This is a genomic window from Thermoflexibacter ruber, from assembly GCF_900113045.1.
Taxonomy (GTDB): Bacteria; Bacteroidota; Bacteroidia; order Cytophagales; family Thermoflexibacteraceae; genus Thermoflexibacter; species Thermoflexibacter ruber.
On the sequence record NZ_FONY01000018.1, the window covers coordinates 57,672 to 109,599 of the forward strand.

Consider the following 51,928-nt stretch of genomic DNA (forward strand, 5'->3'; position numbering starts at 1 on the left):
GTAAAATTGCCATTTTCCGAAGGATTAGGATAGACGTTTACTCTACTGGCGTATGGGTTATCGTTGGCACTTGCTACGGTGATATTGACATTTTTCTCTACTTTGGGTACGGTGCCGCAGTACTTACTTTTGACAGTGAGCGACACTTTGAAAATACCCACCTCTTGGAAAATATGCGTAGGGTTCTTTTGTGTACTTGTTTTTCCATCGCCAAAATCCCACAAATATTCATCACTTGCCTCACCTATGGTGTTGTTGGTAAAGACTACAGAGCCTCCTTGCGAAGAGCTGATTTGATACGTCCAATCTACTTTGGGAGCTTTATAGAAAAAGACTTGTACCGTATCACTCAATACTTCTCCACAAGCAGTTCGCACACTGAGCCAATATTTTCCTGCTTTTGTTACTTTGAGTTTTGGCAAAGTAGAACCATCAGACCAAGTGAAAGTAGCAGTTCCTTGCTTGATTTTGCTATCCAAAATCACAGAATCTTGGCAGGAGTGAATCGTATCAGGGAAAGCAAGCGTAGGTTTTGCAAAAGTTACATATACTCTATTGACTAACTGATTTTTGCAAAAATCTTCCATAGTTACGGTATAAAGCCCGTCTTTGTCTATGCTCAACGTTTGGGTTTTGCTGCCATCATTCCACAAGTAAGAAGCGGCGATGCCTCTGTTGCCAGCATCTAAGATGTAAGGAGTTTGGCAAGCTAAAATCGTATCTTGGGTAATGTTTGCTTTGAGGCGGTTAAAAGTAACCCGAATAGTATCTCGCCCCACTGCGCCGCAAGTATCTGTTACGGTTACGCTGTAAATACCTGATTGAGTAACTTTTAATGTGCGAGTGGTGCTTTTTAAATCATCATTCCACAGGTATTTTGCGCCAGGGTTTCCTGCATTTAGTACGATTTCTTTTTCACAAGTAACGATGTCTTTGCCCAAATCTACTCTGAAGAAGCTCACGTAAATACTATCCCTAAGCGTCAATTTACAATCTTTGCGGTTCATAGTGATTTTGTACCAACCCTCTTTATTTACTTTCAAGATTTGGTTTTTGCTACCGTCAGACCACAAAAATTCTACTTCGGGCACACCTGCCGCTGGTAAGCCATTCAAGGCATCTAAGACCACTTCGGGCTTGCAAGAACGCATAGAATCGCGACCATTGCCTATGTTAAGCTCGGGCAAATAAACTATTGTGCTATCTGTCAGGGTTTTATTGCAGTCTTGTAAAGTAACGCTCACCTTGTATTTTCCTGATTTAGTAACTTTTAAAGTTTGTCCTGTGCTTCCGTCAGACCATAGGTATTTTGCATTTGGAATTTTGGTGTCTAAGACCACTTCTTTGTTGCAACTCACAGTGTATTTTCCCAGATTTAAACTTACAAAATTTACTTTTACAGAATCTATCAGTACGTCTTTGCAAGTTTCAGTTGTAACTTGAACTTTATAAGTCCCTGATTTTCTGACTCTTAAATTCTTATCTATGCTTCCGTCAGACCACAAATATTTGGCATTGGCTATTTTGGTATCCAAGACTACTACTGTATCACAAGTAGTTATCTCCTCGCCTAAGTTTAGTGCAGGTTTGGGAAGAACAGTAATCGTTACCTCTGCGATAGCTGGCGGGCAAGCATCAAAACCTCCGCTTGATACGGAAACGGTGTAAGTGGTAGTGCTTTTAGGGCTGGCAATGGGGTTGCGAATATTAGGATTAGAAAGACCCTCAGCGGGTTTCCAAACATACACTTGCCCACCACTCGCTTTTAGTTCTATGCTTTCTCCTTCGCAAATGGTTGCTTTACTTGGGGTAATGGTTGCAGTAATTTCTTTTACAAATTTTACCACAGTAGTATCTCTTACTACGCAACCTCCTCTACCTGTGGCTGTTATCCAATATTTTCCTTCTCTATTAATGAATATGTTTGGCGTAGTTTCGCCTGTATTCCATTGGTAAGTTACGCCCTCCTGCTGTCCACCATTCCAAGAAATGCTATCTGCGACTAAGGGGAAACCTCTGCCAACACCACAAAAAATAGTCGTATCTGCCAAAAAGAGTTTAGGACGTGGAGTTACCGTTACCAGCAAAGAATCTTTGATTATGCCACAAGCCCCTCCTGTATGAATTTCTACGTAATAAACTCTTGTTTTTGTAGCAGTTACAACAGGGTTAGGAATATTGACATTGGAAAGTCCTTCCGCAGGCGACCACTTATAGGCTATACCTCCTGTGGCGTTGAGCTTAGCAGTTTCCCCTTCGCATACAAAAATATTTGCTCCTGCATCAGCTGGCGTATTGGCAAAAGTTACTCTGGCACTGCCTTTTACCGAACAACCATTTTTAGTAACTACTACCGTATAAGTATTCGCATTGCGAACTTCTATGGTTTGGGTCGTTGCTCCATTTGACCAAAGATAGCTTACACCTGCCCCCGCATTGCCCGCATCTAATTTGACTACTGTCCCTTGGCAAACTACGGTATCTTTCAAGTTGAGTTGTAATTCACCTGATTTTCCAACTATGATATAGCCTCTTTTGGTTTCTGTATGTGTCCCCATAGGATTGGTTGCTACCATAGTTACATCGTAAGTTCCTGCATTTGAATAAGTTACTATTGGATTTTTCTCAGTAGAAGTTGCAGGTGTACCACCTGTAAATGTCCACTGAACAGTAACCGCATTGCGGCTTTCATCTTTGAAGGTAATTTCTCCCTTATCGCAAAGGGCAGTTTGGTCAGCAGAAAAGCGAGCAATTGGGGCTTGTATGGTGTTTCTACATGCGTCTGCCCCTACTGCTTGCATAGGCTGGGGTCCGCAATCTTTTGGGGTACTACTTTGATTAAGTACAAAAGCAGTAACTTGCTTATTTCTATCGCTAATGGTTTTCTTTTCTCCCGGATTGAGTTTGTAGTACATCAAATCGGAGGGAACATTGACATAACCTAACTGACTTACCCTGCCTAAGAGGTGCAAAAATTGGGTTTCTATGTCAATATTTTGTTTTTTCAAAGCGTTTAAGTTCATCACGATTTGAAACTCGTCCAATCTCCAATTTTCCCCACTGCCTATATCACAATTGTCATAATAAAAATACACCTCAGAGAGCAGTGTCCCTAAATAATCTCCTGTGATAATCAGGGAGCTTACCCCTCTGAAGCCAAAATCTATATCGCTTTGATATTCTGCTAATTCTATGTTTACTCCTGTATTGCATCGCCAAGTACTGAGAGCATTGCTAAAAACGGTCAAATCATTTCTGTCCTCAAAAAGCGTAGGAGAGGTAAAAATGGTATAGCCTCCTTTGTTATTTTTGTTTACCAAATTGGCGTTAGCGGCAGGGGTGCGATTGGGGCGTGGAGGGAAAAGCCAGCCCGTAGGGGTAGTCAGTACAGAATAATTTACTGTCAGAGGAGCAATCGTTCTTGCTTCTGCTTTTTCATCATTGATGACAGCAATCGTTCCTGTTCCTGCAAAGGCGGGTACATAAACCTCGATTTTAGTATCTGACCAGCTAATCAACTCTGACTCGTTCACATTCCACCCAAAATCCTCAATCAGAGGTTTTAACGTGCTTCCACCTGTTTCTGCATTGGAAAAGTACACATTCCCATTTCTACCTCTCTGCTCACCAAAACCACTCCCGTTGATAGTAAGTTTGGTACGAGTTCCCCCTGTAACAGTAGCAGGGACAAACGACTCTATCTCAATAGACTCCGTCCTCGCATTACTCTTGCGCGGCTTAGGCTCAAGAAAAAAGGAAGTACTTTTTTTGGTTTGGAAACTATGCCCTGTTTGTTGTTTTAAAACACCATACAAGTCATTTTCTACGCTTTCAAATAAAAAGCCTGTAGCGGAGAAGGCTTTTTTCTGCAACACATCGTACAAAACAAAACCTTGCGTAAGCATTTCATTTTGTTTTTGCTTTTGTTTTACTAAAAACAAGCCTATTTCTCCCTGCTGTGGCATAAGGCTGGCGGTAGTCATCATTTTATCTCCGACTTTCCCGCCTATGCTAACGATGTCGATGTTCTCTGAGGAAACATTGCCTTTGAATACTTTGTAAACTTCTACGGTATTTTTGGTGTAAATAAGTGTGCGGTCAGGATTCCAAAAAGAAGACTGAGCGATGATTTTGCCTTCTACTATCAAATCTGATTGCTGGACTTGCTCGGTAAGCAAACTCGACTGTGCATACACAGCCAAGTGAAAGGCAAGAAAGGCTAAGAAGCCAAGTAGTACCTTTTTCATGGTAGTAAATAAATTAAGTTTAAGTTTGCGAAAAAGTAAAGACATTTCGTTTTGCAGTTTTCCCACGTGGTTAGAAAGCTGCTAAACAAATTTTCTCTTTACCCTGTTGCGCGCGGGAGGGCAAAGCAAAAATTGGAATAAAAAATTCTTAGTACTAAAAAACTTTAAACCCTTGACGGTGATAAAAGGAGGGTGGTTGCAATTAAGAGAAATTTAACTTAACTTTTTTGAATAGTAATGTTAATTTTTAAAGCCTTACTACTTCCCCTGTCCTTACTGACTCATCGCAGGCAAAGGCAATTTTTAGGCTATTCACTGCATCTTCTAAGTGTTCGCTGAGGTCTAAGTTTTCTTTAATTGCTTTTAAAAAATACGCTTGTTCACGATTACAGAGTTCTTGGTGGTCAGGTTCATCTTTCAAATCTATCCACTGGTCAGGTCTTATAAACTTATTTTGAGTATCTATGTCTGCGTAGTGTACTTTCAGAGATTCTGTTTTAGTGTGGGCATCTACGTTGTCAGACTTACCACTACCTCCAGCTTCTTTGGCTACAATCGACACACAGCCCCTTGGACCGATGACATCTTTGACGAAAAAGGCGGTTTCGCTCATCATCGGTCCCCAACCTGCCTCATACCAGCCTACCGAGCTATCCTCAAAGCGAATTTGCAACTGCCCGTAATTATAATTGCCTTCGGGAATATCCTCTGTTAGCCTTGCTCCTATGGCACTTACCTGCACAGGTTTAGAGCGGGTCATTTGGCACATCACATCTATATAATGCACCCCGCAATCTACAATAGGGCTAAGGCTTTTCATCAAGTTTCTATGTACGTCCCACATCGTTCCTTGACTTTGTTGGTTTAGGTTCATTCTCATTACCAAAGGTTTACCTAAGGTTTGAGCAATTTCTATGAATTTTGCCCAAGAAGGGTGATGCCGCAGAATGTACCCTACGACCACCTTTTTATTCGCCTTTTTTGCTGCTTCCACGACCCTTTCTGCTCCAGCTACTGTGTCTGCTAAGGGTTTTTCTATAAAAACATGACAGCCTGCTTCCAATGCCTTGATAGCAAAGTCTTCGTGGGTATCTGGGTAGGTAGAAATGCAGACAGCATCAGGTTTAGTAACGGCTAAAGCTTGGTAATAGTCTGAAAATAAATCATAACCACCCCCCAGCTTTTCATTAAGCACTTCTTTACTTTTTCCTGTCGAAACAATACCACAAATGTCAAAACCTTCTATATTTTTATAGGCAGTAGCATGAGATGCTCCCATGTTTCCACAACCGACTACTAACACACGAATAGAAGAAGTAAGATTTTTCATGTTTTCTAAGAAATTAATTTATAAATTTAGCCAATTTAACTTTGCTTGAGAAGCCAATTTTACATGCAGGCTTTCAATTTGAGCAAAAATAGAAAAATAAACTATGTTGAAATATCAAAATGCAGATTATTAATTTCATTTGGCAGGAAATCTCTAATAAATATGCCCTTTCACAAAGCGAAAGTAAGCAGATATTAAGTCAAATTCAAACGGCTTATAGCCAAAAACAGCGGCATTACCACAATTTGCATCACATTGCTGACTTGCTTTCTCAGGCAAAAACACATCAAGAACATTTGCAAGATGCGGAGAGTGTTTACTTGGCTATTTTTTTTCATGACATCGTCTATCATGCTTCTAAAAGTAACAATGAGGAAAAAAGTGCTTTGCTTGCTGAGAAAATATTGAAAGAAATGAAAGTAGAGCAAAGTAAAATAGAGAAAGTAAGTAGCTATATTTTAGCTACAAAAAAACACTTACCAGCACCAGAAGCTGGTGATTTACAGTTCTTTTTAGACGCTGACCTCTCTATCTTAGCCAGTGAATCAGCCCGCTATGAGCAGTACACTGCCCAAATTCGCCAAGAATACAGTATCTATCCTGATTTTCTATACAAAGCAGGACGGAAAAAAGCCTTACAATCTTTCTTGGAAAGAGAGAAAATTTTTTACTTTTATGGTCAAGATTATGAGCAGAAAGCAAGGAAAAATATTGAAAATGAGATATATACGCTTAGCAGATAATAATGACTTTGTTTGTATCTTTGAATAAAAAGGTTTTACGGGAATCTATTGTGGCTATTGTAGGTTAGTAAAAAAGGATTATCTATAAAAAGGTAAAAGTTAGTCTTGGAAATGAAAATAAATTGTTTATATTTGTAGATAGAATTTAGTAACGATTAGACTAATTGAGTTTGCTGTAAATCAATTATTTAAGTACTAATAAAATCAAATTAGCATCATGAAATTCGTACCTCCTAAATGTGAAAACTGTAGCATAAAAAATGACTCTCTATTCTGTTTATGCCAGCAAGAAGAAGTGCAACATGTTAGTCAGGTGAAAACCTGCAATATATACAGGAAAGGGCAAATAGTTTTTCATGAAAATGCAATGCCTATTGGCTTGTATTGTATTTATGAAGGTAGTGTAAAAATCAGCAAACTCAATAGCAATGGGAGGGAACAGATTATGAGAATAGCTGCGCCAGGTGATTTCTTAGGTTATCGCTCCTTGGTAGCACACCGTCCTTACAGCGATACAGCCATTGCCATAGAAGATACTACTATTTGCTTAGTACCTAAGTCTGAGTTTTTTAACCTGATGCAAAACAACAAAAAGTTTTATGAGGCTTTGTTGCAAAAGATTTGTAGAGATGCAGATGAAATGGAAAATAAACTAAGCAATATTGCTTATAAACCTGTAAGAGGACGCATTGCAGAAGCTCTACTGATTTTGGCAGGTAAAAACGCTCACGAGGGCAAGGAAGCAAAACTACAGCCCTATATCAATCTCACCCGAGAAGATTTGGCGAGTCTGGTTGGCACGGTGAAAGAAACAGCTATACGCACTATTTCTGAGTTTAAGGACGAGAACCTTATCGCTATAGATAAAAGAAGAATTAGGATTCTTAATTTTGATAAGTTAATGCATATCAGCAACTTGTATGACTAATGATAGCTAAGCCAAACCTTCTTGGTCGCTTTTCCTGAGAGGTGCTTGGGGTTTCTTTTTCCAGAAATAGTAAAGCCCAAATAAGCCAACTATGACGCTTGCTATCAAAAGTATATAATCGTCCTCTTCCTCTTTATCAAAAGCCAAATTGTCATTGCCATCTATTTTGTCTGCTTCTGTCGTTTCTGTAAACTCATCAAGTGCTGGGTTGGCTGCATAGTTCTCAGCAACATCAGTATTTTCTTCTGTAACAGTTTGTTCCACAAAAGAAGGAGTAACTACATCATTTTTAACAACAGTTTCTTCTTTCGCTTTTTTGGGATTTTCTTGTTTTTTGGAAGAGATATTTTTAGGTGTTTCTACAATCGCAATCGCCTGCTGTCCTAAAATATTAGCACTAATTTTAGCTTCCCTCAACAAGGCTTGGCTTTGGGCTAAAGTGGCAAAATCTTCGCCTAAATCATTTTTGGTGGCATTATCGGTAACAGCCCATACGGCATACTGCCCTATTTTATTTTGAGCATCTTTTTTCTCAATCAAGCGAGCCAAACGAAGTAGAGGCTCGTCAGCTAACTCACCCACATCATATCTTATATAAATATCTGGAGAATTTTTATGAAGTTGCCCACACATGGCATACACTCTATCTGTAATCTTTTCTTTGGGACGCAAGGTGTAAAAGAGAGTTTTCGTAACCACCATATTTTGCGAGCTACTATCTCTGGAAAGCAACATGGTTCCACATCTTAAAACTACATTGATAATAGAGTCAGACATATTTTTCATCTTGATGTCTATACATTGACCAAAGTGAGCACTTGTTAGGTCTGGCTGTAGTTTGTTAGGATTATAAGCTCCTCTAATGCTTACAGATAGCTTTCTACTCAACTTTGCGTCTAAAATAGAGAGTGTATCTTTGGGAATACGTTGTTGGTAAGGTTCTGCCCAAGACAAAGTAAGGACGGAAACCATACAAAAACTCAAAGCTACATTTAAGAAATACTTCATAAGTTTAACCAATAGATTATCAGTAAAATACAACTTAGCATATTGTATATTAGAGGTAGCATGAAATTTTAACTTGTAAATTTAGTAAATTATACCTACAAAACAATTAGAATGTGTTTGATTTTTTTATTAACATAATGTGAAAGCACATTTGCATTTCTTTGCTACCCTTCCTATTATTCGTTAAAAATCAAATTTGGTTACATTACTCAAGCAAAATTTCTCGATTTAATTATAGCTATCCATCATCTTTAGCGTACGGACTCATGTTTTTACAGTCTGAATAGTTCTCATTCACAAAAAATTCAACTCTTTGAAACTTAGAGTTTACATCAAAAATATCTTAATCCTTCCCTTTTGAAATAATTTTGCAGGTATTTAATAAACCTAAAATTTTTTACGCAATGAACAAGATAATACCTTTTCTTTTGTTTTTGATAATCACCGCACAGGCTTGCACACCTGAGAAGGTTGCGACTACGCTTGCTTCTATTCTTACACAAGGCAGTGGCAAGTGGAAAGTAACTTTTGCTAAGTTCGGCGATGAGGAACCTCCAAGAGGCATGTATGACCGATTTTTGATTGAGTTTAGGGGGGGAGATGTCTATGTAACTACTAATCCAGACGGGGCGATTTCACCTGCTACCTTGCCACGAGGTACTTGGAAAGAAAGCAATGGCAAAATTACTTTTGATGGGACAGTAGTCGTCAGGGAGATTACTCAACAACGCACTTCCAATAAAATTGTATTGGAGTGGGAAGTAAGTATCCCCGGAAAAGTTACCACTACTTACAGAATAGAATTGATGAAAGCTAACTAACCTCATTATTTTTTTTAATCTAAATTTCAAAACAATATGAATTTCAAAAATATACTCATTGTCATCACTTTTTCGCTTTTAAGCTTTGCGAAAAATGCTTTAGCGCAAACAATTCCGCCTGCACCGCAAGCTACGGAAGCACTGAAACTGAACTTTGTAAGCAGTTTTGCCATAGGCGGAGGTACAGCTGAGATTACTGACTATGACCCTGTTACCAAGCGTCTTTTTGTTATCAACTCTACGGCAGACAGATTAGAGATTTTGGACTTCTCCAATCCTGCCAATATCCAATCTTTTAGAACGATTAATATGACTGCTTACGGCAATGGTTGCCAAAGTGTAGCTGTAAGAGATGGCATGGTAACAGTAGCCGTAGATGTAAACGTACCGCATGGAAGCAATGGGAAAGCCGTTTTCTTTAATACCAATGGAGATTTCTTAGCTCAGGTAGAGGTAGGTAATCTTCCTGACATGATCATGTTTACCCCTGATGGAAAAACGGTACTTACTGCTAACGAAGGTGAACCTAATGACGCTTATACTATTGACCCAGAGGGTTCTGTATCTATCATAGATATTTCAAGAGGTGCAAGAAACTTAACCCAAAGCGATGTTACTACTTTGCGTTTTAATGCCTTTAATAGCCAAATTAATCAGTTGAGAGCCAAAGGAATACGTATCTTTGGACCTGGTGCCACAGTTGCCCAAGACTTAGAGCCAGAGTATATCGCAGTATCTAATGACTCTCGCAAGGCGTGGGTTACATTGCAAGAGAACAATGCACTCGCCGTAATAGATTTGGCTACTAAAACTATCACAGACCTTTTGCCACTTGGCTTGAAAGACCATAGCTTACCAGCCAATTCCTTAGATGCTTCTGACAATGGTGCTATCAATATTAGGACTTGGAAAGTCAAAGGAATGTATCAACCTGATGCCATTGCCTACTATGAGGTAGGAGGCGTACCTTATTTAGTTACTGCTAATGAGGGTGATGCAAGGGAATATGCTGGCTTAACAGAAATATTACGCGTAAGTGCAGGGGCTTATGTGCTTGACCCTACAGTTTTTCCTGATGCCGTCGCCTTAAAGCAACCTTTAAACTTAGGAAGACTCAATGTTACTAATAGGTCTGGAGATTTGGACAGCGATGGGGATTTTGATGAAATCCACGTATTTGGAGCGCGTTCCTTCAGTATTTGGAATGGTAATACAGGCGAATTGGTATATGATAGCGGCAATGATTTTGAAACTATTACAGCCAACCACCCCATTTGGAGAAATTTGTTTAATGCAAGTAATGCCAACAACACACTTAAAAATAGAAGCGACGACAAAGGACCTGAGCCAGAGGGAGTAGCTATTTTTAAGTCTTTGGACAAAGTCTATGCTTTCATTGCTTTGGAAAGAATAGGCGGTTTTATGGTCTACGATATAACCAATCCACGAAACCCTGTTTACGTAAACTATATCAACAGCCGTACTGTAGGGGCGCTTGGTGGGGACAGAGGAGCAGAGGGCATCATTTTTATCCCTGCGGAGAAAAGCCCTAACCAACAAGACTTGGTTGTGGTTTCTAATGAAACGAGCGGCACGGTGAGCGTTTACAGCATCAGTGGCATAAATAGATTCCTTGTTTCTCCTATTTTGACGGCAAAGGCAGGAAGCGGTAAAGTTATGCTTGCTTGGCAGTCAGTTCCATTTGCAGATAGATATGAAATTTTTGTGTATAGTGAAGGTAGCCCCCAACGCTCTTTGGGTATCACTAATGATATTAAATTTGAAGTAACAGGGCTAAGCAATGGCATCACTTACTTTTTTAGAATCAAATCTATCAGCAGCGGTACAGGCATAGAAAGTGATTTTTCTAATACAGTTTCTGCTAAACCTTCTGTTATCTTAGGAGTAGAGGAGGAAACTACTAACAATATTTTCCAAGTATATCCTAATCCAAGCAGTGGCGTATTTTCTTTGAAAATAGAGGATATTAAAGGCAAAGAGGCAGGAATCAAGATATTAGACATGGGAGGCAGAGTAGTTTTCCAAAAAAATATCCAAATCAATGGAAAATTGGAAGAAAATTTGTCTTTGGACTTAGCTAAAGGAATGTATTTGTTGCAAGTGAATACAGAAACAGACAGTTTCAAAAGGAAATTGGTGATAGAATAGGGAAAAAATTAGGCATAAAAAACAGGCTACTTAAAAAATTAAATAGCCTGTTTTTTTTGTTATTCAGTGAATCATCTATCAAACATTCAAATTTTTTAAACTTTCTTGTGTTAAGGGTTTATTGATATACTTCTTCACATAGGTATAATCTTTAGACTTATTTACATCTTGGGGATTAATAGAAGAAGTAAGCATTACTATTCGGCAAAGATTTTTTGTTTCTGCACTCAGCTTGTCAAATTGGTCTAAAAACTGAAAACCATCCATCAAAGGCATATCAATATCCAAAAAGATGATTTCAGGAATAACCACTGGTGCAATTCCAGCGATACGTTCCATATTTTTCAAAAACTTAATTGCACTCTTTGCTCCTGAATAGGTAAAAATGTGTTCGCTAATATTCGCCGCTTCTATCATCTTTTGATTAATGAGGTTATCTATCTCATTATCATCTATTAGCATTACTGACTTGTATTTTTTGGTAGTGGTAGCCATATTTGGTCTTGATTGTTAAGATATTTTTTGCAAATTAAAAACAATTTTTTGTATTCTGTCAATATCTATACGGTAAAAGTATAAAAGATATTTTAAAACTTTTGGTAAGATTGTAAATTAATTTGTTTTTTGCAAGTGAAACAGCCTTAAATGTTTAAGTAGTTTGATATTTTTTATGGTTGAGGGCTATTTAGAGATGCTAAGTAGCCATTATAAGGCTTGTAAACCTTATAATGGCTGGGTAAAAAGCAAGAAAATACTTGTTTGCTTACATCTGCAAAAGTTCCATAATTTTCTCTTCCAATGCCTTTCCTCTCAAATTTTTGGCAATGATAATTCCATTTTTGTCCAAAAGATAAGTCATAGGAATAGCTGTAACGTTGTAATCCATAGAGATAGTATGATTGGCTGATAAGTCAGGAATGTGATTCCATGTCATTTTATCAGAAGTAATAGCACTTTTCCATGCTTGCTCATCTCGGTCTGAGGAAATACTCAAAATCTCAAAACCCTTGTCTTTGTACTTGTTATATACTCTCACTACATTGGGATTTTCCATGCGGCAAGGTCTGCACCAAGAAGCCCAGAAGTCCAAAAGTAGGTATTTCCCTCTAAAACTTGCCAGAGAAACCTCTTTACCTTCTTGATTTTGAAAACGAATCTCTGGGGCGGGCTGTCCTATAGCAGTCTTTTTAATGCCTTCCAACTCTTTCCCAAGCTGTTTAATTTGTTCTGAGGCAGGGTATTTTTTGGCTAAATTGGTGTGAATCTTCTCTATCAAATCCAAGTCATTCTCTATGTCTAACAAAGAAAACATTTGTATTGCAGCAAAAGAGTTTTGTGCTTTCTCTAATATTACTTTAGTTTTATTCGTTGCTTCTTTGGTAATTTCCTCGTATTTTGCTTGGAGTTGGGCTTCTTCTTCATCGCTTACTTCCCTGCCGTAGAAAGATTTTTGCAGTTCCCCTACCTGTTGGGAATAACCTTCTCGCAAAGTCATAAACTCTTGCAGGTATTGGTTGTCCTCTGAACCACTGACCTCAAACTTGCCATTTTGCGTGCCGTCAGCCATAATTTTTATGGGAGAGTTGTGGAGCAGAAGGAGTTTATTTTGCATTCTGTAAATATCAATTACGTAGAAATCAGGCTCTTGTAAGCTAAGATTGAAGGCAAAATTTCCTTCTGAATTAGCAAATGCAGAATCTATGACTTTGGCACTCTGTCCTTCTATCTTTACAAGGTAAATAGGTTTTCCCTCTTGTGGAAAATTAATTTTACCTGAAACAAGTGCTTGGTTTTGATTTTCCTGAGAACAGGCGGCAATACCTATAAGGAGGAGAAGATAAATTAATTTTTTCATGTATTTAAAATGTTTATGATAATGATATTGAATAGCAAACTTAGTTTTTAAAGTAGGGCATCAGCGTATCTAATAAATACTTAGGAGGGCGACAGATTTTGCGGGTTTCTTTGTTCATGAAAACCAAGACGGATTCGCCCTTATGAAGTTCCTGCCCCGCTTCGTTGTAAATTTCATAATAGAAAACAATCTTAGCGGCTGGAAGTTCCTTAATCATTACTCTGATAGTAAGCAAGTCATCAAATTGTGCAGGCTGTAGAAAATAGGAATGATTCTCCCACACGGGCATCATAATTCCCTGTGCCTCCATGTCTTTGTAGCTTACTCCCACGCCTCGTAAGGCTTCTACTCTGGCGATTTCGTAGAAATAGGCATATCTTCCATAATAAACATAACCCATTTGGTCGGTATCTCCGTAGCGTACTCTGTATTGTATTTCGCTGATAAACATTTCTTTAAGTATATTTTTCAGTAAATCAAATACAAAGGTACACTCTTTTGACTTATTCTGACTTATTTCAAACTTTTTAAAAACTTTACGCTTTGAGGAATCTGTTGCATAGAGCGCGAAGATTCATCTTCTATGTACAACATTCTACCGTTTACTTGGCTTATTTCCCGCATAATTTCCTCCATAGGTAGCTGCCCTGTGCCGATCGTTACATCTGACTCTACAGGGGCTGAGCCTGTAAGCAAACCTATCGGCTCGCCGATTTTCATGTCTTTAAGGTGAAAACACAGAAAACGATTAGGGTATTTTCTCAACAGTAAAGCAGGATTTTGCCCACCATGAAAAGTCCAATAAATATCCATTTCAAAATTGCAAAAATCGGGATTGGTTTTTTGCACCATAAGGTCAAAGAGCGTTCCCTCTGGCGAAGGCACAAACTCGTAGCCATGAATATGGTAAAAGAATTTGATACCTTCTTTTTTGAGCATTTCCCCTGCTGTATTGAACACTTGAATCGCTTTCTCAGCATCTTCTCTTGTAAAATCAGTGCCTTTGTGTGGAATCCATGCACAACCGACTTCTGTAACTCCCATGAGTTTGGCATCTCTGATGATTGATTTTACATCATCTCTAAACTTTTCATAACCAAACAGAAAGCCCTTGCACTGCAAACCTGCTTTTTTTACTTCTTTGGCAAAATCTTCAGGGCTAAGTCCGTAGAGATTATGCCCTTCTATATGATTGATACCCCAAGACTTTACCAATTGGAGCATCTCAGGTAGGTTATCCTTAGTAATTTGGTTTCGGAGGCTATAAAGTTGTAAGCCAAGATGTTGCTCCACATATTGACTAATGGTGGGCTTGGGTTTGCCTGTATCGTTTTGTAGCCAAATATCTAAACGAGGAGTTTTCCAATTGTAAGGTTTATTGAGTATATCCATGTCGCCGTCCCCGTCCAAGTCTGCTACTTTGGCTTCGTGAAAACCCATGCCTTTTTGAAAGTTGGTTGCTTTAAAATTTCCCACGCCGTCCCCATACAAAATCAAGGCTTCTGCTTTGGGGTGGTCGGGTTTGCTTTCCTTCTCTGACCACTTTGCCATCTCTGCCACAAAAATATCTAAATTCCCATCGCCGTTCACATCTGCCAAATCCAAAGAATGTGCATGAATTAACTGCCTGTCTATCAGTTTCCTTCCTTTCCAATTTGCACTTTCCATAGGATTTTCTGCACACTCATATAGCATCACATCTCCATTGGTGTCCCCCGAAGCGATTACGACTTGCGGGTATCTCCCTGCTTTGAACTTCCCTACCGCTACTCGTCCACCTTGTTGGGCAATAGGCACGGCTTTGAAGGAATCATTGCCTTGGTACTTAAACCAATAGCTTCCTGCCAATAGGTCTGTGATGCCGTCATTGTCTATATCTGCCTTTGCCAGCCCCTCGTTTTGGCTGCCCGCTTCTCCAGTGAACAGTAGCTTCAAATTCCAAGCTGCTTGACTTTTCGGATTTTCAGGAATATCGGCAATGAATAGCGTTTTTTCTCCTTGGTTCCAAAATACCAACTGTGCTTTCCCTGTCCCTTTAAAATCTCCAAAAATTTGGTCATGGTGCTGATTCTTACCACTTTTTTTGATAGCATATCTTTTCCATGAGTTTTCATAATTGGGGTAGGGGTTTTCCCACCACCATACTTCGTTGCTTTGCCAATCCCCCCCGAAAACTATGTCTTGGTCGCCGTCATTGTCAATATCGTAGCATGCGCCGCCTGCTTCTATGTTAAGCATTTCTTTTTCTATCACTTGCCTCTGCCAACCTTTTTGGGTGCGTTGATACCAAATTAGTGCAGGAGCAGACTGACGACAAGCCACTACGAAATCGTTTACTCCGTCCTTATCAATATCTAAGATAAGTGAAGCAGTTTGCTGAGTGCTTGTCCAAGGTTTTTCTATTTTCCTATTGGAAGTAGAATAGAACTTCCAGTTTTGAGCAAAAGATAGGTTAGCGAGATGTATGCAAATCCATAGGCTAACAGTGAGAGCAATGCTATTTTTCATTTTCATTGATGTTTAAATAATAAATATCAGTCTGACTTAGAAAATCAGACTACTTTTAAGAAGAGATATTTCACAAAACCTAATGCAAGTACCTAAGCAAATATAAATATATTTATGAGATTTTGCCTCTGTATAAGAAGCTCTTTACTTCTTAACTTTGCAAAAATTCTCTGTTTGATACTTTGGGGGTAATGAAAAAGCGGTGATGATTTCAATTGTATGATGGTATTTTATCTACTGTTATCAATTTGATGAGAAAAGTGTTTTTTGAATAAAAATCTGTGTTTATCAGCCCAATCCGTATTATCGGTGTTCTATTTTGGAACACTGATGACACAGATTGTACCGATGAGAACGGATTTTTTTAAACACATAAAATTATCATACATTTGAAAGCACCACCGAAAAAGCAATGAGCAAACCCAATAAAAAAACAAAAGTTCCAATTTTTTGAGAAATGGAACTTTTGTTTTGAAAAAATCTATAAAGCTAATTGACTAAATTTGGGAGCATTTGCTCACTAATTTTAAGCGGTTACTTCTCTCTTTTCTTTGATTCTTGCTCCTTTGCCTGACTTACCTCTGAGGTAGTATAGTCTTGCTCTGCGAACATCACCGCGCTTCAACACTTCTATTTTAGCAAGATTGGGAGAAATAATTGGGAAAATTCTTTCTACGCCTATGCCATCAGATACTTTGCGAACTGTAAAAGTTTCGCCGTTGCCTGTACCTTTGCGTTGGATAACTACACCTTGGAACTGCTGGATTCTCTCTTTGTTACCTTCAATAATTTTTACGTGGACATTGACGGTATCCCCAGCCTTAAATGAAGGAAAAGCGGCTCTTGCTTGAGCATATTCCCTCTCTACTAATTTAATTAACTCGCTCATGATATAAGTTAAATTTGGAATATCTTGAAAAAGGACTGCAAATATAGAAATAAATCTTAGCTTTTGCTAATTTCTCGATATTTTTATTTTGAGAAATAGTTTTTTCAAGAAAATAGTATTAAATTTGAATTGAATAATTCAAACACCAAATCCACTCCCTTAGCACATTCATTTTAACCAATAAATGGTTTCATGTAAAAAAATCTTAGGAACTCATGCACGACGAACATTATTTGAGTATCAAACAAAAAGCCTTGAAAATCAATTTAGATGACCGCATCTATGGTTCTTTTGCCGAGATAGGAGCGGGGCAGGAAGTTGCTGCTATCTTTTTCAAGGCAGGAGGTGCCTCTGGTACGGTAGCTAAAACGATGTCTGCCTACGATATGACTTTCAGCAATGCAATTTATGGAGAAGAGGAAAGTGGTAGGTATGTGGTAGAATCACGTCTTAACAAGATGTGTTCTCATGAGTATAGATTATTAGAAGAACGTTTAGGTAGCTCCAGAGGCGATAATACGCTTTTTTTTGCTTTCGCCAATACAGTAGCGACCATTAACTTTAAAAAAACCAACCAAGGACATGGCTGGGTGGGCTTACGCTTTCAGCTTGCCCCCAAAGCCCCAACTAATGATGCAGTAATACATGTAAAACTATATGATAAAGATGCCGTAGAACAACAGCAAGCCATGGGTATTATCGGCGTGAATCTCATTTATGCCTGTTTTTACTTGCATCAAAATCCAGAAAAAATGCTATGTTCTTTGATGGACAGCCTCTCGAGAGATAGGGTAGAGATAGATATGTTCCGCTTGACGGGGCATGATTTTAGGCATGTGGACAACCGCTTGCTTAGCTTGCAGTTAGTAAAAAATGGCTTAGCTGATGCCTCTCTGTTCGGTCCTGATGGCAACGTACAACAAGCCTCTGAGATATTTTACAAAAAAGATGTATTGATACTGAGAGGACGGTTCAGACCTGTAACTCATGTAAACTTAGATATGCTCAAATGTGGCTATGAAATGTTTAGCCAAGAAAAAGACGTAGATAAAAGTAAAATAGTTACCGTAGCCGAGCTTACGCTTCACGACCTCAAAGCGGGGAATGCAGAAATAGATGAAAAAGATTTTTTAGACCGAGTCGATATTCTTTGCTCTATGGGGCAGACGGTAATGATTTCTAACTACCATGAATATCACAATCTGGTAGATTACATGTCCAAGCAAACAAGAAAGAAAATAGGCATAGTGCTGGGAATCTACAACTTACAAAGCATATTTGACGAAAAATACTATACAAACTTGCATGGAGGTATCTTAGAGTCATTCAGCAAACTTTTTGCTCAAAATGTAAAACTCTACGTATATCCTTTCTTTTTAAAGGAACTCAATACTTTTTATTGTTGCAAAAATTTCCGCTTGTCAGAGAAACTGCATCATTTATTCCAATTCTTGCTTTTTAATGATAAAATCCAAGACATCACCACCAATGATGTGCATATTTCACACATTATTTCCGATAACGTGTTGGCAATGATTAAGGCAGGGCAAGACGGCTGGGAGAAAATGGTGCCTAAGATAGTAGAAGAAAAAATCAAAGACAACTGTCTTTTTGGCTATCCTTGCGAACCCGCAAGAAAAGCGGAAATTGATAAGCAAATCCAGCAAATTTCGCATTGGGGAGATACTGTTGTTTCTGAACCTGTGCAGTAAAAGTTGTATTACTTATTTGTAAAGAAGTCAATAGCATATTATCTGATGCGTTATTATTTATTGCTTGTCTTTTTTGTTTGCAAAAGTTTATTCTTGCAAGCTCAAGACTCCACACAAATCATTTTTAAACCCGATGTGCAGGAGCTACTCAATGCTAAAGTAGAAGTAAATCAAGAGCAAACTATCTCTACGGGTTCTTTTAAAACCACTGCCCTGCGAGAAGCAGCAGGAATTGTGTCGGTCATTACTGCCGATATGATAAAGAACTCAGGCGCAAGAGATATTGTAGAGCTTTTGCGTTTTGCTCCCGGTATTGATTTTGGCATGGACCCTGATGGGACTACAAGTGTTACTGTAAGAGGCAACTATGCCATGGAAGGCAAGCTATTAGTATTAGTAGATGGAGTGCAGATGAACGAGGTGGCTTATGGTGGTTTCTTTTTCTATCCAAGAGTACCTTTGGAAAATATAGATAGAATAGAAATTATTAGAGGACCTGGGTCGGCAATCTATGGGGGGTTTGCGGCTTTGGCAGTTATTAATATCATCAGTAAGAACTATTTACAAGGTATAGGCAATACGGCTTCCTTGCAAGCTGGCATTTCACAAAATGGCTTTTCTCGAGGCAATATTCAGTTCACTACTGCACAAAAATATGCTAACGAAACAGAGGTGTATTTCTCTGGTTATGTAGGCGAAACCAACCGCAATAATACCATTTTTACTCACCCTAACGAGATGACTATTAGCTACAAAGACAGTTCTTGGGTGCGTCCTGTCAATATGAACATTGGGATTAAGCACAAGCGGTTCAATATGCGCGTGATTTACGACCAAGTACGAGCAAAAACCATTCATAACTTGGGCGAACACGTAAATAATGGCTTATACACGACCCTCAGCTATAATTTTCAAATCAATAAGCAACTTACTCTTACGCCACGCTTCCAATCTAAAAGACAAACGCCTTGGGATTTCCAAGATGGCAGTATTTACTACCAAGACCTGACCAATATGAGAATCATTCGCACTTCGTTTGATGCTGTACTGCTTTACCAGCCCTCAGACAAGCTATCTTGGGCAACAGGCGTAGAATACTTCATAGATGATGCTAACTATGCCAGAAAAACAACAACTTTTTATAATGGGAAAAATGCCTTGTCTTTTAGTAATATAGGAGCTTTTACTGAGTTCGTTTTTAGTTCTAAGTATGGAAATATTGTCGCTGGTGCAAGATTTGACAAATATGGTATTTCACGCCCCGCTTTTGTGCCACGCATTGCCTATACGAAAGCCTTTGAAAACTTCCATGTCAAATATTTATACAGCTATGCGTTTAAAAACCCTACCCTGATGAATATAAGTGTTTCAGGCGGGCAGATTTTCCCTGAATATGTAAGAAGTTCTGAATTGGAAATCGGTTATCATTGGAGAAATAAGTTTTTCCTCAACGCCAATATTTTTCACATTAAAATCTTTGAATTTATTAGCTATGAATACGAACCTATTTCTCAGGTAGATATTTATACCAATGCAGGAACCACAGGCTCAAATGGGGCAGAAGTAGAACTCAGATATGTGCATAAAAAAGGGTATTTTAATATAAACTTCTCAAGCTATGTGCCTGAATATGTCAGCAATTCTCCTTTGAACTTTGCCTCTTTGCAAATCACCAAAATCACCAATGAAAACCAAGTACAAAAACTTATAGTCGAGGGGCAGGAAAGGGTATTTGCGGGTTTAGCTCCTCAGCGATTGACCGCCCAAGTGCATCAAAGGCTTTCTAAGAAAATAGGGGTAAACCTGACGGCTCAATGGTTTAGTCAAAAATATGCTTACTTAGCCAATGCAGATTATTCTGAAAGAGAGGTCATTACCTACCCTTCTACTGCAATACTTAATCTCAATCTTACTTTCGACGATGTATTTACCAAAGGTTTAGACCTGAGTGCAGGCATATTTAACCTATTGAATGAGAGGCAGTTTTTAACTGTTTATCAAAGACTTGGCTCTATGCCTTTCTTAGAACAGGGGCGAGAATTGGTAGTAAAGGTAAAGTATAGGTTGTAGAAGATTGGAAGCGTAGAGTTCTATTTTTGAGATTTTAATATCGTTAATACCAAATAAAATCTTAAAAAAGCATATTTTTGCATCAAAATATTGCAAACTTATGCTTATCAAGTCTGCCAAATTTCTTATCAGTGCCACAGATTATAAGAAGTGTCCTAAGCAACCCCTTCCTGAATATGCCTTTATTGGCAGGTCAAATGTGGGCAAGTCTTCCCTTATCAATATGCTCACCAATCATTCCCACTTGGCAAAAACATCAGGTAAACCGGGAAAAACACAGACCATCAATCACTTTATTATCAATGAAAATTGGTACTTAGTCGATTTACCCGGATACGGTTACGCCAAAACAAGCAAAAGTAAAAAAGTAGAATTGGGGACTATCATTGAAACTTACCTCAAATTTCGTGAAAACTTGACTTGTGTGTTTGTTTTAATTGACATTCGCCATGAAGCTCTTTACAATGACTTACAGTTTATGGAGTGGCTCGGTGAAAACGAAATTCCTTTTATTATCATCTTCACCAAAGCAGACAAACTCTCACCAAGTCAGATTCATATTGCTGTAGAAAAATACAAAAGCACCTTGCTTGAATCTTGGGAAGAGTTGCCCCAATATTTTGTTACCTCTTCGGAAACCAGGCAAGGGCGCGAGGAGGTGCTAAATTTCATAGAGCGGACAAATACGTCCTTGTAAAAAGTGATACAAAGGGAAAGGTTGATTTGATTAAAAATCCTATCTTTGCAAAAAAATAGTATTTTACTTGCGTACTAAAAAATACAAATCACATATAATTAATTACTTAACCATTTATCATACGAAATGACTTTAAAAGACATCGCTTCAGTAGCAGGAAAATCAGGATTGTATAAAGTGTTAAAACCTTCCAGAACGGGGGTTTTATTGGAAGCTATTGATGAAAAAAAGGCTAAAATCATAGCCAATGCCCAGCAAAGAGTATCTATTTTGAAAGAAGTTTCTATTTATGCTACCAATGCAGAAGGCTCTGTTCCTTTGAATGAGGTATTTTTGAAAATCCAAGAAAAGTATGGAGCAAAAGTAGAAATAGACACCTCTAATCATAAGAACTTATTTTCATTCATAGCAGAGGTAGTGCCTGACTATGACTCAGAAAAAGTTTACCCTTCTGATATTAAAAAACTGATTACTTGGTATAATATCTTATCCCAATACTATCCAGAGGTATTTACTGCTAAAGAAGAACAAGAGCAAGCAAGCGAAGAAGAAAAGTTAGATATTTAACCTACGAAATAAAAAAAGTAAAAGTCATAGCAATCCTGTTTGATTGTAGAAACAGTGTAGCTATGACTTTTTAGCTAATATTTTTGCTTTCTCACGCCCAAGAAGTCAAGCAAATTCTTGATAGCTTCTTGGAAAAGTTTAGGAGCTTTGATGCCTAAAATGAGTTCTCCGTGGTCGTTGAGCAAAAAGCTGATTTCTATTTCTGCGATTTGCTGTTCTGTGCTACCGTATCACATTTATTCCTTTTTGGCATAACTTGATTACAGCCTTAATATTGCAAAATGGAATAAAGCAATGGCAAAGACAATCTACTCAAAAAGACGCAATTTTTTATCGGCTCGCCTCATTCAGGCAAGAGAAACCGCAGGACTTACCCAAACACAATTCGCTGAAGCGGGTATTATTTCTCAAACCGAGCTTTCCAAAATAGAAAATGGACAACGTAGAGTGGAATTTTTGTTACTTTTAGATTTGGCTGAACTCTATGCCCAACCTATTGAGTTTTTTATCCCACCCCAAGAGTAATATGGAAGAAAACAATCGTAAAAACCACCCAAACTTTGCTCAATATCAAGAATTTATCGTTTCACACCCCAATTATGCAGGCTTGACTTTCAAGCGAAAAGAAAGTGGTGAAATCGTTTGGGTTGCTCCAAAAGTTAGCACAGATGGAAAACTAAGAGATATTTGGTGGCAAAATCAAGCAAAAAAATTAGGCATAACTATCCAAGCAGGTTTTTATGTGAAAGTTGCGGTGGCTATTCACCCAACTAAACAGCACACTTGCCAAATTTGCGGAAAAAGTTTGAGTATTTTGTATGTGTATCCCAATTCAAACACTCTCAAAAAGATAAATCAGCCTTTTGAGCAAGATATTTTTGAAATAATTGATGCCTTGCCTAACGAATTAGATAGATGGAAATCAATTTTTAACCTTAGCAAAAACACAGAAATAACAGATTATCCATCACTTAAGAATTGGTTGCAAACTACACAAGTTGCAGTAAGTTCTAAATCTTTCTTTTCACCTGTGGTAATGAGTAATGCCCCTGATAGGTTTGACGGCTTTCATTCTGACGGGAATTGTTGTCGTTCAAAATCTGATAAAGGAAGGCATAAAAGCAATTTGCAACGCTACAGATAAGTTAGCAGGTAATATTAAAAATACTGTTGCTTATCTCACTACTTCGATACAACATCACGTTCTTAATTAAACCAAAATTCAACGCATTTCCAAAGATAAATCTTATTTTTTGCTTATCTTTGCGGCAAAATTTGGAAGTTTTACTAACTCACTATGGTTTACGTTTGTAGGAAAGAGCATTTTAATGCGGCACACAGGTTATACAATCCCAGATGGTCAGATGAGAAAAATACCGAAGTCTTTGGCGCATGTGCGAATAAATATTTTCATGGGCATAACTTTGAACTGATTGTGAAAGTCAAAGGTATGCCAGACCCTGATACTGCCTGTGTGATAGATTTGAAAGTACTAAGCAAAATTATCAAAGAACACATCATCGCCAAGGTGGACCACAAAAACTTGAACATTGAAGTAGATTTTTTACAAGATAAAATGCCAAGTTGTGAAACTCTTGTAGTGGAGTTTTGGAAGATTTTAGAAAGAGAAATCGCCAAGGTTTCCCAAGCAAGGTTACACTCTATTACGCTTTATGAAACCCATAACAATTTTGTAGAATACTTTGGAGAGTAAGATTTTTTCTCTAATTTACACAATTTCAGAAATTTTTGATATATATTTTTAATATTAAATATACTGTACTAATTTTGTAATTAGATGATAGCTAATTTTGGACATTCCAACCTTTATCCTAACTTATAAAAGCATGACAACAGAAATAAAAAAGATAGGTATCTTGCATGGTAAAGAAAATACCTTTCCGCAAGCATTTGTAGAAGCAGTCAATAAAAAAGCCCCAAAAAATATTATTGCTGAACCTGTGCAGATAGAGCGAGTAGCACAAGGCGAGTCCTCTGGATATGCAGTAATCATTGACCGCATTTCCCAAGACGTTCCTTTTTATAAAGCATATTTGAAAAATGCCGCCCTTTGCGATACAGCAGTCATTAACAATCCTTTTTGGTGGAGTGCCGATGAGAAGTTTTTTAACAATGCCTTAGCTACTCAGATAGGTGTCCCTGTGCCTAAGACTATCCTACTACCCTCTCACGTATTCCCACCAGATACCAATGAAAACTCCTTCCGCAATCTTTTTGGCTATTTCAAATGGGAAGCAAATATAGAAACTATTGGTTTCCCAGCCTTTATGAAACCTCATGCAGGCGGCGGTTGGAAAAGCGTATATAAACTCAATCACATGGGCGACTTTTATGCAAAACACCCACAAACAGGACAGTTGGTAATGCTATTCCAAGAAGCTATAGAGTTTACCGACTATTTCCGTTGTTACTGCCTTGACCGCCAATACGTAAGAATCATGGCATACGAACCTCGCAATCCTCACCATTTGCGTTATGTCAAAGAAAATGCAGGACAAGCCAACAAGAAACTCATGGAAACTATTAAAGATTACGTCTTGCGTTTGAATCATGCACTTGGCTATGATTTCAATACGGTGGAGTTTGCAGTGAGAGATGGTGTGCCTTATGCCATAGATTTTTGCAATCCAGCTCCCGATGCAGACGTTCACTCCGTAGGTCAAGAAAATTTTGATTGGGTAGTGGAAACAGCCGCAAAGATGGCAATAGATAGGGCAAAATCTCATAAAGCAGGACAGTCTAACCTTACTTGGGGAACATATATACAAAACTCTGTAGCTGGAATGGGAATGAGCGTTCCTCAAGAAACTCCAGCCCCTAAAACAAAGAAAACTACTGCTAAACCCAAAGAAGAAACTACTGAAAAAAAGACCCCTGCCAAAAGGACAACTACCAAAAAAGCAGAGTAGATTTAAAAACCTATGGAGTTAAAAGTTGAAAATCACGCATTGGCATCTTTAAAGACTTCATAGGTTTTTCAAAAAAAACTACCTAATAACACTTTAAAATAAAATTTAAAAATGATGAACAAAAAATTTTTAGTACTCGCTTTATTGCTGACTATCGCCACAGCTACCTTTGGGCAAGTAGATAAGGAATATACTCAAACACTCAAGAAAATGTTTGAAGTATCAGGCTCAGAAGAATCCTATCAGTCTGCCATCAAGCAGATGATAAATATGTACAAACAGCAGTATTCTAATGTAAAAGCAGAGGTATGGGAGGAGTTGGAAAAGGAGTTTTTGAAAACCTCTTTAGACAATTTGACGGAGATGTTAGCTCCTGTCTATCACAAGTATATGAACTTAGAAGACTTGCGCGAACTAATCAAATTTTACCAAACACCTACCGGAAAAAAGTTTGCCCAAAATACTCCTCTCATCGTTCAAGAATCTATGCAAGTAGGGCAGGAATGGGGCAGAAAAGTAGGGCAGGACTTTGCACAAAAGATAAAGGAAAAAGGCTACTAAAAGATTTGCACGCCTATCGATAAATCTATCTTTTGCTTTGTTGCCTATGAAGCTGAAAGTTGAAAGACACTCCAGTAAAAATCTGATTCTCAGGCAATAGCATAGTCTTAGGCTGTATCTTCAGGGAAAGGTCATCTGAAATGTCGAATGATTTGAGGTGAGCTGTTGCAGCCGCCTCAGCGATATTGAGCATATACACTGCAAAAGTCAGAATAACATTGAAATCACGCTCTCTGCGAAAAGCATCTCTGCGTGTTCTTAGTCCTTGGTTGTCAAAAGTAGCATAGACAGGGTCTGGTACAGTGAGCGGGTTTTCGTCTTCTCTATACAAAAGAGCATCTCTGAGCAAGATATGCTGTTTGTGATAAATGCTCGTCTGATAGATAGTAAAGCCAAACAAGCCATAAATCACAGGGATTTTCAAATACCAAAGGCTTCTATTGAAGTATTGACCTAAACCCGGTAGAGCCGCAGAAAGTAGGGCGGCACGCGTAGGGAGCGACATTTTCCCCTCTCCATATCCGTAAAGCGTATCCAGCATCATTCTGGCTATCAGTGCCAAAGAATCTGCTTTGAACTTCTTATTCCGCTCCAAAGAATCTTTCCATACGTTCAAAGTTGAATCTTTTAAGATGCGATTTTTTGCTTTAAACAACCAAAAAATATTTTTCTTCTTCTTTGCCTCCTTTTTCAAACTATCTAAGTTTATCTCTCTTACACCAAGAGTTTCATCAGTTTTACTTTGTTTTTTCAAGGTATCTATTTGAGCAAAAACCAACTGAAAGCTCATAGTAAAAAACAAAAAAAGAGATACAAAACAACTATCTATAAAAAATTGGGAGCTTCTATTCATTCGTAAATATACTTTTAAGCACTGAATCACGGTTCAAAGCTATTTAAACTTTTCTCTTTGAGGGAGAATTTTAAAATTTTTAACGCAGGTTTGTCTATGCAAACAATTCATTAGACTTTTAATTTTTCCTCATTTTTCAAATAATTTTACGGTTTTACTAACATTATTGCTAACAAAGCGTTAAAATTGCAGGTCAAAAAAATTGAAAAGCTATTTTTGAGAATAGCGAGTAAGCCTTATATTTGTGAACTTGTTTGAAATAAGCCTATATTAAAATTAAAAAGTTTTATAATGGAACTCACAGTTATTATATCTTCTATTGTTGCTTTTACAGTAATCATTGCCTTGTTGGTGCTGTTGCTTCTTTTTGCTCAGGCAAAACTGGTGCAGTCAGGCAATGTAAAAATTGTCATTAATGGCGATGAGGCAAACCCACTCATAGTACCCGCAGGGGGAACTTTGCTTTCTACACTCTCCAGCCAGAAACTGTTTTTGCCTTCTGCTTGCGGTGGTGGCGGGACTTGTGCGATGTGCAAATGCCAAGTCCTTGAAGGAGGTGGCGATGTACTTCCTACGGAAGTAGGACACCTAAGTCGTACAGAGCAAAAAGAAAAAGTGCGTCTGGGTTGCCAAGTGAAAGTAAAGCAAGACATGAAAATTCATATTCCCGAGGAGATTTTTGGTATCAAGAAATGGGAATGTGAGGTAGTTTCTAATTATAATGTTGCTTCCTTTATTAAAGAGTTTGTGGTAAAGCTACCTGAAGGAGAAATCTTACATTTTCAATCAGGAGGGTATATTCAGATAGACGTACCCCCTTGCGAGGTAGATTTCAAAACTATAGATATTTCTCCACACCCAGAAGACCCTGCTGGCAAAGATAAGTTCAAAACAGAGTGGGATAAATTTAAGTTATGGGACTTGAAAATGAAGAATGATGAGCCTATTTTCCGTGCTTACTCGATGGCAAACCACCCTGCGGAAGGAAATATCATCATGTTGAATATTCGTATTGCTACACCGCCTTGGGACAAAGCTAACAATAGATGGATGCCTGTGAATCCGGGTATTTGTTCTTCTTATGTATTCTCTCGCAAGCCGGGCGACAAGGTAACTATTTCAGGACCTTATGGAGAGTTCTTTATCAAAAATACAAAACGAGAGATGATTTATGTAGGGGGCGGGGCAGGTATGGCACCTCTGCGTTCTCATATTTTCCACCTGTTCCATACATTAAAGACTACAGACAGGAAAGTAAGTTATTGGTACGGAGGGCGTTCTCGCAGAGAGTTGTTCTATACAGAGCATTTCAGAAAAATTGAGAAAGAGTTTCCCAATTTCAAATACTATATCGCTTTGTCTGAGCCACTGCCAGAGGATAACTGGAAGGTGAAGAAAGACATCAATGATGAAGAAGGCGAAGGTTTCAAAGGCTTCATTCATCAAGTATTGATAGACAACTATCTGTCTAAGCACCCTGAACCAGAAGAAATCGAGTTTTATTTCTGTGGACCTCCAATGATGAATGCCGCAGTAGTGAAAATGTGCGACGACTTTGGCGTACCTCCAGAAAATGTAGCATTTGACGACTTCGGAGGTTAAATCGTAGAAAATCCAAACATTATACTCAGACCTATAGGGTTTTCTATGCCTTGTAGGTCTGCTTTATTTAAAACTGTATCAGCCTTTTTTAATTTTTTACCCAAAATTTTTTACCGCCTAATGTGGTTATTTTTCTCTTTAAAAAAAATAGAAAGGCTGTGTTGCATTTTTAGTGTTATCTTTCTTTTAGTATGTCCCAATTCTCTGCTGGCTCAAAATTCTTTGAAAAGCCAGAAAGAATACAGTTTATTGGTACATCAAACAGAAGAGCATATACAGTTAGATGGTATCCTTTCAGAACTAACGTGGCAGAAAGCAGAAGTTGCTAAAGATTTTTTCTTGAACTACCCTAATGACACCACTTTTGCCACTTTGCAAACAGAGGTGAGGTTAGCCTATAATTCACATTTCTTTTTGATAGCTGTAGTTTGCCAAGATAACCATACTAAGCCATTTACTATCAGTTCCTTGCGTAGAGATTTTGATTGGGACGCTAATGACAATATTAGCATTTACTTAGACCCTTTTGGTGATGGTATCAATGGTTTTGCTTTTACGTTCAATCCTATGGGCATACAAAGAGAAGGGCTACTTTTTAATGGCGAGAACGTGGCTTCCGAATGGGACAATAAGTGGGACTTATTTGTTAGACGCTACAAAGATAAGTGGATAGCTGAGATAGCTATTCCTTTTAAAACTTTGCGTTACAAAAATGGCACAAAAAGTTGGAAAATGAATTTTGCTCGCAATGATTTGAAAAACAATGAACGCTCCTCTTGGGTACCTGTACCTATTGCCTACTGGGTTTCTTCTTTGGCTTTTACAGGAGAAATCAACTTTGAGAACCTGCTGCCACACCCAGGAGCGAATCTTTCTGTGATTCCGTATTTGGCAGGAAATCTGTCCAAAAATCATACAGAGCATCAAGCTACCATCAGTAAGGTCAATGCAGGATTTGATACCAAAATTGCAGTTACTCCTTCGCTGAACTTGGATTTGACCGTCAACCCTGATTTCTCACAAGTGGAAGTCGACCAGCAAGTAACTAATTTAGAGCGTTTTGAAATATTTTTCCCTGAACGAAGGCAATTTTTTTTGGAAAATAATGACCTTTTTGGCGAATTTGGCTTTGAGTCGGTGCGTCCATTTTTTTCTCGTAGGATTGGCATTGGGCGAGATACCTTGACCAAACTCATCGTACAAAACCCCATCCTTTACGGTGCAAGATTAAGCGGTAAATTGGACAAAAACTGGCGAGTAGGGCTACTCAATATGCAAACGGCTAAAGATGATGTGGCAGGTATTAAAGCCCAAAATTTTACTGTGGCTACCTTCCAACGTAGAGTATTTTCTCGCTCCAATATAGCAGGTATTTTCATCAATCGTCATCGCTTCCAAGACGATTCTGAGCAAAGATACACGCGCTTGTTTGGCTTAGATTATAACTTGCAAAGTGTGGACAATAAATGGAGTGGAAAACTCTTTTTTCATAAGACACTTACTCCCAAAAACTTAGGAGATAGCCACGCTCACGGTTCTTTGATTCAGTATCAATCTCGAAATATAACACTTTCTTGGAATCACGAATACGTAGGGGCAAATTTTGACATCAACGATATTGGTTTTGTTAGAAGAAATGCACATTGGAGGTTCAAACCCTCCATAGAAGTTACTTTTTACACAGAAAAATCTAAGACTTTGGTCAGTCATGGGATAGGTTCAGAACCAGATATTTACACTGATTTGAACTATCAGCTCAATGATCGCAATATAGATATTTACTACTTTTTTAATTTTTTGAATACAGTCAATATATTTGTAGGCTACTACAATATGTACACTCGCCTATTTTTCTCTTTTGACCCTACCAACTCTGGTGGTTTGGAACTGCCCGTAAGTAGCCAATACCAGATACAAGGCATGTTTGCAGGCTATACCTCTGATACGCGTAAACGCTTTACTTATGGCTTTGAAGGATGGACAGGCGGGTACTTTAATGGAACAAACAAAAGCCTTTCTCCTTTTGTGAGCTACCGTTTCCAACCCTACGGAGCGTTTAGGATAGGGGCGGAGTATAATGATATTCGCTTACCCGAGCCTTACAATAGTGCCAAATTTTGGCTTATCAGCCCTCGCTTAGACCTATCTTTTACCAAAAGCATATTTCTGACTACCTTTTTGCAGTACAACGAGCAGACCGAGAATGTCAATATCAATGCACGTTTCCAATGGAGATTTAAGCCTGTTTCTGACCTTTTTATTGTCTATTCGGATAATTATTCTCCTGAGTTTAAAGTCAAAAGCAGAGCTTTAGTGCTGAAGCTTTCTTATTGGCTAAACATCTAATTTTTTCTTCTCTTTGTCCTCAGCACTATTTAGTACGTGTTTTCTGATGTACTTGTCATACACATAAAAGCAAGCAATGACAAGACCACCCCACATCGCTACTTTGAGGATAAATATTATTATTAAGAAAAATACTTCCATTAATCCCATGATTATCAAGAAGTTAGGGTAAAATAATAAAATAGAGAGAGATTAGCACACTAGGATAAGCAAAAAGTAAACAAAACTAATGAGCAAAGGAGCATTTTAATAACAATTTATTTACTACCTGTCTTATTCATTTGCACAAAAATTTGATGAAATTTGCATTGCTTATTTAGTTTGAGCAAATATTTTTAGCAAAAACTTAATAATCAAATCATTAATTTTTAGCTTTAATCATTTTACATTCATGTTACATATTGGAATTATCAGGGAAGGCAAGATTCCCACAGACAAACGTACCCCTCTTTCGCCAGTTCAATGTCAGTCAGTGATGCAAAAATTTCCCCATACAAAAATCTCAGTTCAGCCGAGTCCTGTTCGCTGTTTCAAAGACGAGGAGTATGAATCGGTGGGCATAGAAATAAGAGAAGACCTAAGCGAGTGTGATATCCTACTTGGCATCAAAGAAGTACCTATAAATATGCTTATTCCTAACAAAACGTATCTTTTCTTTTCTCACACTATTAAGAAACAAGCTCATAATCGCAAATTACTTCAAAGTATTTTAAAAAAAAATATTAAGTTAGTGGACTACGAAACGCTGACCAATGCGAAAGGAGAAAGACTGATTGCCTTTGGGTGGTATGCTGGATGGGTAGGAGCGTACAATGCTCTATTGATGTGCGGAAAACGCTATGGACTTTTTGAGCTTAAGCGAGCTTTTCAGTGTTTTGATAAGGCAGAGATGTTGAAAGAATTGGAAAAAGTAAAACTTCCTCCTATCAAAATTGCACTGACGGGTGGCGGTAGGGTAGCCACAGGAGCAGTGGAATTGTTAGAAAAGGCAAAAGTTAAGCGAGTAAGCGTGCAGGAATATTTGCAAAACGGCGATTTTCAGGAGGCAGTCTATGTACAGTTGCGTTCAGCAGACTATCATACGCACAAAGAAGGTAAAACATTTATTCAAGAGGAGTTTTACCAGCACCCAGAGCGATTTGTTAGTACATTTTCACGGTTTTATGCTATAACAGATTTGCTGATTGCTTGTGCTTATTGGAATCCCAACGCTCCTTTGCTTTTCACTAAGCAAGAGATGCGTCAGCCCAATTTCCGAATAAGCATGGTGGCTGACATTACTTGCGATATAGACGGCTCTATCCCTTGCACGCAGCAAAGTGCCAATATTTTAGACCCTGTGTATGACTATAATAAGGAAAGCGAAACAGTATGTGCCTCATTCTCAGACTTTTCTCATATCAACGTTATGGCAGTAGATAACCTACCGACCGAGCTGCCCAGAGATGCGTCTGAGTATTTTGGTGGAGTGTTGATAGAAAATATTTTCCCTCATCTGCTATGCGGAGATAAAGAAAAAGTAATCCAAAGAGCTACCATTGCCGAGAATGGGAAGTTGATGCCTAATTTTGCTTACTTGGAAGAGTATGTAAGCGAACCTCAAACGGTTGATTTATAAGACATCAAATAATGTTTTAACCCCAATTTTTTTACTTGATGTAAAGCCCTCTCCGTACTTGACGCGAATAGCTTGCCCAAACTCTCTGGCTCTGCCCTCTAAAAAGTGCATGAATTCGGGAGTAGAAATAAAAGTTTGCTCGCCTTGACTACTTTGTGGAGTGGTATGAAATTGGGTTTTATAGGCACGTATAGCTTGTAGTTTGTTTTCCCAAAATGCAGATATATCTACAATAAAATCAGGCTCTACATAGTCACTTTGAATAAAGTGAAACACATTTTTAGGTCGCCAAGCTGCTTGCACCTGCCCGTTTAGCATAGTTTCTATGCGTTTTAAGCCAGAAAGAAAGCAAGAGGTTTCTACTAAACTGGCGGCTTTGGCGTGGTCAGGGTGGCGGTCTTTGATAGCGTTGGTCAGTACTATGTCTGGCTGGTACTTGCGAATGGCTTTGATGACTTCTAACTGATGCTGTTCGTCATTAGCAAAAAAACCATCTCGCAGTTGCAAATTTTCTCTAATAGTCAAGTTCATAATGCGGCTTGCTTCTTCTGCCTCTTGTTTGCGAATTTCTGCTGAGCCTCGTGTGCCGAGTTCGCCTTGGGTAAGGTCGACAATGCCTACTTTTTTGCCTTGAGCAATCTCAGAAAAGATAGTCCCTGCACAGGAGAGTTCGGCATCATCGGGGTGTGCTGCAATAACTAAAATGTCTAATTTCATTAGTTTTGATGTTTTATCAATAAAATTTGGCGTGCAAAATAGCTAATTCATGGTTTATCTGTGTGGGTTTTTAGAACTTTTTGCTTTACATGAAAAAAGTGGTGATTTCTATATGAAGAAACCACCACTAAAATTTTTTTGAAAAATAGATTTATAGCATAAAAATCTATCGCTAAAAATCCTCGTCCAAACTAAACTTATGCTCTGATTTATCACTCATTACTCCTGCTTTTTGATACTCGGCTACCCTTTTTTCAAAGAAATTGGTTTTGCCCTGGAGCGAAATCATCTCCATAAAATCAAAAGGATTGGTAGCATGATAGTATTTGGAACAGCCTAATTCTACTAAAAGTCTATCTGCCACAAATTCAATATATTGCTTCATTAAGTCGGCATTCATACCTATCAGGCTTACCGGCAGTGCATCGGAGATAAACTCTTGCTCTATGGCAACTGCATCGGTGATGATAGAAAGTACCTGTTCCTCTGGCAATCTATTGACCAGGTACTTGGTGTAGAGCAGGCAGGCAAAATCGCAGTGCAAGCCTTCATCTCTGGAAATCAACTCATTAGAAAAGCTCAATCCGGGCATCAATCCTCTCTTTTTCAACCAGAAAATAGAGCAGAAACTTCCTGAAAAGAAAATGCCCTCTACGGCGGCAAAGGCAACCAAACGCTCAGCAAAACTCCCTTTGCTTATCCAACGCAAAGCCCACTCCGCTTTTTTAGTTACGCAAGGTACAGTTTCTATGGCGTTAAAAAGATAGTTTTTCTCTGCACTGTCTTTGATATAGGTATCTATCAAAAGAGAATATGTTTCCGAGTGAATGTTCTCCATCATGATTTGGAATCCATAAAAACACCTTGCCTCTGGGAACTGCACTTCGTTAGTAAAATTAATAGCTAAGTTCTCATTGACGATGCCATCACTTGCAGCAAAGAACGCCAAGACGTGCTTGATAAAATGTTGCTCATCTTTGGTCATATTTTCCCAGTCTTTGAGGTCTTGAGAGAGGTCTATCTCTTCTGCTGTCCAAAAACTTGCTTCTGCTTTTTTGTACATTTGCCAAATGTCAGGATAGTGAATAGGCAAAAGCACAAAACGATTTTTATTTTCTTTTAATAGTGGCTCCTCGAGCATTTCTGAAATTTCTGCTACTGCACTCATAATTAAGTATTTATATAATATCTTTATTGATTAGAGCAAACTTATTTTTAGCGTCTTTTACAAATTTATGCTAAGTAAAGTGATAGTTAGGCTTATTTGTTTAAAATTTTATTAATTTTTTTTTAATTTTTTTCCAAAGTCTTCTTATTCAATTCGCTATCAAAAATTGCTTCTATTGGGACTTCAAAACCATTGATAGCAAAACTTTTTAGCAAGCCATGATTAGTTTTTAAAATCATTTCGTACTCATATTTCTCAAAATGATACTGCTCTACAAAGCCTCTATCTGCATCTACAATCCAGTACTCTGAGATACGATGTGCCTCATAATCAGCAAATTTTATCATCTTATCGATGCGTTCTGAGAAACGAGAAAGTACCTCTATGACTAAATCTGGAGCAGGAAACTTCTCTTGCTTAGGGGTAAAGTGTTTAGCTTTTTCTGCACTAAAAAAGCATATATCAGGAATGTAAGTATTACGAGTTAAAAATACATGAGCATTAGAAACAAAGAGCGTACCGACTGGGTGCTTGTCCAAAAAATTTTGTAAGAGTTTGCCAAGTTGTTGAATGACGAGGTTGTGCTTTTCCGAGTCAAAAAAAGGAGTGGTTATTTCTCCATTGATGAATTCTACTCTTTTGTGTGCGTCCATTAGCTCATAGTATTTGGCTCGTGCCTCTTGCTCTTTAGCTAAGGATTCTTCCAATTCTCTCATAAACAAGTATATATGAGGCATTTGTAATACTTGATGTAATAATGTCTGTGTGTGCATACAATTTGATAAGTTAATAAAGTTTAAAATTTTCTTTGAATGGTAGCCCTATTTTCAACATTAAAAAGTTGAGTTGTAAAAAAATTTAGTTAAGTACTTTATAATCAAGTATATAAAACCAAAAAGCTTATATAAATTTCACAATTTTAAATATAAATTTAATCAAAATGTTTTTTTGGAAACGATTTATAATTGTATTTATTGATTTTGTCTGAGGTTTTTTGGGCTATTTCTTTGGTTTTAAAGTTACCTACTAATATTCTGTACATTTTTTTCCCATTTGCCCAACCTGCTTGGATATAGACCTGTCCCATTTTTAGCTTTTCTATGTTAGGGACTTCTTTGAGAGCCTTGTTAATATCATCATAAGAGGCTACTTGCACACCAAAGCCATCGAGTTTGACCTTATCTCCCTCAGAAGTATAGGTATTTACTGGTTCAAAATTGACCTTGTCTTTATTTCTACTTTTAGTATTGGGGTTACTTGTACCAGAGAGTACGCCTTTGGGATTTTCTACTGTCTTTTTCTTGCTGTCAGCTACCTTATTTTTTTCATTCTTGTTATTAGCAACCGTAGAGGTGTTTTTATTTTCACTTTCTGAAGTTTTGTTTTTTGCTCCACCCTCATATTTTGCGGAGATTTCTTCTTCTTTGGTAATTTCCTCTGCATCTTCTATAGGTTTGGTCGCTACTCTTCGGTAGGCATCAGCCACAATCTCTTTGGCATTATTTCGGGGTACACCTAATTGGATAAGTTCTATTTTTACCTCTATCACTGTTTTTTTATCTGTCATTCCTAAGGCATCGGCGGCGGCTCTGGTCATGTCTATGATTCTGTCCTTGCCTATGAGGGGTCGGTCGTTGATACGCACAATCGTTTGCTTTCCATTTTCTAAATTAGTGATTTTCACCAAACTATTGAAGGCAATACGCGCATGAGCGGCTTCCAATACGTTGGGGTCGTACTTTTCTCCACTCTGCGTAATAGCCCCGTTGCGGTCGTCAGAGTAATATGAAGCCTTGCCTATTTGCGTATAGCCAATCTGTGTAATTTCCTGTGCCATGCTTGCTGATGACAAGATGGACAGCCCTAAAAGCACAGAACAAAGGGATAAATACAGTGATTTCATATCTATAAGCCAATTTGGTTTAATCTTGATTTTTTGTAATTACTCGGCAGTGTAAACTTAAATAAAAGATGATAACTCTCAGGAGTTTGCTGATACATACGATTCCCACAATTTTTTATCATTGTTCATCGCAATTATCATGCTTTGTACGCTTAGCAACAAAATTATAAAAAAGTATGCGAAAGTTTTATTGCACTCAAAGAAAATCCAATAGAGTTCTTGCGAAAGTACCTAAAAGTATGCAAAGGGTGGCAAAAAGTAAGTAATCAAAAATAAAAAGCAGTAAATTATCATAAGAATACAGGCTTTAATCCAACCATTTCTATTAAATTTGTGGCTGTGCTATAAAAGCCAATGAGGACGTGAGTCCCAAGCAAAAATTCTATCCTAAATACGTCATTTTCAATAGTTACTATTAATATTTATTTTCTCTATGCAAATCTTACTGAAAGTTTTTGCGCTATTTATTGTGTTAGCCTGTGGAAGTAGCAAAAACAACTCCTCTTCCAACCAATCAGAAAATCAGTCAGGTAAAAAGTTCCCCTTGCATAAAATCAAACTCCCCGAGGGCTTCAAAATAGAAGTCTATGCAGAAGTAGATAATGCGCGTTCTATGGCTCTTAGCCCTAATGGGACACTGTTTGTGGGCAATCGTAGAGGGGATAAAGTTTATGCCGTTATAGACAAAAATGGTGATTTCAAGGCAGATGAAGTCAAAATCATTGCTTCTGACTTAACGATGCCCTGTGGAGTAGCTTTTAGAAATGGAAGCCTTTATGTGGCAGAAGTAAACCGCATCTTGCGATTTGACAACATAGAACAAAATCTAAACAACCCTCCTAAGCCTGTGATAGTTAATGACAAACTTCCGTCTGACAGGCATCATGGGTGGAAATTTATTGCTTTCGGACCTGATGACAAACTGTACGTTCCCGTCGGGGCACCCTGCAATATTTGTGAAAAGGACAACCCTATTTACGCATCTATTGCCCGCATGAATCCTGACGGCTCAAATTTGGAGGTATTTGCAAGCGGGGTTCGCAATAGTGTAGGTTTTGATTTTCACCCTGATACTAAGGAATTGTGGTTTACTGACAACGGCAGGGATATGCTTGGAGATGACCTTCCCTCTGATGAACTTGGGCGGGCTTACAAAGCAGGCTTGCATTTTGGCTACCCTTATTGTCACCAAGGCGATGTGCCTGACCCCGAGTTTGGCAACAAGCGTTCTTGCGATGAGTTTGAAAAACCTATGCAGAAATTAGGAGCGCACGTTGCGGCTTTGGGAATGAGATTTTATACAGGTTCTCAATTTCCTGAAAAATATAAAAATAGCATATTTATAGCCTTGCATGGCTCATGGAATCGTTCCTCTAAAGTAGGTTACAAAGTTGCCTTTGCCAAAGTGGAGAACAACAAAGTCGTAGAGTATAGCACCTTTGCTGAGGGCTGGCTCGAGGGACAGGACAACTGGGGCAGACCCGTAGATGTCCAACAACTAAAAGATGGCTCTATGTTGATTTCCGATGACCATGCCAATGTAATTTATAGAGTAAGCTACCAAAAATAACTTTATTTACTTGAGCATTTGAGGTAATTTTATAAAACTTTTGAACTGATGAAACCTTTTCCATTTTTATCCTCTTTCTTCTTGATTTTTCTCTTGTTTATCTATTCTGTCCAAGGACAGGCAGATAGAAAACAGCTATTAAATAAGGCACAAAAAATAGATGCTGATTTAGTTAAAGCACTCAAAGCCAACAATTTTCGTGAGGCAGTGAGACTTGCTAAACAAAACGGGGAGATATATACAAACCTGAATAAAGCAAGCATAGCAGAAAAGTATTACAAAAATGCCATTACTTATGCGTCTAAGGCGAATGATAATAAACTACTGGCGTATGCTTATGAAATAGAAGGCGACTTTTTCTCTCCTACTACTGCTTACAGGAAAAAAATCAATGATTACACTACCGCAGAGAAACTTTACAGAGAAACCAATAGCATGGAAGGTATCGCTTTGGTAAAAAAGAAAATCGCAAAAAGTGCCTTTGAACAGAAGAAATATGAAACTGCAAGTCAGTACAGTAAAGCACTCATAGACAGTGCGACTATTTTTAATCTCAATGAGTTTGAAAAACTTAACCATTGCAAAGCCCTGATTATTTCCCTGAGCAAGTTGAATAATTCCCAAGAATTGCAAAAATATATAGATGTACTAAGTGGAATCAATATGTACGCTGTAAACCAAAGCAAGCACAATGAGGAAACGGATTTTGATGAAAAAATCCTCAAAGATGAGTTTGCCAACGTCATGGCAAAAGCTACTTTGGAATTACAAAGAATTGTCAATAAACAACAAGATTCTCTTGAAGCAACCTCTACCGAATTGGCTTTGAAAAAAGAGGAAAGCGAAATGCAACAAAATCAACTCAGAAAGCAAGACTCTCTGGCTCAAATGCAAAAGCAAATTATTGCCCAACAAGAGGAGTTAGTGCAGTTGCAAGCCTCTAAAAATCAACAATTAGTCATAGGGATTATTTTGAGTTTGGTAGTTATAGCGATTGCAGTCGTTGCTTTGATTGGTAGGCAGATTGCTAACCGCAAGTTAGCTAAGCAAAAAGCAGAAATAGAAGCACAAAAAAAACTCATAGAAACAGAGAGGAAAAAATCAGAAGAATTGCTGCTCAACATTTTGCCACACGAAATTGCTGACGAACTCAAAGAAAAAGGCTTAGCACGCCCCCGCTCTTACAATATGGCTACAGTGTTATTTACTGATTTCAAAGGTTTTACTACCATTTCAGAAAAACTATCTCCCGAACAGATTGTAGATAAGCTCAACTTCTTTTTTCAAAAATTTGATGAAATCGCAGAAAGACACAATTTGGAAAAAATCAAAACTATAGGAGATGGCTACATGTGTGCAGGGGGTATTCCCATCGAGAACACAACTAATCCCATAGATGCAGTAAGAGCGGGTTTGGAAATGCAAAACTTTATGAATGAATGGAATAGAGAGCAGGAAAGAAAAGGGTTGCCGACTTTTGGCTTGCGGGTAGGTATCAATACGGGTCCTTTGGTAGCGGGTGTAATTGGAAAAAATAAGTTCGCTTACGATGTTTGGGGGGATACTGTAAACTTAGCAAGCCGAATGGAATCAAGCGGTGAGGTGGGTAAAGTAAATATCTCAGGAATTACCTATACTTGGGTAAAACACCATTTCGAGTGTACGTATCGTGGCAAAATTGAAGCTAAGAACAAGGGAGAAGTAGATATGTATTTTGTAGAAAGAGAAAAAGTATAATATTTTGAAAATTGTAGTGATTGGAGGAGGAGCGGCAGGCTTTTTTTCTGCTATACATGCCGCTCAAGTTAATCCTAAAGCCCAAGTTCTTCTTTTAGAGAAAACTAATCAACTACTTGCTAAGGTGCGAGTTTCTGGTGGAGGGCGGTGCAATGTAACTCATAGCTGCTTTAGTATCAGTGAAATGAGTAAGCACTACCCCAGAGGAGAACGCCAAATGAAGCTATTGTTGCATCAGTTTATGACCACAGATACTATTCAGTGGTTTGAAAGTAGAGGAGTAAAACTCAAAACAGAAGAAGATGGACGAATTTTTCCTATGACTGACAACTCCCAAACAGTAATAGACTGTTTGCTAAAAGAAAGCAAAAAAGTTGGTGTAGAAATCTACTTAAAACATGAGGTATTGAAAATCAATGTATTAAATGATGAAAATTTTGAATTAATCATAAAAAATCAGCCTTCTATCCTTTGTAGTAAAGTGATTGTTACTACGGGTGGAAGCCCCAAAGAAAGTGGATTGGCATGGCTCAAGGAATTAGGACATGAAATCGTTAGCCCCGTTCCCTCTTTATTTACTTTCAATATCCCTAATAGTCCTATTGTCCAACTCATGGGAACAAGCGTAGCTGATGCTAAGGTCAAAATACAAGGAACAAAGTTAGAAGAAGAAGGAGCAGTACTTGTTACGCATTGGGGGCTGAGTGGTCCCGCTATTCTGAGGCTATCTGCTTGGGGGGCGAGAGAGCTATCCAACTTAGATTATCAGTTTAAGGTCGGTATTAATTGGTTAGGAAAAGTTACTGAGGGCAAACTGAGAAATTTCTTTGCCCAAAATGAGCATTATTTTTCCAAAAAGCTAATCTCTAATTGCAACCCCAGCCTTATGCTCAACTTTTCCCTGCCTAACCGATTGTGGGAGTTTTTAATAGAAAAAATAGGCATCAGTAAAAGTAAGAAATGGACAGAGCTGAGCAAGCAGGAGTTCAATAAACTTATCAATGTTATTACTAATGACGAGTACGAAGTCAAAGGAAAAACTACTTTCAAAGAAGAGTTTGTAACCTGTGGCGGAGTTAGTTTGAATGACATAGACCTAAAAACTATGCAAAGTAAAAAAGTTGCCAACTTGCATTTTGCAGGGGAAGTGCTTGATATAGATGGAATTACAGGAGGTTTTAACTTCCAAGCGGCATGGACTACTGGCTACATTGCGGGTAAGGCAACTGGGATTTATTCGTTGGGCATAAAGTAGTCCCCTGTATCATTAGGCACGATTTTTAGTAAACCCGCCAATGTCATTTTTACCAATATTGCGGAGGCATTTTCCATACTAATATTTGCTATTTTGCTAAATGTTTCTACATTGATAGAAGGATACTGACCTAAGTACTGCATGAGCTTGTGTTCGCTATCACCATACTGAAGATAAGTATCCGAATTTGTGTTTTTGGCTTTGAGGATTTGACGCATTTCTCTGCTTGCTTGAATGCTTTTATCTTTTACCCTTACATAGGCTTTGCCCAAGTTTGTTTTGAAATTATAAATCAAAAAAATAGGTTTGTTTTCACTTGGATAGATATGAAATACTAAAACAGAGCGGTTAGGAGAAACCAAGACTTTGGAAATGTCATACCTGATAGCTGGTTTGCAGTATTTGCTGATAGCTTCTTTTAAAACAAACTCCTCCTCTAAGACATGCTTCAATCCAGCAATCGTGCCGTCGTCATCTACACCTATGATTAGCTTACCTCCTTCTGTGTTGGCAAAAGCAACCACTTCTCTCATAATTTTATCGGGAAAGTTTGCTTTACGCTTAAATTCCAATTGCAGACCTTCTCCTTTGGATACCAATTTTTTTAATTCGTTGAGAAGCATAATCGTAAAGTAGTGGGTGAGTTTTTCAATGCCAAATATATCAAAATAATAGACATTTTGCCGAAAAAAATGAAAATATTGAAAAAAAAGAATAGGTTGAGTACATCTTTGCAAACAAGTTTTTATTTTATTTTATCACAAATTTAAAACCATTGCTAATCAGTATTTTATTAAATATTATTCTCTTATTGGGTGTAAGTGGGTGGATATATCGGCGACAGCTAAGCAGTCCGTTCAAGCCTTTTTTTTGGTTGAGTTTAACGATAAAACTATTGGCAGGTATCGGGGTAGCTGTTCTTTACCAATATTACTACAAGGAAGGAGATGTATTCTATATTTTTCATCAGGGAGTACTGCTCAAACAAATACTATTGGACAACCCCTTAGATTTTTGGAATTTCCCTCACACGGGTAGAGAGCTGTACGAATATTATTTTGGAGAATTTAAAGACCTCAATAGTAGGGTTATTTTTTTCTCTAAAATCGTTGCTTTATTTAATTTACTCACAGGAAATAATCTTTTCCTTACTTCGCTTTGGTTTTCTCTGATTAGCTTTGTAGGCTTTTGGCATTTAGCCAATGTCTTAGTGCATCTTTTCCCTCAAACGCGCATCGCACTTTTTTTATCTTTTTTTCTGCTGCCTTCTGTTGTTTTTTGGAGTGCAGGCTTGCTCAAAGAAAGTCTGATTAGTGGATTTATTTGCTTAACTATTGGTTTAGTTTTGGAGATACTTCATTTTGAAAATAAGCCTTTGCAGATTTTTATCAAACTGTTGGGAAGCACTTGCCTACTGTGGCTAAGTTGGAAAATCAAATACTATTATATTGCCATTTTACTCCCAATAATATTCTCCTATTTTGTTGTTTATCAAGTAAATAAAAAATATCCACTCTCTTTCATTAAACAAATGAGCCTATATTTTTTGTGCTTCATTATAGGCATCTTATTGGCATCTCTTTCTAATCCTAATTTTTCTTTGGGTTACTTTCTCGTGGCTATCAAAGATAGTTATGATACCATGATAGAAACTACTGACGCAGATAATATGATATTTTTTATCGATTTTGATGGAAGTTTTATAAGTTTAATCAAAAATATTCCAACTGCTCTCTTTGCAAGTTTATGTGAGCCTTTGGTTTGGGAGTCAGAAAAAAACTGGCTAAAAATATTGGTGGGAGTAGAAAATATATGCATCTATGCTTTACTGTTTTTTGCCATACCTCCTTCTTTCAAAGGAGAAAGACACGGCTTATTGCTACTGAGTTGTATTTTATATATCTTTTTTTTAGCCTCGTTTTTAGCCTTTACCACACCGAGTATAGGCACTTTGGTACGTTACAAAGTAGCTTTTCTGCCCTTTTGGGCATATCTGATTACCTCCCAAGTAAATTTTAACTTTTTTGAACGCATTTTTAAGCGGTAGTATCGCTATACTATGCTATCGGTTTTTGCATTTGCTTTTTCCTTTTGAGCATAGCCTTTCTGATGTCCTCTGGTGTTCCCTTAGGAATAGCATTGAGTAGTTTTTTGGTATATTCAGATTTTGGATGGGCATATATATCTTCGGCAAATCCACTCTCAACGATTACTCCGTCTTGCATGACCAAAATTCTGTCAGAAATAAATTTAATCACTGAAAGGTCATGAGAAATAAAGATATAAGTAAGATTGTATTCTTCTTTGAGTTTGTTCAGAAGGTTGAGTACCTGAGCCTGAACAGAAACGTCTAAGGCAGAAACTGACTCATCGCATATCACAAACTTAGGCTGTATGGCTAAGGTACGAGCTATGCAAATGCGTTGGCGCTGTCCGCCAGAAAACTCGTGAGGGTAGCGGTTGAAATAAGTTGCACTTAGGTTTACGGTCTCGAGGAGGTGATTTACTCTGTCTTTTCTTTCTTTGTCGTTGGCGTAGATTTCATGCAAGCGCATAGGCTCCATAATAGCCTCACCGATAGTTTGGCGGGGATTGAGCGAAGAGTAGGGGTCTTGGAAGATAATTTGAATGTCTTTTCTTAATTTTTTGATGTCTTTGGAAGCAATTTTTGAAATATCTTGGTCTTGGAAATATACTTCTCCAGCAGTTGGTTCTATCAAATGCAATATGCTCCTACCCAAGGTAGTTTTTCCACAACCTGATTCGCCCACCAGTCCAAGCGTTTCTCCTTGATAAACGTCAAAAGTAACACCGTCCACTGCTTTTTTTACTTTGCTTATTTTGCCGAACCAAGTTTTCTCTTCTACGAAGTGAACTTTTAAGTCTTTGATTTGCAGAAGTGGTTTTTGCTCTACGAGGCGTGCCTGTCGCATTTTGATTTCTTGCATGCTTTGAAAGTTGGACATGATAGCCTCACCGACTGACTTAAACTTGGTATCAGACATTTCTATAATGTTCCCTTCGCTATCAGTTTCCATAAAGTCTTTGACCACAGGGAGTACTTTGAGTTTGATGTCCAAGCGAGGTCTGCATGCTAGCAAACCTTTGGTATAAGGGTGTTTAGGGTTAGAAAAAATCTCAAATACAGACCCCTTCTCAACAATTTTCCCGTTATACATGACCATTACACTATCTGCCATTTCTGCTATTACTCCTAAATCATGTGTAATGAACAGGATAGACATTTCCTGACTTTCCCTAAGTTCTTGAAGTATTTGGAGTATTTCCCTTTGTACTGTTACATCGAGGGCGGTAGTAGGCTCGTCAGCAATAAGCAGGGAGGGCTGACAAGAAAGAGCCATAGCTATCATTACTCTTTGTTTTTGTCCGCCAGAGAGTTCGTGAGGATAAGCATAAAAAGCACTCTCAGGCAGGCGTACACGTTCAAAAATAGCCAAAGTACGCTCTTTGGCTTGCTTGTAGGAAGCACCCTCATTGTGGAGGACTATGGCTTCTGTAATCTGCTCTCCACAAGTAAAAACAGGATTCAATGAGGTCATAGGTTCTTGGAAAATCATCGCAATTTCTCCTCCTCTCAAACTCCTCATTTCTTCGCTGTTCAGTTGCATGATATTGACCTTGCCCATAGATGGGGATTGGAAAAGTACCTCTGCATCAACAATTTTACCTGGGGGAGATGGAATAAGCCGCATCAAAGAAAGTGCGGTAACGGACTTACCTGAGCCAGACTCGCCTACTATGCCAATGGTTTCGCCTTTTTTGATTTTGAAACTGACCCCGTCGGTAGCTGTATGCTCTCCTCTTTCAGTGGTAAACTTGACGGTGAGATTATTTACTTCTAAGAGTATTTCTCCTTCGTTTTCCGAAATCATACGCTTTGGTTATCTTTCTTCTCCTAAAAGCCACAACTCTGCTTGTATCTCTTCGCTAAAATATTGAATTTGTGGAAGATTCTTCTTTAAAAGTTCTTTTTCTTCATCTTCATCTTTGAAGAGTTGCTTAGCAAAATCTGCCTGTGTCTGCACAGCCATTCTGACAGTCTGCCCCTGCGGCGCATACTCAGCTATCTTCGCATACTCCTGCTCTACCCACTCTTCCAAATGCTTTGCATCAGCAAAATGAATGTTGTGGACATCAGACATGACTAAGAGAGGTTTATATTGATTAAGCAGTTCTACATGGATAGCTTCTTCTTCTTTGAGCTCCTCCTCTGTTCTTTCTGAGGCACTTACAAGCCACTTAAACTCCATCATAGAGAATTGCTTATCGTAATAAATTCTTTGAAATTTACTTTCATACAATTTCATAACTTAATTGGATTAGGTATTAAAAATTTTTTACAATGCCAAAAAACTTAGTTATCAGAAAGTAGGCATTGATGACTTTATGTAAAACCAATTAATGAACCTAAATTTATTCAAATTAAATATTAATTTTTGGTTTTAGCAAATTAAAACTTTTTTTTGAAACTATTATCGTAATATTGCGTTATATAGATTGGATAATAAAACTACCTTACAAAATGGGAGTTACAAAAACAGAAGTATTCAGTGAAAAGGAAAATCGGATTGCAGATTTGGCAAAAGCCTTTGCCCATCCTGCGCGTGTAGCTATTCTGACTTATTTATCAGAAAATCGGACTTGCATTTGTGGGGATTTGGTTGAGGCACTGCCTCTTTCACAATCTACTATTTCGCAGCACTTAAAAGAACTCAGACGCATAGGAATTATCAAAGGCAATATAGAGCCTCCTAAGGTTTGCTATTGCATCAATGAGGAGGTTTGGCAAGAGGCAAAACTTACTTTTGGTTTGTTGCTCAATGCTTATCAAGGTTGTGGGTGCTAATTTTTTTATTTCTATAAATCGCAATATTGCGTTAAAACGATAGATTAAAAATCTTTTTCTTTCAACAGTTTTATTTTTTTAACTTTTACAAAATCAATGTTTTACTTAAAATCACATTAAAATTATGGAAATTACTAATGGTGGTGGCTGCTGTGGCGGCACAGGTTGTTGCTAATTAATTTTTAGCAATAGCTGATTTGCTCACTTAACAGAAAGTTAGGTGGGCATTTTTTTTGATATTCGGAAATGATAAAACACATATTTTTGCATCACTCATTAGTGAAAATCTGTAAAATCTGTGTTCTAAAATCATAATAAAAAAAGTTATTCCATTAATTTAGTGATTATAAACAGGTAAAAGCGGTATTATACAAATAAAACTTTAATCACTTAAAAAAGTAAATTGAAAATGAGAAAAATTACGATGCTTGGAACAGGCTTGATAGGCGTGTTCTATACTATGGCTATTCATGGGCAAAGAAGCCGCGATAAAGTATGTGTTATCTACTCTCGCAGTGAGGAAAGGGGCAGAAAAGTAGCCCAAGATTACGGAATCCCGCGCAGCACAACCAGCATGGAGGACGCTATCAACGACCCTGAAACTGATTTGGTAGTAATAGGCTTGCCTAACGACTTGCACTTGGAGGCAGTAAGGCTCTGTGCTAAGGCTAAAAAAGGCGTACTTTGTACTAAGCCCTTAGGACGAACCGCCGCAGAAGCGAAAGAAATGCTACGCTTAGTAGAGGAAGCAGGCATTTTTCATGGATATTTAGAGGATTTGGTTTATACTCCTAAGACGCTGAAGTCTTTGGAAACGGTCAAAGCAGGAGCTTTAGGCAAAATCCTCTGGGTAAGGTCAAGGGAAACTCACCCTGGGCCGCATAGCGACTGGTTCTGGAACTCCAAAGTGTCTGGCGGGGGGGCTATTATAGATTTGGGCTGTCATTGCATAGAAATAGCCCGAAACTATATAGGCAAGGAAGTAATGCCCATAGAAGCGATGTGCTGGGCGGCTACCCAAGTAAAGCCTATTGATGCAGAAGACCATGCGATTGGTTTGGTGAAATATGCCAATGGAGCAATCGCTCAATTTGAGGTAAGTTGGAACTTCAGAGGAGGCATGGATTTGAGAGATGAGGTAAGCGGGAGCGAGGGCGTAATACGCATTGACCACTTTTTGAGAACAGGCTTTGAGGTGTTTACGGCGGTAGGGCTGGGTGAGTATGTGGCGGAGAAGTCAGAGGCTTCTAAGGGGTGGATTTTTCCTGTGGGCGATGAAGTCAATACATTGGGGTACAACCACATGTTTACAGATATGTTCTCCTCTTTTGAAAATGGCACCAGCCCTATGGAAACTTTTTACGACGGCTATATCGTCAATGCTATCATAGATGCCTGCTACAAATCTGCCCAGACAAAAAAATGGGAGCCTATTCAGTTGGATATTTGGAGGGGGAGAACAGACATCAAAGAAGAAAGGGTATTGATAGAACATGATGCAGACCACTACTTGGTCAAAGAGGAAAAACTGCCTGATGGGCGCAAGAAAATTATTTTGAAAGAAAAAAGTAGTGGAAAAATTATAGAAAAAGTAGTTTAAATTTGTCCAAAAAAACTAAAATATGATTCCCCTGCATCATTTTCTTTTGCTGAGTGCTTGCTTGTTTAGCATTGGTTTGGTAGTGGTTATTACCAAGAAAAATCTCATTTTTGTTTTGATAGGTTTGGAACTTATGCTAAACGCCGCCAATATCAACTTGGTGGCGTTTAGCAGATATGACCCTACTTTGTTACAGGGGCAGGTATTTGCTTTGTTTGTCATCGTCGTAGCGGCGGCTGAGACAGCCCTTGTCTTGGCTATTGCCTTGAAAGTCTATGAGCATTTTCGCACTACTGACTTAGACAAAATCAGTGAGGTCAGAGAAAGGTAAATTTTTACAGCTTTCTGATTTTAATATTCCTGAACCAAACCAAATCTCCATGGTCTTGGAGTACGATTCGCCCTTTGCGGAACTTAGCAAAATCGGGGAGCGTACTGAACTTACTGCCTTTGACCAATTCTGCAAATTCAGTGCTGTTAAGGTCATATTCCACTACTTTTGAACCGTTTAACCAATGTTCTACCTTGCCTTTGTTTACAATGATACGCACATGATTCCACTGCCCAACAGGGCTAAGTTGCTTGTTAGTAGCGGGAATCAGGTCGTAAAGTGAACCAGCTTTGTGGTTTCCGTCTTTACCTTTGGTAGCGTCAGGGTGCTTGTCATCGTCCAAAATCTGCATTTCAGGTCCCGTGTTCCAGCCTTTGACGTATTTTTGTGGGTCTTCTTTGACCAAATAATAAATTCCACTATTACCGCCTTCGGCGATTTTCCACTCTAATTGAAATTCAAAATTTTCATATTCTTTGTCGGTAGCGATGTCTTCTGCTCCTTTTTGGCTCATAAGCAAAGTACCATCTTCCACTTTCCAAAGGGGAGAAATACTTTTTTTGCCGTAATTGTGCCAGCCTTTGGTCGTTTTTCCGTCAAAAAGCAGTTGCCAACCTTCTTTTTTTTCCTTGCTTGTCAAAGTATTAGGTGGCTGTTCTTGGCGAGGTATTTGTGCAGACAAAATGAATAAAGTAGCTAATAGACTGAACGATAAGGTAATTTTTCTCATGCTTTTATTGGGTTTTGATTATCAAATATGGTTCTCAAAAAAAACTTTACTGCTCGTATTTCACTCTGCTCAGGATACTCCTGCCCAGCGTTACCTCATCAGTATATTCCAACTCGCTGCCTACGGGTACGCCTCGCGCAAGGGTAGTAACTTTTACATTAAAAGTTTGTAATTTTTTAGTAATATAAAAAGCAGTAGTATCTCCTTCCATAGTGGCACTAATTGCTAAGATAACTTCCTTAATCTCTGGGTGTTGGCTTATGCGCTGTACCAAAGATTCTATATTCAATTCGCTCGGACTAATGCCCTCTATCGGCGAAATCACCCCTCCCAAGACGTGATACAAGCCATTGTACTGATGAGTATTTTCTACTGCGATTACGTCGCGAGTATCCTCTACGACGCATACTACTGAGTGGTCTCTTAATTTGTTAGCGCATATATTGCAAATCGCAGTATCTGAAATATTGTGGCAATCTGTACAATAATTGGTTTCTGTACGAAGTTTAGTCAGTGCTTGGGTAAGCGATTTAGTAAATGCTTCTTCCTGCTTGAGCAGATGCAACACCAACCTCAATGCTGTTTTTTTCCCTATACTTGGCAATTTGGCAATCTCATTTACTGCTTCTTCTACTAATTTGGAAGGGTAGTTCATCGTGATTAAAAGGCTTTTTTCTTTGAGCAAAACTACAAATTTTTCTTAGAGGAAAAAAAGACTATCTTAGGTTATTTTCCTACATCATCGCCGCAATAATGAGCGAAAGCTCTTTGTATTTCATGCCAAACTTGCGGCTAATGGCTTCGTTGGTGATTTCCCCTGAGTAGCTATACACACCTTTGGCAAAGCCTTTGTTAGCAAAAATCATTTCATCTACGCCCCCTAACTCGGCAGTATGCAAGAGTATGGGTGTAAGGATATTGCTAATGGCTTTGGTAGCGGTGCGGGGGACTCTGGAAGCTACGTTAGGCACGCAGTAGTGAATTACTCCGTATTTTTTATACACAGGGTTTTGGTGGGTAGTAGGCTCAGAAGTTTCAAAACACCCTCCATTGTCTATGCTTACATCTATGATGACCGACCCAGGTCGCATTTCTCTGACCATTTCCTCTGTAACTACGCAGATAGACCGACCGTCATTGCTTCGGAGCGCGCCTATGGCTACGTTGGTGGTTTTCAAGGCACGTGCTAAGGTAGAGCGTTCAAAAGTAGAGGTAAATAAATCTACTTTTCCTAAGCTGTGTTTCAAACGCCTCAGTTTGTTCAGGTTATCATCAAATACTTTGACCACAGCCCCCATGCCTATGGCTGTTCTTGCGGCGTATTCTGCCACCGTTCCCGCTCCTATAATCAAAACTTTGGTAGGCGGGACGCCAGTAATTCCTCCAAAAATAATTCCTTTGCCTCCATGCGAGGCAGTGAGGTATTCTGCGGCGATAGATACGGCTACATTGCCCGCAATTTCGCTCATGGCACGTATCAAGGGCAAGTTTCCCAGCTCATCTTCTAAAAACTCATACCCTATGGCGGTGATTTTTTTCTTGTTCAGTGCTTTTAGATAGTCTGCCTTTACCTCTGCCAAATGAATCGCAGAAATAATTGCCGTTTTGGGCTTCATGTAGCCAATTTCTTCTAAACTTGGAGGGGCTACTTTTAAAATGAGTTCTGCTGAGTACACTTCCTCTGGAGAATAGACGATTTTAGCCCCTGCCTCGCTGTAGTCTTGGTCGTCGTAGTGAGATAAAATACCTGCTCCTGCCTCTACAAAGACCTCATGCCCTCTGGAAGTAAGAATGGCTACGCTCTCAGGACGCAAGGCAATCCTGTTTTCGTCAAAAAGCTCTTTGGGAATGCCTATGACCAATTGTTTTTTGTCTTTGATAACTTCTAAGAGTTGCTCCTGCGGGTAGTACAAGCTATGCTCTTCTACAATTTTTTTTACGTCTGTTGCCAATTTACTCATGTCTGCGTAGCTTTATAACTCTCTGATTATTAGCTAATAGTTCTATATCAATATTCAAATAAGAAGCAGGGATAAGCGAAGGAATCAGGCTTGCCCATTCTAAAAAGCAATAGTTTCCTGAGTCAAAATACTCCTCGATTCCTATTTCTCTTACTTCTCTTTCGTTTTTGATGCGGTAAAAGTCAAAGTGATAAATGGTACTATTCTTCTTTGTAAGATACTCATTGACAATGGAAAAAGTAGGGCTACTCACGTTGTCTATGACTTCCAGATGCTCACAAATAGCCTTAATCAAGGTGGTTTTCCCTGCGCCCATTTCACCATTGAAAAGCCATATTTTTTTCTCTTGTGCAAAAACCACTATTTGCGCCGCCACCGTCGGGAGTTCCTCTAATGCCTTACAAAAAAGTTCCAAAGTAAATAGATGTTAAAAAAAGTGATTTGCGAAGATAGAGAAAAAATGTGATTTGGGTAGCGTTGTGGGAGTATTATTTTTTTGGAGTATGTTAAAATAGTAAAAAAAATTTGGAAAAAATTTGGAAATTACATAAGTACCTTTTATCATTGTATAACAAAACAAAAAATTCATAGTGAGTAATCTCACTCATATACCATTCTCCTATATCAGCTTTTTCTTTTTTAAGTATCTAAGCTGATTTTTAGGGAAAACGTAATAAGACTTTCGCAGTAATATACCCTGCCTTGAATATAAGGCTATTTTCTATTATTTACTAAACTTAGCAAACTAATGACCTCTTTTTTAGCAAGAGTGGCTCTTATTGCCATGTTGTTTTCTCTTTCTTGCCTTAGTGCCATAGCACAGGTAAGTATTTCTACCCCCCCCCCCCATTCTCAAATAATTAATAATCAGAGAGTTAGTAAGAAAGCACAAAAACTGCTGAAGGCACAGCAGAAGGCTAACTCGTTGAATAATACAGCTAATAAAGCTACACAAAAACTCAGTAAGCTCTCTTATTTTGGAGATTCCCTTCAAAACCTTACACTACTTAGTAAGCGGCGGCGGGATAGTCTGCACTGGAAAAACCTCTACTTTGGAGGAGATTTTGGGCTTTCTGTAGGAGGAAAGCAAGTCTTTGTCAATGTATCCCCTTTGATAGGATTTAAACTTTCCGATAAGTTTTCCATAGGGGGAGGGAGCGTATTCCAATACCTTCGCACCCAAGTCATCTTGATAGACCCACAAGGCTTGAATATCAAACAAACCGCTCAAACCCTGATTTATGGGGGTCGAGGCTTCACTCGTCTTTTTTTGCACAAAAGTTTCTTTGCCCAAGCCGATGCCGAGCTTATCAATGTGCAGTTGCCTACCACCGATGGGAACAAAATCCGCCACTGGGTGCCTGGCGCATGGGCTGGAGCAGGTTATAACTTTGATATTGGGCGGGGCATGGGCATCAATCTTATTATATCCTATAATTTTCTTTACAAAGAAGGCAAGTCGCCTTATACCAGTCCCTTAGATGTAAGGCTGGGGATACAGTTTTAAGGAAACAGCTTTTTGCTTTTCACGTGATAACACGTGAAAAGTTGACCCTCAATCATTTGGCATAAAAAATACAAAACTTATGAAAAATTCAGAACTATTTATTAACAAAATACAGCTAAAAATGCAAAATAAGTACAACAACTATCTAAATCCTATGGATTCACTTTTGAAGGTGCAAGGTGCGCTGAGGAAAATATCTTTCTTGTTCTGTATGCTGGCAAGCATGGCAGGGTATGGACAAGACCCTAATAAAATACTTCCTGTAGCCCCCAATGCTGCTTCCTTAGGCAAATATGGAGATATTCCTGTGAGTTTACATACAGGAGTGCCTAACATAAGTATTCCCATTTATGAAGTAAAAAATAAGGATTTGAGTTTGCCTATCTCACTTTCCTACCATTCATCAGGTATAAGAGTGGCAGAAACTGCCTCTTGGGTAGGGCTGGGTTGGGCATTGAATGCGGGAGGTGTAATAACAAGGACTGTGCAGGGACAACCAGATGAGGGAAAAGGAATAGGGCAGAATATGTTTGCTTCTACAGGTTACTACGATATAGGTTATACACTGCCTCCAGACATAGTAATAACAGATGTGAATAATGTACAAAATCAATACAATGCATACAAAGATGTAGGCTTAGGTAAGAAAGATAGCGAACCAGATATTTTTTCTTATAGTTTGAATGGCTACTCAGGGAAGTTTATGTTTAATGAAAACAAAACCCCAGTATTTTTTCCTGAAGAGGATATAAAAGTTGAGATAAATTATAATGCTAATAACCAACCTAATAAAAGATTTATTTCTTTTATTTTATACTCAATAAAAATTGGTTTTGGTTTTAGGGATATGAAAATTCCAAGAAATTAAGGTTTCTAATTCCTGCTTATATTGGGCAATATGGGTAAAAAACTCACAGACCTTTTCCTTGAAATCTTGAAACTTCCTATAAAAACAAGTATCAATGACCTTTTTACGCATAAATTTCCATAATCTTTCAATTAGATTAAGATTAGGCGAGTAAGCAGGCAAGAAAAGCTGTTTTATCCTGCTACTTGCCAATTTTTCTTGTAAGTGCTTATTTTTGTAATATCGTGCATTATCACAAATCACATAAATCTTTTCCTTGT

Annotated in this window: 47 protein-coding genes (1 of these 47 running past the window's edge); 25 read left to right on the top strand and 22 right to left on the bottom strand. The window is 38.3% G+C overall.

Annotated features, from left to right (window positions below):
• Positions 1–4,292, bottom strand: partial view of a PKD domain-containing protein gene (locus tag BM141_RS11110; protein WP_143090897.1) — the 5' portion only. It extends 190 nt beyond the left edge of the window; the window shows 4,292 of its 4,482 coding nt (coding positions 1–4,292); its start codon is at positions 4,290–4,292; the stop codon falls past the left edge of the window.
• A gap of 202 nt (positions 4,293–4,494) precedes the next feature.
• Complete coding sequence (locus BM141_RS11115) at positions 4,495–5,577, bottom strand: Gfo/Idh/MocA family protein (protein WP_091545206.1); 1,083 nt, start codon at positions 5,575–5,577, stop codon at positions 4,495–4,497.
• A 119-nt stretch (positions 5,578–5,696) separates the two neighbouring features.
• Here BM141_RS11115 and BM141_RS11120 point away from each other — a divergent pair, with 119 nt between their 5' ends.
• Positions 5,697–6,320 (top strand): HD domain-containing protein, encoded by a 624-nt coding sequence (locus BM141_RS11120; RefSeq protein WP_091545209.1) that lies wholly within the window; start codon positions 5,697–5,699, stop codon positions 6,318–6,320.
• A 313-nt stretch (positions 6,321–6,633) separates the two neighbouring features.
• The gene (locus BM141_RS11125; RefSeq protein ID WP_221407668.1) at positions 6,634–7,248 is read left to right on the top strand and encodes a Crp/Fnr family transcriptional regulator; all 615 of its coding nucleotides are present in this window, start codon (positions 6,634–6,636) and stop codon (positions 7,246–7,248) included.
• 6 nt (positions 7,249–7,254) lie between these two features.
• Here BM141_RS11125 and BM141_RS11130 read toward each other — a convergent pair whose 3' ends face one another.
• Complete coding sequence (locus BM141_RS11130) at positions 7,255–8,256, bottom strand: hypothetical protein (protein WP_091545214.1); 1,002 nt, start codon at positions 8,254–8,256, stop codon at positions 7,255–7,257.
• A gap of 404 nt (positions 8,257–8,660) precedes the next feature.
• Here BM141_RS11130 and BM141_RS11135 point away from each other — a divergent pair, with 404 nt between their 5' ends.
• Both BM141_RS11135 and BM141_RS11140 read left to right on the top strand, forming a co-directional pair.
• A complete protein-coding gene (locus BM141_RS11135; RefSeq protein ID WP_091545216.1) occupies positions 8,661–9,077 on the top strand; it encodes a hypothetical protein in 417 nt (138 codons plus the stop codon).
• 36 nt (positions 9,078–9,113) lie between these two features.
• A complete protein-coding gene (locus tag BM141_RS11140) occupies positions 9,114–11,246 on the top strand; it encodes a choice-of-anchor I family protein (RefSeq protein ID WP_091545219.1) in 2,133 nt (710 codons plus the stop codon).
• Between the two features lie 78 nt (positions 11,247–11,324).
• Here the strand turns inward: BM141_RS11140 and BM141_RS11145 are convergent, their stop codons facing one another.
• The 5 genes from BM141_RS11145 to rplS all read right to left on the bottom strand — a co-directional run bounded on the left by BM141_RS11145 (position 11,325) and on the right by rplS (position 16,498).
• Positions 11,325–11,741, bottom strand: coding sequence for a response regulator (locus BM141_RS11145; protein ID WP_091545222.1), 417 nt, complete (start codon positions 11,739–11,741; stop codon positions 11,325–11,327).
• Between the two features lie 268 nt (positions 11,742–12,009).
• Positions 12,010–13,101 (bottom strand): TlpA family protein disulfide reductase, encoded by a 1,092-nt coding sequence (locus tag BM141_RS11150; protein ID WP_091545225.1) that lies wholly within the window; start codon positions 13,099–13,101, stop codon positions 12,010–12,012.
• A 40-nt stretch (positions 13,102–13,141) separates the two neighbouring features.
• Complete coding sequence (locus tag BM141_RS11155) at positions 13,142–13,552, bottom strand: acyl-CoA thioesterase (RefSeq protein WP_091545227.1); 411 nt, start codon at positions 13,550–13,552, stop codon at positions 13,142–13,144.
• Positions 13,553–13,614: 62 nt separating this feature from the next.
• Complete coding sequence (locus tag BM141_RS11160) at positions 13,615–15,609, bottom strand: FG-GAP-like repeat-containing protein (protein WP_177217348.1); 1,995 nt, start codon at positions 15,607–15,609, stop codon at positions 13,615–13,617.
• A 526-nt stretch (positions 15,610–16,135) separates the two neighbouring features.
• Positions 16,136–16,498, bottom strand: coding sequence for a 50S ribosomal protein L19 (rplS, locus tag BM141_RS11165; RefSeq protein WP_091545232.1), 363 nt, complete (start codon positions 16,496–16,498; stop codon positions 16,136–16,138).
• Between the two features lie 215 nt (positions 16,499–16,713).
• Between rplS and BM141_RS11170 the strand changes: the two genes are divergently transcribed.
• From BM141_RS11170 to BM141_RS11210, 9 genes are all read left to right on the top strand, one after another.
• Positions 16,714–18,210, top strand: coding sequence for a nicotinate-nucleotide adenylyltransferase (locus tag BM141_RS11170; protein ID WP_091545235.1), 1,497 nt, complete (start codon positions 16,714–16,716; stop codon positions 18,208–18,210).
• Positions 18,211–18,303: 93 nt separating this feature from the next.
• Complete coding sequence (locus BM141_RS11175) at positions 18,304–20,280, top strand: TonB-dependent receptor plug domain-containing protein (protein ID WP_221407669.1); 1,977 nt, start codon at positions 18,304–18,306, stop codon at positions 20,278–20,280.
• Between the two features lie 100 nt (positions 20,281–20,380).
• Positions 20,381–20,977 (top strand): ribosome biogenesis GTP-binding protein YihA/YsxC, encoded by a 597-nt coding sequence (gene yihA, locus BM141_RS11180; RefSeq protein ID WP_091545239.1) that lies wholly within the window; start codon positions 20,381–20,383, stop codon positions 20,975–20,977.
• A 126-nt stretch (positions 20,978–21,103) separates the two neighbouring features.
• Positions 21,104–21,544, top strand: a complete 441-nt coding sequence (locus BM141_RS11185) for a DUF5606 family protein (protein ID WP_091545240.1) — start codon at positions 21,104–21,106, stop codon at positions 21,542–21,544.
• A 294-nt stretch (positions 21,545–21,838) separates the two neighbouring features.
• Positions 21,839–22,069 carry a helix-turn-helix domain-containing protein gene (locus BM141_RS11190; RefSeq protein WP_091545242.1) on the top strand — a complete coding sequence of 77 codons (231 nt, stop codon included), beginning with the start codon at positions 21,839–21,841 and terminating at the stop codon, positions 22,067–22,069.
• 1 nt (position 22,070) lies between these two features.
• A complete protein-coding gene (locus BM141_RS11195; RefSeq protein ID WP_177217349.1) occupies positions 22,071–22,688 on the top strand; it encodes a hypothetical protein in 618 nt (205 codons plus the stop codon).
• A 153-nt stretch (positions 22,689–22,841) separates the two neighbouring features.
• Complete coding sequence (locus BM141_RS11200; protein ID WP_091545245.1) at positions 22,842–23,258, top strand: 6-pyruvoyl trahydropterin synthase family protein; 417 nt, start codon at positions 22,842–22,844, stop codon at positions 23,256–23,258.
• A 145-nt stretch (positions 23,259–23,403) separates the two neighbouring features.
• Positions 23,404–24,474, top strand: a complete 1,071-nt coding sequence (locus tag BM141_RS11205) for an ATP-grasp domain-containing protein (RefSeq protein ID WP_091545296.1) — start codon at positions 23,404–23,406, stop codon at positions 24,472–24,474.
• 111 nt (positions 24,475–24,585) lie between these two features.
• The gene (locus tag BM141_RS11210; RefSeq protein WP_091545247.1) at positions 24,586–25,035 is read left to right on the top strand and encodes a DUF2059 domain-containing protein; all 450 of its coding nucleotides are present in this window, start codon (positions 24,586–24,588) and stop codon (positions 25,033–25,035) included.
• Positions 25,036–25,060: 25 nt separating this feature from the next.
• On the opposite strand, the gene BM141_RS11215 is transcribed toward BM141_RS11210, so the two are convergent.
• Positions 25,061–25,825 (bottom strand): DUF5683 domain-containing protein, encoded by a 765-nt coding sequence (locus tag BM141_RS11215; RefSeq protein ID WP_143090898.1) that lies wholly within the window; start codon positions 25,823–25,825, stop codon positions 25,061–25,063.
• A gap of 354 nt (positions 25,826–26,179) precedes the next feature.
• Between BM141_RS11215 and nqrF the strand changes: the two genes are divergently transcribed.
• Positions 26,180–27,490: an NADH:ubiquinone reductase (Na(+)-transporting) subunit F gene (gene nqrF, locus BM141_RS11220; RefSeq protein WP_091545250.1), complete on the top strand. Its 1,311-nt coding sequence runs from the start codon at positions 26,180–26,182 to the stop codon at positions 27,488–27,490.
• A 222-nt stretch (positions 27,491–27,712) separates the two neighbouring features.
• On the top strand, positions 27,713–29,836 hold the full coding sequence (locus BM141_RS11225; protein WP_245764046.1) for a DUF5916 domain-containing protein: 2,124 nt from the start codon (positions 27,713–27,715) through the stop codon (positions 29,834–29,836).
• Here the strand turns inward: BM141_RS11225 and BM141_RS22940 are convergent.
• Positions 29,825–29,986: a hypothetical protein gene (locus tag BM141_RS22940; RefSeq protein ID WP_177217350.1), complete on the bottom strand. Its 162-nt coding sequence runs from the start codon at positions 29,984–29,986 to the stop codon at positions 29,825–29,827. The genes BM141_RS11225 and BM141_RS22940 overlap by 12 nt on opposite strands.
• 241 nt (positions 29,987–30,227) lie before the next feature.
• Here BM141_RS22940 and BM141_RS11230 point away from each other — a divergent pair, with 241 nt between their 5' ends.
• Entirely contained in the window at positions 30,228–31,454 is a 1,227-nt protein-coding gene (locus BM141_RS11230; protein ID WP_091545251.1) for an NAD(P)-dependent oxidoreductase, read from the top strand.
• Here the strand turns inward: BM141_RS11230 and bshB1 are convergent.
• The 4 genes from bshB1 to BM141_RS11250 all read right to left on the bottom strand — a co-directional run bounded on the left by bshB1 (position 31,449) and on the right by BM141_RS11250 (position 35,242).
• The gene (bshB1, locus tag BM141_RS11235) at positions 31,449–32,171 is read right to left on the bottom strand and encodes a bacillithiol biosynthesis deacetylase BshB1 (protein WP_091545253.1); all 723 of its coding nucleotides are present in this window, start codon (positions 32,169–32,171) and stop codon (positions 31,449–31,451) included. The genes BM141_RS11230 and bshB1 overlap by 6 nt on opposite strands.
• A gap of 172 nt (positions 32,172–32,343) precedes the next feature.
• Positions 32,344–33,339 (bottom strand): ribonucleoside-diphosphate reductase small subunit, encoded by a 996-nt coding sequence (locus BM141_RS11240; protein ID WP_245764047.1) that lies wholly within the window; start codon positions 33,337–33,339, stop codon positions 32,344–32,346.
• 122 nt (positions 33,340–33,461) lie between these two features.
• The gene (locus BM141_RS11245) at positions 33,462–34,112 is read right to left on the bottom strand and encodes a Uma2 family endonuclease (RefSeq protein WP_091545255.1); all 651 of its coding nucleotides are present in this window, start codon (positions 34,110–34,112) and stop codon (positions 33,462–33,464) included.
• Positions 34,113–34,270: 158 nt separating this feature from the next.
• Positions 34,271–35,242: a septal ring lytic transglycosylase RlpA family protein gene (locus tag BM141_RS11250; RefSeq protein ID WP_091545256.1), complete on the bottom strand. Its 972-nt coding sequence runs from the start codon at positions 35,240–35,242 to the stop codon at positions 34,271–34,273.
• 433 nt (positions 35,243–35,675) lie between these two features.
• On the opposite strand from BM141_RS11250, the gene BM141_RS11255 reads away from it, so the two are divergent.
• Genes BM141_RS11255 through BM141_RS11265 form a run of 3 tightly spaced genes read left to right on the top strand, consistent with a single transcriptional unit; the run spans position 35,676 to position 39,804 of the window.
• Positions 35,676–36,812, top strand: a complete 1,137-nt coding sequence (locus BM141_RS11255; RefSeq protein ID WP_091545258.1) for a PQQ-dependent sugar dehydrogenase — start codon at positions 35,676–35,678, stop codon at positions 36,810–36,812.
• A 48-nt stretch (positions 36,813–36,860) separates the two neighbouring features.
• Complete coding sequence (locus BM141_RS11260; protein WP_091545260.1) at positions 36,861–38,549, top strand: adenylate/guanylate cyclase domain-containing protein; 1,689 nt, start codon at positions 36,861–36,863, stop codon at positions 38,547–38,549.
• Between the two features lie 4 nt (positions 38,550–38,553).
• Positions 38,554–39,804: a BaiN/RdsA family NAD(P)/FAD-dependent oxidoreductase gene (locus BM141_RS11265; protein ID WP_091545263.1), complete on the top strand. Its 1,251-nt coding sequence runs from the start codon at positions 38,554–38,556 to the stop codon at positions 39,802–39,804.
• Here BM141_RS11265 and BM141_RS11270 read toward each other — a convergent pair.
• Positions 39,783–40,427, bottom strand: a complete 645-nt coding sequence (locus BM141_RS11270; RefSeq protein ID WP_091545266.1) for an AlbA family DNA-binding domain-containing protein — start codon at positions 40,425–40,427, stop codon at positions 39,783–39,785. The genes BM141_RS11265 and BM141_RS11270 overlap by 22 nt on opposite strands.
• A gap of 152 nt (positions 40,428–40,579) precedes the next feature.
• Between BM141_RS11270 and BM141_RS11275 the strand changes: the two genes are divergently transcribed.
• Complete coding sequence (locus BM141_RS11275) at positions 40,580–41,851, top strand: hypothetical protein (RefSeq protein ID WP_143090899.1); 1,272 nt, start codon at positions 40,580–40,582, stop codon at positions 41,849–41,851.
• 10 nt (positions 41,852–41,861) lie between these two features.
• Here BM141_RS11275 and BM141_RS11280 read toward each other — a convergent pair whose 3' ends face one another.
• A complete protein-coding gene (locus tag BM141_RS11280; protein ID WP_091545270.1) occupies positions 41,862–43,697 on the bottom strand; it encodes an ABC transporter ATP-binding protein in 1,836 nt (611 codons plus the stop codon).
• A gap of 9 nt (positions 43,698–43,706) precedes the next feature.
• On the bottom strand, positions 43,707–44,132 hold the full coding sequence (locus tag BM141_RS11285) for a hypothetical protein (protein ID WP_091545273.1): 426 nt from the start codon (positions 44,130–44,132) through the stop codon (positions 43,707–43,709).
• A 215-nt stretch (positions 44,133–44,347) separates the two neighbouring features.
• On the opposite strand from BM141_RS11285, the gene BM141_RS11290 reads away from it, so the two are divergent.
• The 3 genes from BM141_RS11290 to nuoK all read left to right on the top strand — a co-directional run bounded on the left by BM141_RS11290 (position 44,348) and on the right by nuoK (position 46,602).
• On the top strand, positions 44,348–44,671 hold the full coding sequence (locus BM141_RS11290) for an ArsR/SmtB family transcription factor (protein ID WP_091545276.1): 324 nt from the start codon (positions 44,348–44,350) through the stop codon (positions 44,669–44,671).
• A 409-nt stretch (positions 44,672–45,080) separates the two neighbouring features.
• Positions 45,081–46,271 carry a Gfo/Idh/MocA family protein gene (locus tag BM141_RS11295; RefSeq protein ID WP_091545278.1) on the top strand — a complete coding sequence of 397 codons (1,191 nt, stop codon included), beginning with the start codon at positions 45,081–45,083 and terminating at the stop codon, positions 46,269–46,271.
• Between the two features lie 22 nt (positions 46,272–46,293).
• Positions 46,294–46,602, top strand: a complete 309-nt coding sequence (nuoK, locus tag BM141_RS11300) for an NADH-quinone oxidoreductase subunit NuoK (RefSeq protein ID WP_091545280.1) — start codon at positions 46,294–46,296, stop codon at positions 46,600–46,602.
• Positions 46,603–46,606: 4 nt separating this feature from the next.
• Here the strand turns inward: nuoK and BM141_RS11305 are convergent, their stop codons facing one another.
• The 4 genes from BM141_RS11305 to tsaE form a co-directional block, all read right to left on the bottom strand.
• The gene (locus BM141_RS11305) at positions 46,607–47,332 is read right to left on the bottom strand and encodes a 3-keto-disaccharide hydrolase (protein WP_091545282.1); all 726 of its coding nucleotides are present in this window, start codon (positions 47,330–47,332) and stop codon (positions 46,607–46,609) included.
• A 46-nt stretch (positions 47,333–47,378) separates the two neighbouring features.
• The gene (recR, locus tag BM141_RS11310; protein WP_091545303.1) at positions 47,379–47,987 is read right to left on the bottom strand and encodes a recombination mediator RecR; all 609 of its coding nucleotides are present in this window, start codon (positions 47,985–47,987) and stop codon (positions 47,379–47,381) included.
• A 79-nt stretch (positions 47,988–48,066) separates the two neighbouring features.
• Positions 48,067–49,293, bottom strand: a complete 1,227-nt coding sequence (locus tag BM141_RS11315; RefSeq protein ID WP_177217351.1) for an alanine dehydrogenase — start codon at positions 49,291–49,293, stop codon at positions 48,067–48,069.
• Complete coding sequence (gene tsaE / locus BM141_RS11320) at positions 49,286–49,708, bottom strand: tRNA (adenosine(37)-N6)-threonylcarbamoyltransferase complex ATPase subunit type 1 TsaE (RefSeq protein WP_091545285.1); 423 nt, start codon at positions 49,706–49,708, stop codon at positions 49,286–49,288. The genes BM141_RS11315 and tsaE overlap by 8 nt, the downstream gene beginning before the upstream one ends.
• A gap of 333 nt (positions 49,709–50,041) precedes the next feature.
• Here tsaE and BM141_RS11325 point away from each other — a divergent pair, with 333 nt between their 5' ends.
• Positions 50,042–50,800: a hypothetical protein gene (locus BM141_RS11325; RefSeq protein WP_091545288.1), complete on the top strand. Its 759-nt coding sequence runs from the start codon at positions 50,042–50,044 to the stop codon at positions 50,798–50,800.
• 79 nt (positions 50,801–50,879) lie between these two features.
• Positions 50,880–51,668, top strand: a complete 789-nt coding sequence (locus tag BM141_RS11330; protein WP_091545291.1) for a hypothetical protein — start codon at positions 50,880–50,882, stop codon at positions 51,666–51,668.
• Here the strand turns inward: BM141_RS11330 and BM141_RS11335 are convergent.
• Positions 51,618–51,928, bottom strand: a 311-nt coding sequence (locus BM141_RS11335; RefSeq protein ID WP_177217352.1) for a transposase, incomplete at its 5' end; no start/stop codon positions are given. The two genes, BM141_RS11330 and BM141_RS11335, sit on opposite strands and share 51 nt — an antisense overlap.

Bases quoted from the DNA above. Each gene is read 5' to 3' on its own strand.
- BM141_RS22940 (WP_177217350.1), bottom strand. From the start codon at position 29,986: ATGGGATTAATGGAAGTATTTTTCTTAATAATAATATTTATCCTCAAA.
- BM141_RS11215 (WP_143090898.1), bottom strand. From the start codon at position 25,825: ATGAGCTTTCAGTTGGTTTTTGCTCAAATAGATACCTTGAAAAAACAA.
- rplS (WP_091545232.1), bottom strand. From the start codon at position 16,498: ATGAGCGAGTTAATTAAATTAGTAGAGAGGGAATATGCTCAAGCAAGA.
- BM141_RS11115 (WP_091545206.1), bottom strand. From the start codon at position 5,577: ATGAAAAATCTTACTTCTTCTATTCGTGTGTTAGTAGTCGGTTGTGGA.
- BM141_RS11315 (WP_177217351.1), bottom strand. From the start codon at position 49,293: ATGAGTAAATTGGCAACAGACGTAAAAAAAATTGTAGAAGAGCATAGC.
- nuoK (WP_091545280.1), top strand. From the start codon at position 46,294: ATGATTCCCCTGCATCATTTTCTTTTGCTGAGTGCTTGCTTGTTTAGC.
- nqrF (WP_091545250.1), top strand. From the start codon at position 26,180: ATGGAACTCACAGTTATTATATCTTCTATTGTTGCTTTTACAGTAATC.
- yihA (WP_091545239.1), top strand. From the start codon at position 20,381: ATGCTTATCAAGTCTGCCAAATTTCTTATCAGTGCCACAGATTATAAG.
- BM141_RS11290 (WP_091545276.1), top strand. From the start codon at position 44,348: ATGGGAGTTACAAAAACAGAAGTATTCAGTGAAAAGGAAAATCGGATT.
- BM141_RS11240 (WP_245764047.1), bottom strand. From the start codon at position 33,339: ATGAGTGCAGTAGCAGAAATTTCAGAAATGCTCGAGGAGCCACTATTA.
- BM141_RS11210 (WP_091545247.1), top strand. From the start codon at position 24,586: ATGATGAACAAAAAATTTTTAGTACTCGCTTTATTGCTGACTATCGCC.
- BM141_RS11140 (WP_091545219.1), top strand. From the start codon at position 9,114: ATGAATTTCAAAAATATACTCATTGTCATCACTTTTTCGCTTTTAAGC.
- BM141_RS11255 (WP_091545258.1), top strand. From the start codon at position 35,676: ATGCAAATCTTACTGAAAGTTTTTGCGCTATTTATTGTGTTAGCCTGT.
- BM141_RS11130 (WP_091545214.1), bottom strand. From the start codon at position 8,256: ATGAAGTATTTCTTAAATGTAGCTTTGAGTTTTTGTATGGTTTCCGTC.
- BM141_RS11155 (WP_091545227.1), bottom strand. From the start codon at position 13,552: ATGTTTATCAGCGAAATACAATACAGAGTACGCTACGGAGATACCGAC.
- BM141_RS11185 (WP_091545240.1), top strand. From the start codon at position 21,104: ATGACTTTAAAAGACATCGCTTCAGTAGCAGGAAAATCAGGATTGTAT.
- BM141_RS11325 (WP_091545288.1), top strand. From the start codon at position 50,042: ATGACCTCTTTTTTAGCAAGAGTGGCTCTTATTGCCATGTTGTTTTCT.
- BM141_RS11330 (WP_091545291.1), top strand. From the start codon at position 50,880: ATGAAAAATTCAGAACTATTTATTAACAAAATACAGCTAAAAATGCAA.
- BM141_RS11245 (WP_091545255.1), bottom strand. From the start codon at position 34,112: ATGCACACACAGACATTATTACATCAAGTATTACAAATGCCTCATATA.
- recR (WP_091545303.1), bottom strand. From the start codon at position 47,987: ATGAACTACCCTTCCAAATTAGTAGAAGAAGCAGTAAATGAGATTGCC.
- BM141_RS11200 (WP_091545245.1), top strand. From the start codon at position 22,842: ATGGTTTACGTTTGTAGGAAAGAGCATTTTAATGCGGCACACAGGTTA.
- BM141_RS11190 (WP_091545242.1), top strand. From the start codon at position 21,839: ATGGCAAAGACAATCTACTCAAAAAGACGCAATTTTTTATCGGCTCGC.
- BM141_RS11145 (WP_091545222.1), bottom strand. From the start codon at position 11,741: ATGGCTACCACTACCAAAAAATACAAGTCAGTAATGCTAATAGATGAT.
- BM141_RS11120 (WP_091545209.1), top strand. From the start codon at position 5,697: ATGCAGATTATTAATTTCATTTGGCAGGAAATCTCTAATAAATATGCC.
- BM141_RS11295 (WP_091545278.1), top strand. From the start codon at position 45,081: ATGAGAAAAATTACGATGCTTGGAACAGGCTTGATAGGCGTGTTCTAT.
- BM141_RS11135 (WP_091545216.1), top strand. From the start codon at position 8,661: ATGAACAAGATAATACCTTTTCTTTTGTTTTTGATAATCACCGCACAG.
- bshB1 (WP_091545253.1), bottom strand. From the start codon at position 32,171: ATGAAATTAGACATTTTAGTTATTGCAGCACACCCCGATGATGCCGAA.
- BM141_RS11280 (WP_091545270.1), bottom strand. From the start codon at position 43,697: ATGATTTCGGAAAACGAAGGAGAAATACTCTTAGAAGTAAATAATCTC.
- BM141_RS11305 (WP_091545282.1), bottom strand. From the start codon at position 47,332: ATGAGAAAAATTACCTTATCGTTCAGTCTATTAGCTACTTTATTCATT.
- BM141_RS11230 (WP_091545251.1), top strand. From the start codon at position 30,228: ATGTTACATATTGGAATTATCAGGGAAGGCAAGATTCCCACAGACAAA.
- BM141_RS11270 (WP_091545266.1), bottom strand. From the start codon at position 40,427: ATGCTTCTCAACGAATTAAAAAAATTGGTATCCAAAGGAGAAGGTCTG.
- BM141_RS11195 (WP_177217349.1), top strand. From the start codon at position 22,071: ATGGAAGAAAACAATCGTAAAAACCACCCAAACTTTGCTCAATATCAA.
- BM141_RS11150 (WP_091545225.1), bottom strand. From the start codon at position 13,101: ATGAAAAAATTAATTTATCTTCTCCTCCTTATAGGTATTGCCGCCTGT.
- BM141_RS11160 (WP_177217348.1), bottom strand. From the start codon at position 15,609: ATGAAAAATAGCATTGCTCTCACTGTTAGCCTATGGATTTGCATACAT.
- BM141_RS11250 (WP_091545256.1), bottom strand. From the start codon at position 35,242: ATGAAATCACTGTATTTATCCCTTTGTTCTGTGCTTTTAGGGCTGTCC.
- BM141_RS11285 (WP_091545273.1), bottom strand. From the start codon at position 44,132: ATGAAATTGTATGAAAGTAAATTTCAAAGAATTTATTACGATAAGCAA.
- BM141_RS11260 (WP_091545260.1), top strand. From the start codon at position 36,861: ATGAAACCTTTTCCATTTTTATCCTCTTTCTTCTTGATTTTTCTCTTG.
- BM141_RS11170 (WP_091545235.1), top strand. From the start codon at position 16,714: ATGCACGACGAACATTATTTGAGTATCAAACAAAAAGCCTTGAAAATC.